The 54,905-nt window shown below is 73.3% G+C and carries 59 protein-coding genes and 1 pseudogene (1 of these 60 cut by a window edge); 32 read left to right on the top strand and 28 right to left on the bottom strand.

The genetic code is table 11. The features are described from left to right. From BGP03_RS15775 to BGP03_RS15765, 4 genes are all read right to left on the bottom strand, one after another. A protein-coding gene (locus BGP03_RS15775) for a nitrite/sulfite reductase (protein ID WP_296370808.1) crosses the window boundary here: on the bottom strand, positions 1–790 show its start. It extends 896 nt beyond the left edge of the window; only the first 790 of its 1,686 coding nucleotides appear in the window; its start codon is at positions 788–790; its stop codon lies off the left edge, out of view. Positions 791–860: 70 nt separating this feature from the next. Further along, entirely contained in the window at positions 861–932 is a 72-nt protein-coding gene (locus BGP03_RS35930; RefSeq protein WP_363093868.1) for a putative leader peptide, read from the bottom strand. A 74-nt stretch (positions 933–1,006) separates the two neighbouring features. Beyond that, positions 1,007–2,200, bottom strand: coding sequence for a molybdopterin-binding protein (locus BGP03_RS15770; RefSeq protein ID WP_298797557.1), 1,194 nt, complete (start codon positions 2,198–2,200; stop codon positions 1,007–1,009). Further along, complete coding sequence (locus BGP03_RS15765) at positions 2,200–4,332, bottom strand: molybdopterin-dependent oxidoreductase (RefSeq protein WP_298797559.1); 2,133 nt, start codon at positions 4,330–4,332, stop codon at positions 2,200–2,202. The genes BGP03_RS15770 and BGP03_RS15765 overlap by 1 nt, the downstream gene beginning before the upstream one ends. Positions 4,333–4,476: 144 nt before the next feature. Here BGP03_RS15765 and BGP03_RS15760 point away from each other — a divergent pair, with 144 nt between their 5' ends. The 4 genes from BGP03_RS15760 (at position 4,477) to BGP03_RS15745 (ending at position 8,088) form a co-directional block, all read left to right on the top strand. Continuing rightward, positions 4,477–5,403, top strand: coding sequence for a helix-turn-helix domain-containing protein (locus BGP03_RS15760; protein WP_296370805.1), 927 nt, complete (start codon positions 4,477–4,479; stop codon positions 5,401–5,403). 42 nt (positions 5,404–5,445) lie between these two features. After that, positions 5,446–6,039 carry a hypothetical protein gene (locus BGP03_RS15755; RefSeq protein ID WP_298797561.1) on the top strand — a complete coding sequence of 198 codons (594 nt, stop codon included), beginning with the start codon at positions 5,446–5,448 and terminating at the stop codon, positions 6,037–6,039. Between the two features lie 17 nt (positions 6,040–6,056). After that, on the top strand, positions 6,057–7,211 hold the full coding sequence (hemW, locus tag BGP03_RS15750) for a radical SAM family heme chaperone HemW (RefSeq protein ID WP_298797590.1): 1,155 nt from the start codon (positions 6,057–6,059) through the stop codon (positions 7,209–7,211). A gap of 76 nt (positions 7,212–7,287) precedes the next feature. After that, on the top strand, positions 7,288–8,088 hold the full coding sequence (locus BGP03_RS15745; protein WP_298797563.1) for a lipase: 801 nt from the start codon (positions 7,288–7,290) through the stop codon (positions 8,086–8,088). 23 nt (positions 8,089–8,111) lie between these two features. On the opposite strand, the gene BGP03_RS15740 is transcribed toward BGP03_RS15745, so the two are convergent. Genes BGP03_RS15740 through BGP03_RS15725 form a run of 4 tightly spaced genes read right to left on the bottom strand, consistent with a single transcriptional unit; the run spans position 8,112 to position 11,582 of the window. After that, entirely contained in the window at positions 8,112–8,942 is an 831-nt protein-coding gene (locus tag BGP03_RS15740) for an ABC transporter permease subunit (RefSeq protein ID WP_296370802.1), read from the bottom strand. After that, the gene (locus tag BGP03_RS15735) at positions 8,939–9,850 is read right to left on the bottom strand and encodes an ABC transporter ATP-binding protein (protein WP_298797565.1); all 912 of its coding nucleotides are present in this window, start codon (positions 9,848–9,850) and stop codon (positions 8,939–8,941) included. The genes BGP03_RS15740 and BGP03_RS15735 overlap by 4 nt, the downstream gene beginning before the upstream one ends. Then, a complete protein-coding gene (locus BGP03_RS15730; RefSeq protein ID WP_298797566.1) occupies positions 9,847–10,965 on the bottom strand; it encodes a hypothetical protein in 1,119 nt (372 codons plus the stop codon). Before BGP03_RS15730 ends, BGP03_RS15735 begins: the two co-directional genes overlap by 4 nt. Positions 10,966–11,003: 38 nt before the next feature. After that, positions 11,004–11,582: a hypothetical protein gene (locus BGP03_RS15725; RefSeq protein ID WP_298797567.1), complete on the bottom strand. Its 579-nt coding sequence runs from the start codon at positions 11,580–11,582 to the stop codon at positions 11,004–11,006. Positions 11,583–11,620: 38 nt separating this feature from the next. Here BGP03_RS15725 and hrcA point away from each other — a divergent pair, with 38 nt between their 5' ends. The 5 genes from hrcA (at position 11,621) to BGP03_RS15700 (ending at position 16,385) form a co-directional block, all read left to right on the top strand. Beyond that, positions 11,621–12,640: a heat-inducible transcriptional repressor HrcA gene (gene hrcA / locus BGP03_RS15720; RefSeq protein WP_296370798.1), complete on the top strand. Its 1,020-nt coding sequence runs from the start codon at positions 11,621–11,623 to the stop codon at positions 12,638–12,640. Positions 12,641–12,721: 81 nt separating this feature from the next. After that, positions 12,722–13,882, top strand: a complete 1,161-nt coding sequence (gene dnaJ, locus BGP03_RS15715) for a molecular chaperone DnaJ (RefSeq protein ID WP_296370954.1) — start codon at positions 12,722–12,724, stop codon at positions 13,880–13,882. 79 nt (positions 13,883–13,961) lie between these two features. Further along, positions 13,962–14,699 carry a 16S rRNA (uracil(1498)-N(3))-methyltransferase gene (locus BGP03_RS15710; protein ID WP_296370797.1) on the top strand — a complete coding sequence of 246 codons (738 nt, stop codon included), beginning with the start codon at positions 13,962–13,964 and terminating at the stop codon, positions 14,697–14,699. Between the two features lie 280 nt (positions 14,700–14,979). After that, positions 14,980–15,852: an alpha/beta fold hydrolase gene (locus tag BGP03_RS15705; RefSeq protein ID WP_298797568.1), complete on the top strand. Its 873-nt coding sequence runs from the start codon at positions 14,980–14,982 to the stop codon at positions 15,850–15,852. Beyond that, a complete protein-coding gene (locus BGP03_RS15700; RefSeq protein ID WP_298797569.1) occupies positions 15,852–16,385 on the top strand; it encodes an isochorismatase family protein in 534 nt (177 codons plus the stop codon). Before BGP03_RS15705 ends, BGP03_RS15700 begins: the two co-directional genes overlap by 1 nt. Positions 16,386–16,477: 92 nt before the next feature. On the opposite strand, the gene BGP03_RS15695 is transcribed toward BGP03_RS15700, so the two are convergent. Together BGP03_RS15695 and BGP03_RS15690 are read right to left on the bottom strand one after the other, a co-directional pair. Then, a complete protein-coding gene (locus BGP03_RS15695; protein WP_298797570.1) occupies positions 16,478–17,755 on the bottom strand; it encodes a M1 family metallopeptidase in 1,278 nt (425 codons plus the stop codon). After that, entirely contained in the window at positions 17,752–21,579 is a 3,828-nt protein-coding gene (locus tag BGP03_RS15690; RefSeq protein ID WP_298797571.1) for a Pls/PosA family non-ribosomal peptide synthetase, read from the bottom strand. Before BGP03_RS15690 ends, BGP03_RS15695 begins: the two co-directional genes overlap by 4 nt. 269 nt (positions 21,580–21,848) lie before the next feature. On the opposite strand from BGP03_RS15690, the gene BGP03_RS15685 reads away from it, so the two are divergent. Next, positions 21,849–22,865, top strand: coding sequence for a PhoH family protein (locus BGP03_RS15685; RefSeq protein WP_296370792.1), 1,017 nt, complete (start codon positions 21,849–21,851; stop codon positions 22,863–22,865). Positions 22,866–22,998: 133 nt separating this feature from the next. Here BGP03_RS15685 and BGP03_RS15680 read toward each other — a convergent pair whose 3' ends face one another. The 3 genes from BGP03_RS15680 to BGP03_RS15670 are packed head-to-tail and all read right to left on the bottom strand — an operon-like array spanning position 22,999 to position 25,390. Beyond that, the gene (locus tag BGP03_RS15680; protein WP_296370791.1) at positions 22,999–23,367 is read right to left on the bottom strand and encodes a nuclear transport factor 2 family protein; all 369 of its coding nucleotides are present in this window, start codon (positions 23,365–23,367) and stop codon (positions 22,999–23,001) included. 35 nt (positions 23,368–23,402) lie between these two features. After that, positions 23,403–24,170, bottom strand: a complete 768-nt coding sequence (locus BGP03_RS15675) for a helix-turn-helix transcriptional regulator (protein ID WP_298797572.1) — start codon at positions 24,168–24,170, stop codon at positions 23,403–23,405. Further along, on the bottom strand, positions 24,167–25,390 hold the full coding sequence (locus BGP03_RS15670; protein WP_296370789.1) for a D-arabinono-1,4-lactone oxidase: 1,224 nt from the start codon (positions 25,388–25,390) through the stop codon (positions 24,167–24,169). The genes BGP03_RS15675 and BGP03_RS15670 overlap by 4 nt, the downstream gene beginning before the upstream one ends. A gap of 17 nt (positions 25,391–25,407) precedes the next feature. On the opposite strand from BGP03_RS15670, the gene ybeY reads away from it, so the two are divergent. The 5 genes from ybeY (at position 25,408) to era (ending at position 29,887) form a co-directional block, all read left to right on the top strand. Further along, positions 25,408–25,944 (top strand): rRNA maturation RNase YbeY, encoded by a 537-nt coding sequence (ybeY, locus tag BGP03_RS15665; RefSeq protein WP_296370788.1) that lies wholly within the window; start codon positions 25,408–25,410, stop codon positions 25,942–25,944. A 24-nt stretch (positions 25,945–25,968) separates the two neighbouring features. Then, a complete protein-coding gene (locus BGP03_RS15660; protein ID WP_298797573.1) occupies positions 25,969–27,330 on the top strand; it encodes a hemolysin family protein in 1,362 nt (453 codons plus the stop codon). Further along, positions 27,317–27,658 (top strand): cytidine deaminase, encoded by a 342-nt coding sequence (locus BGP03_RS15655; RefSeq protein ID WP_296370786.1) that lies wholly within the window; start codon positions 27,317–27,319, stop codon positions 27,656–27,658. Before BGP03_RS15660 ends, BGP03_RS15655 begins: the two co-directional genes overlap by 14 nt. After that, entirely contained in the window at positions 27,655–28,887 is a 1,233-nt protein-coding gene (gene lhgO, locus BGP03_RS15650) for an L-2-hydroxyglutarate oxidase (protein ID WP_296370785.1), read from the top strand. The genes BGP03_RS15655 and lhgO overlap by 4 nt, the downstream gene beginning before the upstream one ends. Positions 28,888–28,960: 73 nt before the next feature. Beyond that, the gene (era, locus tag BGP03_RS15645) at positions 28,961–29,887 is read left to right on the top strand and encodes a GTPase Era (protein WP_296370784.1); all 927 of its coding nucleotides are present in this window, start codon (positions 28,961–28,963) and stop codon (positions 29,885–29,887) included. 63 nt (positions 29,888–29,950) lie between these two features. On the opposite strand, the gene BGP03_RS15640 is transcribed toward era, so the two are convergent. Then, positions 29,951–30,703, bottom strand: a complete 753-nt coding sequence (locus BGP03_RS15640; RefSeq protein WP_298797574.1) for a DUF2470 domain-containing protein — start codon at positions 30,701–30,703, stop codon at positions 29,951–29,953. Between the two features lies 1 nt (position 30,704). Beyond that, positions 30,705–31,361: a DUF4190 domain-containing protein gene (locus tag BGP03_RS15635; RefSeq protein WP_296377159.1), complete on the bottom strand. Its 657-nt coding sequence runs from the start codon at positions 31,359–31,361 to the stop codon at positions 30,705–30,707. A 61-nt stretch (positions 31,362–31,422) separates the two neighbouring features. On the opposite strand from BGP03_RS15635, the gene recO reads away from it, so the two are divergent. The 5 genes from recO to BGP03_RS15610 are packed head-to-tail and all read left to right on the top strand — an operon-like array spanning position 31,423 to position 34,758. Continuing rightward, entirely contained in the window at positions 31,423–32,193 is a 771-nt protein-coding gene (gene recO, locus BGP03_RS15630; RefSeq protein WP_296377158.1) for a DNA repair protein RecO, read from the top strand. A gap of 10 nt (positions 32,194–32,203) precedes the next feature. After that, complete coding sequence (locus BGP03_RS15625; RefSeq protein ID WP_298797575.1) at positions 32,204–33,346, top strand: beta-eliminating lyase-related protein; 1,143 nt, start codon at positions 32,204–32,206, stop codon at positions 33,344–33,346. Between the two features lie 10 nt (positions 33,347–33,356). Beyond that, positions 33,357–34,142: an isoprenyl transferase gene (locus BGP03_RS15620; RefSeq protein WP_296377156.1), complete on the top strand. Its 786-nt coding sequence runs from the start codon at positions 33,357–33,359 to the stop codon at positions 34,140–34,142. Beyond that, complete coding sequence (locus BGP03_RS15615) at positions 34,139–34,528, top strand: hypothetical protein (RefSeq protein WP_296377155.1); 390 nt, start codon at positions 34,139–34,141, stop codon at positions 34,526–34,528. Before BGP03_RS15620 ends, BGP03_RS15615 begins: the two co-directional genes overlap by 4 nt. 14 nt (positions 34,529–34,542) lie before the next feature. Continuing rightward, positions 34,543–34,758, top strand: coding sequence for a hypothetical protein (locus BGP03_RS15610; protein WP_296377154.1), 216 nt, complete (start codon positions 34,543–34,545; stop codon positions 34,756–34,758). A gap of 43 nt (positions 34,759–34,801) precedes the next feature. On the opposite strand, the gene BGP03_RS15605 is transcribed toward BGP03_RS15610, so the two are convergent. From BGP03_RS15605 to BGP03_RS15595, 3 genes are all read right to left on the bottom strand, one after another. Further along, positions 34,802–35,437, bottom strand: a complete 636-nt coding sequence (locus BGP03_RS15605) for a hypothetical protein (RefSeq protein WP_296377153.1) — start codon at positions 35,435–35,437, stop codon at positions 34,802–34,804. A gap of 63 nt (positions 35,438–35,500) precedes the next feature. Further along, a complete protein-coding gene (locus tag BGP03_RS15600; RefSeq protein ID WP_296377152.1) occupies positions 35,501–35,899 on the bottom strand; it encodes a transcriptional repressor in 399 nt (132 codons plus the stop codon). Beyond that, positions 35,896–36,252, bottom strand: coding sequence for a metalloregulator ArsR/SmtB family transcription factor (locus BGP03_RS15595; RefSeq protein ID WP_296377151.1), 357 nt, complete (start codon positions 36,250–36,252; stop codon positions 35,896–35,898). The genes BGP03_RS15600 and BGP03_RS15595 overlap by 4 nt, the downstream gene beginning before the upstream one ends. A 55-nt stretch (positions 36,253–36,307) precedes the next feature. Here BGP03_RS15595 and BGP03_RS15590 point away from each other — a divergent pair, with 55 nt between their 5' ends. The 3 genes from BGP03_RS15590 to BGP03_RS15580 are packed head-to-tail and all read left to right on the top strand — an operon-like array spanning position 36,308 to position 39,168. Beyond that, complete coding sequence (locus BGP03_RS15590) at positions 36,308–36,628, top strand: antibiotic biosynthesis monooxygenase (RefSeq protein ID WP_296377150.1); 321 nt, start codon at positions 36,308–36,310, stop codon at positions 36,626–36,628. 16 nt (positions 36,629–36,644) lie between these two features. Continuing rightward, positions 36,645–37,712 carry a DUF475 domain-containing protein gene (locus tag BGP03_RS15585; protein ID WP_296377149.1) on the top strand — a complete coding sequence of 356 codons (1,068 nt, stop codon included), beginning with the start codon at positions 36,645–36,647 and terminating at the stop codon, positions 37,710–37,712. A gap of 58 nt (positions 37,713–37,770) precedes the next feature. Continuing rightward, the gene (locus BGP03_RS15580; protein ID WP_298797576.1) at positions 37,771–39,168 is read left to right on the top strand and encodes a glycine--tRNA ligase; all 1,398 of its coding nucleotides are present in this window, start codon (positions 37,771–37,773) and stop codon (positions 39,166–39,168) included. Between the two features lies 1 nt (position 39,169). Here the strand turns inward: BGP03_RS15580 and BGP03_RS15575 are convergent, their stop codons facing one another. The 4 genes from BGP03_RS15575 to BGP03_RS15560 all read right to left on the bottom strand — a co-directional run bounded on the left by BGP03_RS15575 (position 39,170) and on the right by BGP03_RS15560 (position 42,556). Further along, entirely contained in the window at positions 39,170–39,949 is a 780-nt protein-coding gene (locus tag BGP03_RS15575; protein ID WP_296377147.1) for an SDR family oxidoreductase, read from the bottom strand. Further along, on the bottom strand, positions 39,950–40,150 hold the full coding sequence (locus BGP03_RS15570; protein ID WP_296377146.1) for a hypothetical protein: 201 nt from the start codon (positions 40,148–40,150) through the stop codon (positions 39,950–39,952). 82 nt (positions 40,151–40,232) lie between these two features. After that, complete coding sequence (locus BGP03_RS15565) at positions 40,233–41,228, bottom strand: hemolysin family protein (RefSeq protein WP_296377145.1); 996 nt, start codon at positions 41,226–41,228, stop codon at positions 40,233–40,235. Beyond that, a complete protein-coding gene (locus tag BGP03_RS15560) occupies positions 41,225–42,556 on the bottom strand; it encodes a hemolysin family protein (protein WP_296377144.1) in 1,332 nt (443 codons plus the stop codon). The genes BGP03_RS15565 and BGP03_RS15560 overlap by 4 nt, the downstream gene beginning before the upstream one ends. 346 nt (positions 42,557–42,902) lie before the next feature. Between BGP03_RS15560 and BGP03_RS15555 the strand changes: the two genes are divergently transcribed. Genes BGP03_RS15555 through BGP03_RS15545 form a run of 3 tightly spaced genes read left to right on the top strand, consistent with a single transcriptional unit; the run spans position 42,903 to position 45,837 of the window. Next, on the top strand, positions 42,903–43,925 hold the full coding sequence (locus BGP03_RS15555) for an XdhC family protein (protein ID WP_296377143.1): 1,023 nt from the start codon (positions 42,903–42,905) through the stop codon (positions 43,923–43,925). Then, positions 43,922–44,611: a YdcF family protein gene (locus BGP03_RS15550; protein ID WP_298797577.1), complete on the top strand. Its 690-nt coding sequence runs from the start codon at positions 43,922–43,924 to the stop codon at positions 44,609–44,611. Before BGP03_RS15555 ends, BGP03_RS15550 begins: the two co-directional genes overlap by 4 nt. Further along, positions 44,608–45,837, top strand: coding sequence for a deoxyguanosinetriphosphate triphosphohydrolase (locus BGP03_RS15545; protein WP_296377141.1), 1,230 nt, complete (start codon positions 44,608–44,610; stop codon positions 45,835–45,837). The genes BGP03_RS15550 and BGP03_RS15545 overlap by 4 nt, the downstream gene beginning before the upstream one ends. Here the strand turns inward: BGP03_RS15545 and BGP03_RS15540 are convergent. Continuing rightward, on the bottom strand, positions 45,791–46,216 hold the full coding sequence (locus BGP03_RS15540) for a GNAT family protein (protein ID WP_296377140.1): 426 nt from the start codon (positions 46,214–46,216) through the stop codon (positions 45,791–45,793). The two genes, BGP03_RS15545 and BGP03_RS15540, sit on opposite strands and share 47 nt — an antisense overlap. 106 nt (positions 46,217–46,322) lie before the next feature. Between BGP03_RS15540 and BGP03_RS15535 the strand changes: the two genes are divergently transcribed. Beyond that, entirely contained in the window at positions 46,323–46,883 is a 561-nt protein-coding gene (locus tag BGP03_RS15535) for a DUF4232 domain-containing protein (protein WP_299736602.1), read from the top strand. A gap of 21 nt (positions 46,884–46,904) precedes the next feature. Here the strand turns inward: BGP03_RS15535 and BGP03_RS15530 are convergent, their stop codons facing one another. Together BGP03_RS15530 and BGP03_RS15525 are read right to left on the bottom strand one after the other, a co-directional pair. Continuing rightward, positions 46,905–47,336, bottom strand: coding sequence for a MerR family transcriptional regulator (locus BGP03_RS15530; RefSeq protein WP_296377138.1), 432 nt, complete (start codon positions 47,334–47,336; stop codon positions 46,905–46,907). A gap of 40 nt (positions 47,337–47,376) precedes the next feature. Continuing rightward, positions 47,377–48,126 (bottom strand): HNH endonuclease family protein, encoded by a 750-nt coding sequence (locus BGP03_RS15525; RefSeq protein WP_298797578.1) that lies wholly within the window; start codon positions 48,124–48,126, stop codon positions 47,377–47,379. A gap of 149 nt (positions 48,127–48,275) precedes the next feature. On the opposite strand from BGP03_RS15525, the gene BGP03_RS15520 reads away from it, so the two are divergent. The 5 genes from BGP03_RS15520 to BGP03_RS15500 all read left to right on the top strand — a co-directional run bounded on the left by BGP03_RS15520 (position 48,276) and on the right by BGP03_RS15500 (position 52,734). After that, complete coding sequence (locus BGP03_RS15520) at positions 48,276–49,244, top strand: DMT family transporter (RefSeq protein ID WP_296377136.1); 969 nt, start codon at positions 48,276–48,278, stop codon at positions 49,242–49,244. Positions 49,245–49,346: 102 nt separating this feature from the next. Then, the gene (locus tag BGP03_RS15515; protein WP_296377135.1) at positions 49,347–49,532 is read left to right on the top strand and encodes a hypothetical protein; all 186 of its coding nucleotides are present in this window, start codon (positions 49,347–49,349) and stop codon (positions 49,530–49,532) included. Between the two features lie 10 nt (positions 49,533–49,542). Then, positions 49,543–51,405, top strand: a complete 1,863-nt coding sequence (gene dnaG / locus BGP03_RS15510) for a DNA primase (RefSeq protein ID WP_296377134.1) — start codon at positions 49,543–49,545, stop codon at positions 51,403–51,405. A 28-nt stretch (positions 51,406–51,433) separates the two neighbouring features. Next, positions 51,434–51,943 (top strand): hypothetical protein, encoded by a 510-nt coding sequence (locus tag BGP03_RS15505; protein WP_298797579.1) that lies wholly within the window; start codon positions 51,434–51,436, stop codon positions 51,941–51,943. A gap of 26 nt (positions 51,944–51,969) precedes the next feature. Continuing rightward, positions 51,970–52,734 carry a trans-aconitate 2-methyltransferase gene (locus BGP03_RS15500; RefSeq protein WP_296377132.1) on the top strand — a complete coding sequence of 255 codons (765 nt, stop codon included), beginning with the start codon at positions 51,970–51,972 and terminating at the stop codon, positions 52,732–52,734. Between the two features lie 85 nt (positions 52,735–52,819). Here the strand turns inward: BGP03_RS15500 and BGP03_RS15495 are convergent, their stop codons facing one another. The 3 genes and pseudogenes from BGP03_RS15495 to BGP03_RS15485 all read right to left on the bottom strand — a co-directional run. Then, a complete protein-coding gene (locus tag BGP03_RS15495) occupies positions 52,820–53,794 on the bottom strand; it encodes a glycine betaine ABC transporter substrate-binding protein (protein WP_298797580.1) in 975 nt (324 codons plus the stop codon). Positions 53,795–53,817: 23 nt separating this feature from the next. Then, positions 53,818–54,606, bottom strand: coding sequence for an ABC transporter permease (locus BGP03_RS15490; protein ID WP_296377130.1), 789 nt, complete (start codon positions 54,604–54,606; stop codon positions 53,818–53,820). Next, positions 54,603–54,905, bottom strand: a pseudogene (locus tag BGP03_RS15485) (ABC transporter); the annotation flags it as partial. The gene BGP03_RS15490 and the pseudogene BGP03_RS15485, both read right to left, overlap by 4 nt.

Genomic DNA, 54,905 nt, shown 5'->3' with positions numbered 1-54,905 from the left:
GCACGGCGATCTTCGGGTTGGTGGACAGGCCGCCACCGACCCAGACGTCGAAGCCGGGGCCGTGCTCGGGGTGCTCGGACCCGATGAACGACACGTCGTTGATCTCGTGGGCGATGTCCTGCTGCCACGAGATCGCGGTCTTGAACTTCCGCGGCAGGTTCGAGAACGCCGGGTTGCCGATGTACGTGGCGATGATCTCGTCCATCGCCGGACTCGGGTCGATCTTCTCGTCGGCCGAGACGCCGGCGACCGGCGAGCCGAGGATGACACGCGGGGTGTCGCCGCAGGCCTCGGTGGTGATCATGCCCAGGCCCTCGAGCTTCGCCCAGATCGCGGGCATGTCGGCGATGTCGATCCAGTGGTACTGGATGTTCTGCCGGTCGGTGATGTCGGCGGTGTCGCGGGCGTAGGTCTGGCTGATCTCCCCCAGCGCACGCAGCTGCTCGGTGGTGAGCGCGCCGCCGTCGAGCCGGACGCGGAGCATGAAGTAGGAGTCGTCGAGCTCCTCGGGCTCCAGTGCCGCGGTGCGGCCGCCGTCGATGCCGGGGCGGCGCTGCGTGTAGAGGCCCCACCAGCGCATGCGGCCGCGCAGGTCGGCGGGGTCGATGGAGTCGAAGCCGCCCTCGGCGTAGACGGTCTCGATCCGCGCGCGGACGTTGAGCCCGTCGTCGTCCTTCTTGGTGCGCTCGTTGGGGTTCAGCGGCTCGCGGTGGCCGAGCTTCCACTGGCCTTCGCCGCGCTTGCGCTTGCCGGGAGTGGTGGTGGGGGGCAAGTCAGGGCCTCCGGACATGCGGCACGGGCGTGCCGCGGCGCGGCAGGGCCCGGCGCCGGGTGGTGGTGGTTCGGGGTCGGCGCGGAAGCTAGGGCTGCCGACAGAGCGCGCTGCTGACGCGGTTCAGGTCGACGTGGCGGCGGGCCACCAGTCGCAGCATCAGCGCGGGCATGGGTTCAGCGTGCCACCTGTCCGGTCAGCAAATCCATCGCCGTCCGCATGCTGGGAGCGGATTCACACCGCGGTGACCCGGCGCAGCGTCCTGACCTCTGGTGTTCCGGCCCATCCCGGGGCGTCGGTCAGATGCGCCATCACCCGTTCGCCGGCGTCGAACCCGGCCGAGCCGGCGTCGATGCGCAGCACGGCGTCGGCGCGGGCGAGGGCGGTCTGGGCCCCGGCGCCGCGGGCGAGGGGTTCCGCCGACCCGTCCTCGTGCAGGGTGAGCAGGACGTACTCCTCGCACTCGGCCCGGCTCGGGACGGCGCTGCGCAACCGGGCCGGGACGGGCCGGGGCGGGTCCAGACGACGTCCCTGCAGGTCGGCCAGCAGCGGGACGGCGAACAGCTCCACGGCCAGCGCCGCCGACACCGGATAGCCGGGCACCCCGATCACCGGCACGCCCGTGTGGAGCACCCCGAGCAGCACCGGGTGTGCGGGCCGCACGGCCACGCCCTGCACCACGACGGTGCCCAGGCTCCGGATGACGTGCGCCGTGTGGTCGTCGCGGCCGGCGCTGGAGCCGGCCAGCACGAGCACGAGATCGGCGTCCGCGTCCCGGACGGCCGCCGCGATGAGGGCGGGCTCGTCGGGCTGGATCGCGGTGACCCGCACGACGCACCCGAGTGACCGCAATGTCGCGGCCAGCATGAGCGAGTTGGTGTCGAGCAGCTCCCCGGGCGCGAGGTCGGTGCCCAGCGGGCGCACCTCGTCACCGGTGGGGACGATCGTGACCACCGGCCGCCTGCGGACGTCGAGCGCGGGGAGCCCGCCCGCGGCCGCGGCGGCCAGGTCGGCCGGGCGCAGCACGCGCCCGGCCGGGACGAGCTCCTCGCCGGCCAGCACCGACTCGCCGACCTGCCGGACGTGCTGCCCGCTCCGGGCGGGTTCCCGCAGGTGGACCGACCCGTCCGGGCGTCGGCGCAGGTGCTCGCGCATGACCACGGCGTCGCGGCCCGGGGGCAGCGGGTCGCCGGTGTCGACGACGTCGAAGCGGCCCGCCCCGACCACCGACGAGAGGGTGTCCCCGGCCAGTACCGCGATCCCGTCCATCGCCGCGCACGGCACGGCGGGGGCGGACAGCCGGGCGCGCACCGGCCCGGCCGTCACCCGCCCGGCCGCGTCCGTGATCGGGACGCACTCGCTACCCAGCACGGACGAGCCGAACGCGGCCCGCCACATGGCCGTCGCGGTACCGACCGAGGGCGCCATCAGATGGCCTCGACCTCGACGCGCGTGTCGGAGAACGTCGGCGCGTTGCCGAGGTCGGCGAACCGGAAGGGGTTCACGGCGTTGACCGTGGACTGGTCCTTCGCGTTCTTGCGCCACGCCCCCATCGGCGACATCGCCACGCCCGGCGCGATGTCGTCGCTGATCTCGGCGAGCGCGACGTACTGCCCGCGGTCGTTGTAGACGCGCACGTAGCGCCCGGCGACGATACCGCGCTCCTCGGCGTCCTGCGGGTGCAGGATCACCGTCTGCTCGCCCTGGACGCGCTTCTGCTTGTCCTGGTCGCCCGCGCTGGAGTTGACGTAGGCGTGCGACTTCGGCGAGATGAGGTTGAGCCGGTAGCCGGAGTCGGCGGTCTCGCGCGGCGGGATGTAGTGGGGCACCGGGTCGACGGCGTCACCGGGCTGGAACTCGTCGCAGCCCTGCCGGAACAGGGGCACCACGAAGTTGTTGGCGATCGACGACTTGAACTCGGTCTTGCCCGACGGGGTCGGGAAGTTGCCCTCGGCGTGCGGGGCGTACTCGTCGGGGCCGGGGAGGTTGAGCCGCGCCCAGCCGGTCTCGCGCAGCGACTCCAGGGTGATGCCCTCCATCGCGGGGGCGTCCCAGTCGTAGGCCTCGGCCATCATCTCGTCGTCGGTGCGCGTGAAGCAGGGCTCGGTGAAACCCATGCGCGCGGCGAGCCTGCGGAACAGCTCGGTGTTGGGGATCGCCTCCCCCAGCGGCTCGACGGCCGGGGTGTTGAGCGTGATGTAGAAGTGGCCCCAGCTGAACATGATGTCCTTGTGCTCGAGCTGGGTCGTCGCCGGCAGCACGATGTCGGCGTAGCGCGCGGTGTCGGTCAGGACGTGGTCGCTGACCACGGTGAACAGGTCCTCCCGCGCCAGCCCCTCGGCCATCTTGTCCTGCTCCGGACAGACGACGAGCGGGTTGGAGTTGTAGACCATCAGCGCGTTGATGGGCGGGTCGAGCTCCATCTCGCCGTTCAGCGCGCGGCCGAGCAGGTACTGGTTGACCACGCGGGTGCCCGGCGTCTGGAGCTCGGGGTGCATGTGCGCGCCCCAGTTCACCGGGTGCGCCCACAGCGGTAGCTGCAGCAGCCCGCCGCCGACCTCCTTCCAGGCCCCGACCAGCGCGGGCAGGCAGGCGATCGAGCGGACGGTCTGGCCGCCGCCGGCGTGGCGCTCGATGGCGACGCCGATCCGGATCATCGACGGCGACGAGGTGGCGTACTCGCGGGCGAGGGTGCGGATGTCGTCGGCGGGGATGCCCGTCTGCTCCGACGCCCACTCCGGCGTGTGCTCCTGGACGCGCTCGACGAGCTCCTCGTAGCCGACGGTGTGGTCGCGGACGTAGTCCTCGTCGGTGAGACCCTCGTTGATGATCACGTGCATCATCGCCAGGGCGAGCGCGCCGTCGGTGCCCGGGCGGATCGGGATGTGCCAGTCGGCGCGCTTGGCGGTGCGGTGGCGCATCGGGTCGATGACCACGACCTTCGCGCCGCGCTTCTGCGCCTCGGCGACGAAGGGCCACAGGTGCAGGTTCGTCGAGAGCATGTTGCAGGCCCAGATGATGATGTAGCGGGAGTGCACGAGGCTCTCCGGGTCGACGCCCGCCGTCGCGCCGATCGTCATCGTGTAGGCGGTGCACGCGCCCGAGTCGCAGTAGGTGCGCTCGGAGATCGTCGCCCCGATCTTGTTCATGAACGGGTCGCCGACGTTGAGGCCGTTGAGGATGCCCTGGGTGCCCAGGTAGCTCACCGGCATGAGCGTCTCGGGGCCGTGCGCGGCGATCTCGGTGCGCCAGCGGTCGGCGATCGTGTCCAGCGCGGTGTCCCAGCTGATGCGTTCGAACTGCCCGCTGCCCTTGGGGCCGGTGCGGCGCATCGGGTACAGGACGCGGTCGGGGTTGTAGACCTTCTCCTGGTAGTTGTTGACCTTGACGCAGAGGCCGCCCTTGGTGAAGGGGTGGTCGGGGTCGCCCCGGACCTCGGTGGCCTTGCCGTCGGTCACGGTGACGAGCATGGCGCAGGTGTCCGGACAGTCGTGCGGGCACGCGGCCCGCACCGTCGTGGTCGTGACGTCGGTGACGGGGATGTCGTCGAGTGCGGTCATCGCAGCATCGTGCTGCGCGGACGGCCGCTCGGGTTGGCCCTGTGTGACCACGCTGTTGTCGCTCGGTGACACATGTGCGTGTGCGTTGACGCGCACCGCGGTGCACTCCTAGCCTCGGAACACCCCCGAGCAGCCGAGGCGCCCATGAGCTCACCTGCGACGACCGACCGTCTGGACGTCTGGCGCGACCTCATCCGGGACAACTTCGTGGCGCTGGACATCCACGCCGACCGGGACCGGACGTTCGCCGGCTCGGTGCGCACCAGCGACCTCGGGCACCTCACGGTCGCGTCGGTCGAGTCGGGCACGCAGGGCTGCAGCCGCACCCCGGGCCTGGCCCGCCGCGACAGCGACGTCTACCTGCAGGTCGGACTGATCGCCCGCGGCGCCGCCACCGTCGCGCAGGACGGCCGTGAGGCCGTGCTGCGCCCCGGTGACTTCGCCGTCTACGAGACCGACCGGCCGTTCTTCTGGGGGCTGCAGGGCGACTGGGAGCTGCTGGTCTTCACGTGGCCGCGCGCCAGCATCGCCCTCGACGCGGGTGCGTCGCAGCTGCTCACGGCCCGCGCGCTCAGCGGCGGCGACGGGCTGGGCGCCATCGTCGGCCGCATGCTGCGCGACCTCGTGACCAGCCCGCCCGAGCTGAGCGCCGCCGGCGGGGTGCGGCTCGCGGACGAGGTCGCCGAACTGGTCACCACCGTCGCGGGCGAGCGGGTCAGCCCCGCCGCGCCCGCGCGGGCCGCGGACGACCTGCTGCGCCGCATCGACGCCCACATCCTGGAGCGCCTGGCCGACCCGGACCTGTGCCCGACGAGCATCGCCGCCGCGCACTTCGTCTCCACCCGCCACCTGCACCGCCTGTTCGCCCACCGCGGCGGCACGGTCGCGCAGCAGATCCAGCGCCTGCGCCTGGAGCGCTGCCGCCGCGAGCTGCTCGACCCGCGCGGCTCGATCACCGACGTCTCCCGGCGCTGGGGGTTCACCGACCTGGCGACCTTCAGCCGGGCCTTCCGCGGGGCGTACGGGATGTCGCCGAGCGAGTGGCGGCAGCGCTGCACACCGATGTCGTGAAAGCCCCACGCGGGAGGGGTGGCGCCCGCTAGCGTCGAGGGCGTGCCACCGACGGTCGTCGACCTGCGCAGGGCCCCACGGGTGCCGTTCCTCGGTGCGCTGCTCGTGGTCGGCGTGCTGGCCGCGTCGGCCGGGTACGGGGCCTGCACCAGCCGATCCGTCCCGATCGGGGTGATCGGCGGGGTGCTGGCCGTCGTGTTCCTCCTCTGCCTCGTGGCTCTTCCGGGGGTGCTGCGCACCCGCCGGCTGGTGATCGACCACGAGGGGGTCCGGCTCGAGCGCGGCGGGCGCCGTCCGGAGTGGCGGGTGGCGTGGACCGAGCTGGCCGGGGTCGGACTGGTCCGCAACGACCGGGAACGGCAGCGGATCGCCCGGCGGTTCCGCGCCAACCCCCTCGGGAACGTCCCGCCCGGCGTCGTGGCGGTGACCGTCTCGGTGGAGCTGGTGCCCACCGGCACCGAGGCGGTCCGCCGCCATCCCGAGATGGCGCGGTACCTGCGGCTCGGCCACGGCGAGGCGTGGCGGGTGCCGCTCATCGTGAGCGTGGGCGAGCCGCTCCCGATCGCCGACGCCCTGCGGCGGCGGCGCCCCGATCTGTGGCGCGGGGAGCGGTCGGGCCCGGCGCTGCTCGGCTGAGCGGCGGGGCGCCTACCCTGGGCGCAGTGCACCCGCCCTTCGGCATCTACGTCCACGTGCCGTTCTGCGCGTCGCGCTGCGGCTACTGCGACTTCAACACCTACACGGCCAGCGAGCTCGACGGCTCGGGCGCGTCGCCGGACGGCTGGCTCGCCGCGGTCCGCCAGGAGCTGGCCCTGGCCGCGGGCGTCGTGGGGGAGCGGCCCGTCGACACGGTGTTCGTCGGCGGCGGCACGCCCTCGCTGATCGGCGCCGCCCGGCTGGGCGAGGTGCTCGGCGCCGTCCGGGACACGTTCGGGCTGGTCCCGGGGGCGGAGGTCACCACCGAGTCCAACCCCGAGTCCACCTCGCCGGAGTTCTTCGACGAACTCGTCGACGCCGGGTTCACCCGGGTGTCGCTGGGCATGCAGTCCGCCGCGCAGCACGTCCTGGCGGTGCTCGACCGCCGCCACACCCCCGGCCGCGCCGTCGCCGCCGCGAAGGAGGCCCGCGCCGCCGGGCTGGAGCACGTCAACCTCGACCTGATCTACGCCACCCCCGGCGAGACCGACGACGACCTGCGCTCCTCCCTCGACGCCGTGCTCGACGCCGGGGTGGACCACGTCTCGGCCTACTCGCTGATCGTCGAGGACGGCACCGCGCTGGCCCGCCGCGTGGCCCGCGGCGAGCTGCCCGCCCCCGACGACGACGTGGCCGCCACGCGCTACGAGATGATCGACGACCGGCTGTCGGAGGCCGGTCTGGGCTGGTACGAGGTGTCGAACTGGGCCCGTTCCGACGATGCGGCCTGCCGGCACAACCTCGGCTACTGGCTGGACGGCGACTGGTGGGGCCTGGGCCCCGGCGCCCACTCCCACCTCGCCGGATCGCGCTGGTGGAACGTCAAGCACCCGGCCCGCTACGCCGCCCGGCTGGCGGAGGGGGAGCCGCCGGAGGCCGACCGCGAGGAGCTCACCGACGCCGAGCGCCACACCGAGCGGGTGATGCTGCGCCTGCGCCTGGCGGAGGGGCTCCCCGTCGATCTGCTGGACGCGGACGGCCGGACGGCGGCCGGCCAGGCGGTGGCCGACGGCCTGCTCGTGCCGGAGGGCGACCGCGTGGTCCTCACCCGCCGCGGCCGCCTGCTGGCCGACGGCGTGGTCCAGTCGCTGCTGGCCGGGGTCGGGGTATGACGCCCGCGACCCCCGTCCCGCGCGCCCGCAGCTCGACCGAGGGCTGCGATGTGTCGCCGGGTCCGGTGGGGGCGGGATGAGCCCGCGGCGGCGCCTGCTGGTCGCGCTCCTCGGGGTCCTCGTGCTGGTGGGAGCGGTGCTCGTGGTCGTCCAGGTGATCGGCAACCGCCCCGCCTCCGTCGATCCCTCCGCCCGGCCCGCGCAGGACGACCCGGGACCGGTGCTGCTCGTGCCGGGCTACGGGGGGTCGCAGGCGAGCCTGGAGCCGCTGGCCGCACGGATCCGCGCCACCGGACGGTCGGCGCAGGTCGTGGCGCTGGAAGGCGAGGGCACCGGTGACCTATCCGCGCAGGTGGACGTGCTCGACGCGGCCGTCGACACCGCGCTGAAGGCGGGCGCGCCGTCGGTGGACGTCGTCGGCTACTCCGCGGGTGGCGTGGTGGCCGGGCTGTGGGTGGCCCGCGACGACGGCGCCGCGAAGGCCCGCCGGGTGGTCACCCTCGGCGCGCCGCTGGCGGGCACGTCGCTCGCTGCCGCGGGGGCGGCGGACCTGCCCAGCGCGTGCCCGGTCGCGTGCCGGCAGCTGGCTCCCGGCAGCTCCCTGCTCGCCGAGCTGGCCCGCGCCCGCGTCGGCACCGCGCTGCCGTGGCTGTCGATCTGGACCACCGACGACCAGACCGTCACCCCGCCCGACTCGGCCCGCCTCGACGGCGCGGTGAACGTGCCGCTGCAGAGCCTGTGCCCCGGCGCGCAGGTGGGCCACGGCAGCCTGCCCCGCGACCCCGCCGTCGCCGGCCTGGTGCTGGAGGGCCTGTCGACGGCCGCGCTCACCTCGACGGGCGACTGCACGACCCTCCGCGCGGCCGGGACCGGCTGAGGCGGCGGGTGGGGGAGCGCCTCCTAGCTCGTGACGTCCTTCGTCGCGAAGTTCGCCCACGCCGCCCCGAACGCGACCACGATGTAGCCCAGCTGCACGAACACCCCTTCGCGGACGGCCCGCCACAGGATGGGGTCGCGGAACAGGTCGATCCAGGCCAGCCAGTGCGTGGTGGGCAGGTAGAACCGGATACCGGCCGCCGCGTCGAGCGGCAGCAGGATCGCACTCACCACGACGAAGGCGAGCACCCCCAGCGCGGCGGCCAGCGGCGAGTCGGTCAGCGTCGAGAAGAACAGCCCGATCGCGCCGATCGCGAGCATGCACAGCGCCAGGTAGCCGACGGTGGCCGCCGTGCGCCCGGCCAGCTGCAGGGGCGTGAGCACCACTCCGGACAGCGACGTGATGCCGCCCGCCCCGCCGACGGCCGCGTCCGCGCCGAACCCGAAAAGCAACACCCCGACGATGTAGCTCGTGATCGTCACGAACACCACGGCGAGCAGCACGAACGCCCCCACCGACACGAGCTTCGCGGTGAGCAGCCGCAACCGCCCGACCGGCCGCACCAGCAGGTAGCGCAGCATGCCGGTGCTGGCCTCGCCCGCGACCGCGTCGCCGGACACCAGGGCGACGGTGATCGGCAGGAACACCGGCAGCACCAGGGCCAGCGCGGCGGCGGGGAACAGCTGCCCGTCGCTCGTCACGGCCGAGAGGAACGCCCCGCCCTGCCCGGGTGCGGGGGCCAGGTTCGTGACGGCCAGCAGCACCGCGACCAGCGCGGGGATCGCGCACAGCAGCACCCAGCACAGCCACACGCGGCGGCGGCGCAGCATCAGCCGGAGCTCGACGCCGATCACGGGTCGACCCGGTCCGAACCGGCACCGGTCAGCTCCAGCACGACCTGTTCCAGGCTCCGTCGTTCCGCGCTCAGCTCGGTGACGGTGATGCCCGCCGCGACGAGCTGCGCGTTGAGGACGCCCGCGTCGGGCGCACGTACGAGCAGGGCGTCGCCGTCGCGGTGCACGACCTGGCCGTTGAGCAGTCCGACCACCGAGCCGGGGTCGGGCGTGCGGACCCGCACGTGGCCGGTGGGGGAGCGCAGGACGTCGAGGTCCTCGGTGAGCACCAGCCGCCCCGCGTCCATCACCCCGACGCGGGTGCAGAGCGCCTCCACCTCGGACAGGAGGTGGCTCGAGAGCACCACCGTCACCCCCGACGCGGACAGCCCCAGCAGCAGCTCGCGCATCTCGCCGATGCCGCGGGGGTCGAGCCCGTTGGTCGGCTCGTCGAGCAGCAGCAGCTCGGGCCCCCGCAGGAGTGCGGCGGCGATGCCGAGACGCTGGCGCATGCCCAGCGAGTAGGCCTTCACGGGGCGGCGGTCCACGCCGGCGAGCCCGACGCGGGCCAGCACGTCCTCGACCCGGGCCTTCCGGTCGCGGCCCCGGCCGCCTCTCCCGGCGGCGTCGAGCAGGCGCAGGTTCGCCCGGCCGGACAGGTGCGGCCACGCGGCGGGGTTCTCCACCAGCGCGCCGACGCGGGGCAGCACGTCGGCGGCGTGGCGGGGCATCGCCCGCCCGAGCAGCTCCACGGAGCCGGACGTCGGGTGCACCAGGCCCAGCAGCATCCGCACGAGCGTCGTCTTGCCGGAGCCGTTGGGGCCGAGCAGTCCGAACCGGACGCCCGCGGGCACGGTGAGGTCGACGCCGTTCACCGCGGTGACCCGGCCGAAGCGCTTGGTGAGGGAGGCCGTCCGGATCACGGTCATGAGGGCCGTCCTCGCGCGGGGAGTTCGAGCAGGGCCTGTTGCAGGACGTCCGCGGCGACGGTGCCGATCAGCAGCGATCCACGCCGCCCGGTGGACCGGACCGCCACCGACAGCAACGGCGTGCCGATCCGCGCCGCGCGTCCGAACGGTACCGGGATCGCCGTCCCCCCGGCCGCCGTCGCGCCGTCGACGGCCCGGTCGGCGACGTCACGGCCGGTCGGGATGAGCACGAACCCGGCCAGCCCGGTGCCGTAGACGCCGACACCCGGCAGGTCGCTGCCCGGGGTACTGGGCAGAGTGAGCCGGGCCCGGCCGGCGAGCCGGGCCGGAGCGGGCGGGGCCCTCAGGTCGCGCAGGGCGCCGCTGAGATCGGCGGCGCTCGCCGTGACGGCCCCGGCTCCCGGCGGCACGACGGGCCGCAGCACCGCGGGATCAGGTGGACCGTCGGTGACCTCCAGCAGCTCGCTGACCAGCAGCGTCGGGCCGGTCCGCGCGGCGATCTCGACGCGCAGCGGCAGCGCCGTGGTGGGGTCGGCCCAGATGTCGACGCGTCCGACCGTCGTGTCCGGATCGGTGGGGACGAGCCGGATGCCCGCGGCGTCCCGGCCGGCGATGCGACGGGCCGGGATCGCCGTCACCGGGTCGCCGGGGGCGAGTCCGAGCATGCGGCGGGCGAGGTCGGGGGGCAGCAGGTCGCCGGCGCGCGGGAGCCGCAGCGGGGCCTGGCCGAGGACGCGGGTGAGCTGGTTGCCGCCGAAGTCCCACACGTACTCCGCGGCGCCCAGGTGGTAGGTGTCGCGCTCGCTGTCGCCCAGCGCCCCGGTCAGCTGGTCGGCGCGCCAGCGGTCGGCGCCGGCGACGTAGCTGCGGATCCGGGTCGTGGTGGTCAGCAGCGTGGTGACCGACTCGAGCTGCGGGATCTCCGGGAGCCCGAGCCGGCCGCTGGCCTCGGCGTACCCGACGTACGGCGGGACCTCCGCGCGGATGCACCGGCGCAGGGCCTCGGCATCCACGTCGAGGGCGGCCGCGGGCAGCTGCACGGCGCTCACGCCGACGATCGCCGCGGCACCGGCCGCGACCAGCAGCCAGCGCCGGCTGAAGCGTTGCCCGGCCATGTGACCCCACGATGCCACCGTGGTGGTGTGGATAGTGTTCAGTTCAACCTTTTCGTGCGGAGCCACGCCCGGCCGCGCGGCGAGAGCCGGTAGCCCACCTCCAGGCTCTCGGTCAGTCCCAGCTCCTTGAGCTTGCGCACGTCGCGCTTGAACGGGAGCGTCTCCAGGCCCAGGCCGGCCGCGAGGTCCGGGGCGCGGACGCCGGGGTTCCCGGCGATGAGGTCGAGCACCGCGGCCGTCCACGGTCCGCGCTTCGACGCGCGGTCGAGCCGGGCCAGGCGCTCGGCGATCTCAGCGCGGGCGGTGGCCGAGAGCCGGGCCTTCGCGCGCAGTGCCACGCGCGGGTCCGGCCCGGCCAGGCGCACCGCCACGCGGTAGAGCTGGTTCTCCCCGACCTGGGCGGCGCGCAGCGCGTCGAGGTCGGCGAACCCGGCCGCCTCGGCGTCGTCGGGGGTGAGGTCGCCCGCGTCCACCGGGTCGACGGCCGTGAACTCCAGCACTCCGACGGGCGTGCGCTGCGTACCCCCGACGAGCACGCGCGGCCGCTCCCAGCGGCGGAACAGCAGCGTGACGGTGCCGGCGGCGATCGCGTGGAGGGTCGTGAGACGGATCTGCACGCGGGGCATTCTCCACACCGAACACATAGAATGGGGCGATGAACGCCGACGAGCGCCGCTTCGCGGTCCTGCGCGCGATCGTCGCCGACTACGTCTCCACCCAGGAGCCCGTCGGCTCCAAGATGATCGTCGACCGCCACAACCTCGGGGTCTCCAGCGCCACCGTCCGCAACGACATGGCCGTGCTGGAGGAGGACGGGCTCATCGCCCAGCCCCACACCAGTGCCGGCCGGGTGCCCACCGACAAGGGCTACCGGCTGTTCGTCGACCGGTTGGCGCAGGTCAAGCCGCTCTCGTCCGCGGAGAAGCGGGCCGTGCAGGCCTTCCTCGACGGTGCGGTGGACCTCGACGACGTGCTGCGCCGCAGCGTCCGGCTGCTCGCCCAGCTCACCCGCCAGGTCGCCGTCGTGCAGTACCCCACGCTCACCCGCTCCACCGTGCGGCACTGCGAGGTGGTCGCGCTGACGCCGGCCCGGCTGATGCTGGTGCTCATCACCGACAGCGGCCGCGTCGACCAGCGCGTCGTCGATCTCGGGCAGGTGCTGTCCGACTCCGACGTCGGCGAGATCCGCACCCTCATCAACGGCGCGCTGTCGGGCCGCCCGCTCGCCGCGGCGTCCGTCGCCGTGGCCGACCTGCCCGAGACCGCGCCCGCGGCGTTGCGCGACGTCGTCACCACCCTGGCCACGGTGCTGATCGAGACGCTCGTCGAGCATCCCGAGGAGCGGCTGGTGCTGGGCGGCACCGGCAACCTCACCCGCAACGCCGCCGACTTCCCCGGCTCCCTGCGCCAGGTCCTCGAGACGCTGGAGGAGCAGGTCGTCGTGCTCAAGCTGCTCGCGTCCGCACAGGACCCGGGCACGGTCACGGTCCGGATCGGCGGCGAGAACGAGGCCGAGGAGATGCGTGACACCTCCGTGCTGTCGATCGGCTACGGCGCGGGCACGGTGTTGGGGGGAATGGGCGTGGTCGGGCCCACCCGGATGGACTATCCGGGTTCCATCGCGGCGGTGCATGCCGTCGCCCGTTACGTGGGTGAGATCCTGGCCGGGCGCTGAGCGGAGCTTGCGGAGCGACAATCGGCACAGCTTGTACTGCAGACGACTTTCTGAGCGAGAAGGATCATGGGGAACGCGCGAGTGGCACGGGACTACTACGGCACCTTGGGCGTCGCACAGGACGCAGGGGCCGACGAGATCAAGCGGGCCTACCGGAGGCTCGCGCGCGAGCTGCATCCCGACGTCAACCCGGATCCGGCCGCGCAGGAGCGGTTCGCCGAGATCAGCGCGGCCTACGAGGTGCTCTCGGACCCCGAGAAGCGGCGCATCGTGGACCTCGGCGGTGATCCGCTGGGCAACGGTGGCGGTGGTGGCGGCGGGGGCGACCCGTTCAGCCAGTTCGGCTTCGGCGACATCATGGACGCCTTCTTCGGCGGCCAGGGCGGGGGCGGCGGTCGTGGGCGGGGCCCGCGCAGCCGCGTGCAGCCCGGCGCCGACGCGCTGATCCGGATGACGCTCACGCTCGAGGACTGCGCCACCGGTGTCACCCGCGACCTCGCGGTCGACACCGCCGTCCTGTGCACCGAGTGCACCGGTTCGGGCTGCGCCCCCGGCAGCGCCCCGTCCATGTGCGACATCTGCAACGGCCGCGGCGAGGTGCAGAGCGTCCAGCGCTCGTTCCTGGGCCAGGTCGTCACGTCGCGGGTGTGCCCGCAGTGCCGCGGCTTCGGCGAGGTCATCCCCGACCCGTGCCGCCAGTGCGGCGGCGACGGGCGCGTGCGCTCGCGGCGCACCGTCGGCGTGCGCATCCCGGCCGGCGTGGCCGACGGCATGCGCGTGCGGCTGGCCGGGCAGGGCGAGGTCGGTTCCGGCGGCGGGCCCGCCGGCGACCTGTACGTGGAGGTCGAGGAGGAGCCGCACGAGCTGTTCACCCGCGACGGCGCCGACCTGCACTGCACCGTCGCCCTCCCGATGACGGCCGCCGCGCTGGGCACCACGCTGCCGCTGCCCACCCTCGACGGCACCGACGAGCTGCACGTCGACGCGGGCACCCAGGCCGGCACCGTCAAGACGCTGCGCGGCAAGGGCATGCCCCGGCTGCGCTCCACCGGCCGCGTCGACGGCTACGGCGACCTGATGGTGCACATCGACGTCGCGGTGCCCACGGCCCTGACCAAGGAGCAGACGGACCTGCTGCGCCAGCTGGCGGCGCTCCGGGGTGAGGAGCAGCCGGATCTGGTCGGCGGCAACCGCAACGGCCACGGCATCTTCTCCAAGCTGCGCGACAGCTTCGGTCGCTGAGCCACCTCCGACGAGCGGCACTCCCGTCGGATAGGTTCCGACGAATGTGCCGTTCGTCTGACCGGGTTCCGGGGGTGCGGTGAGTACCGCACCGCTGTTCCTCGTCCCGGTCCTCCCCTCCTCCGGATCGCTTCTGCTCGACGGGGCGGAGGGGCGGCATGCCGCCACCGTCAAGCGGTTGCGGGCGGGGGAGGCCGTGCTGCTCGCCGACGGCCGGGGCGGGCTCGCGCACGGCGTCGTCGCGTCCACGGGTCGGGACACGGTCACCGTCACCATCGAGGCGCGGGAGGACCTCGCACCCCCCGCGCCGCGCGTGCTCCTGGCGCAGGCGCTGGTCAAGGGGGACCGGGGCGAGCTGGCCGTCGAGCTCGCCACCGAGGCCGGGGTGGACGGGATCCTGCCCTGGCGGGCCGCCCGCTGCGTCGCGCGCTGGGAGGACGGGCCCCGCGGTGACAAGGCGCTCGCGAAATGGCGCTCCACGGTGCGCGAGGCCGCCAAGCAGGCCCGGCGGCCGTGGCTGCCGGAGGTGGAGGAGCCCGTCTCGACGCCGGCGCTGGCCCGGCGGGTCGCCGAGGTGGCGTGCGCGCTCGTGCTGCACGAGGCCGCCACCGACCACCTCGCCGACGTCGCCCTGCCCGCGGAGGGCGACGTGCTGCTCGTCGTCGGGCCCGAGGGCGGGGTGTCCGACGAGGAGATCGCCGCGCTCGTGGGGGCGGGCGCGCGGCCCGTCCGGCTGGGGCCCGAGGTGCTCCGCGCGTCGACCGCGGCCGCCGTGGCCCTCGGCGCGATCGGGGTGCTGACCGGCCGCTGGTCCTGATGCCCGCCTCCGTCGTCCGTTCGGGCGTGTCGATGTGCCGACCAGGCGGAATCCTCGGCGAGTCGGATATCGACCGGGTGATGGCGATGAATGTTCCGCGGCGGATGGGGATATCGTCTGCGCTGTTCCGGCCGCGTGAGTGTCCGGAGTGGATCGTGGGCGTTCGCGCCCGCGGGGCCGCCGGAGAGTCCCCCTCGTCCGGCGGAGCCACGTCGCGGTGCTTGTCCCCCCACAGCCACCGCGACGTGGCAACCCCCGGGGTTCTTGACAGGATCGCTCCATGACTCGCCGTGGCCTCCTGGGCCGGCTCGCCTCCCTCCTGGCCCTCCCGGCCGCCCTGGCCGCCTGCTCCGTCGCCACCCCGGCGCCGGCGCCCGGCGTCAGCGGCCCCCGCAGGATCACCTACGGGAGCCACCCCAGCCAGTTCGGTGAGCTGACGCTGCCCGCGGGGGCCGTGCGCGGGGTCGCGGTCGTCGTGCACGGCGGGTTCTGGCGGCAGAGCTACGGGCTGGAGCTGGGTCGCCCGCTGGCCGCCGACCTCGCCAACCGGGGCCTGGCGGCGTGGAACATCGAGTACCGGCGCGTCGCCGCGGGGAGCGCAGGCGGACCGCGCATCGACACGGAGGACGGCGGTTGGACGGCCACCTTCGACGACGTGGCGGCGGCGATCGACCTGCTGGCCGCGCAGTCCCTCCCGCTGGACCGCGTCGTCGCGATCGGGCACTCCGCGGGCGGCCAGCTCGTCGGCTGGGCCGCGGCGCGCCCCGGGCTGCCCGCGGGCACCCCGGGCGCGTCGCCGAAGGTGCGGCTGCGGGGTGCGGTGGCGCAGGCCGGCGTGATGGACCTCGTCGACGCCTCCCGGCAGGGCGTCGGGAGCGGCGCGGTGGAGGACCTGATGGGCGGCTCGCCCACCGCCGTTCCCGACCGCTACGCGTTGGCGTCGCCGATCGCGCGCCTGCCGATCGGGGTGCCGGTCACGTGCGTCCACGGCACGGAGGACGGCAACGTGCCGCTGCGGCAGTCGCAGCGCTTCACCGCGGCCTCGGGGGACCGGCTGGTCACCATCGACGGCGCCGACCACTTCGCCCTCATCGACCCCACCACCGACGCCTGGCGTGTCTGCCGCGACGCGGCGGACGCCATACTCGCCTGATGTTGGTCACCGCCGCCGGCTCCGCCCTGCTCCTCGTCGACTTCCAGCAACGCCTCATGCCCGCCATCCACGATGGTGACGCCGTGGTCGCCAACGCGGTGCGGCTCGCGGAGGGAGCGGGCCTGCTGCAGGTGCCGGTGTGCGCCACCGAGCAGAACCCGACCGGTCTCGGCCCGACGGTCGAGGCGCTGGCCGCCTACCCGCAGATGGTGCTGCCGAAGATGTCGTTCGGTGCGGCGGGGGAGCCGGGGTTCGCGACGCTGCTCCCGCCCAACACCGAGGAGATCGTGGTGGCGGGCTGCGAGGCCCACGTCTGCGTGCTGCAGACCGTGCTCGGGCTGCTCGCCGCCCGGCACCGCGTGCTGGTCGTCGCCGACGCGATCGGCTCCCGCGTGCCGTCGAACAAGGACGCGGCCGTCGACCGGATGGTGCGCCACGGCGCCGAGATCGTCACCACCGAGATGGTGCTGTTCGAGTGGCTCCGCGACGCCCACCACCCGCAGTTCAGAGCGGTTCACAAGCTGATCAGGTGATCCCCGTGCGCGGATGACGGTGTTCCCACCCTGATATCCGCTCACGACCTCCGTCTCGTCCGGCACCGACGTCGTCCACGACGCCTACGCGCTCACCTGAGCGACGGCAGCGGCTTGCGGAAAAGCCAGGCGTCGAGCAGGTCCGCGACGTCGGACCCGGCGAGCGCCGCGAACTGCTCGGTCGCCACCGTGCCGTGCCGGTGCCGATCGGCCCAGGCCCGCACCAGCGCGAAGAACCGCTCGTCCCCGGTCCGGGTGCGCAGGGCGTGCAGCGTCAGCGCGCCGCGCTTGTAGACGCGCTGGTCGAACAGGCGGGCCACGCCGGGGTCGGCGATCACGATGTCAGCGGGCTGGGCCGCCACCACCGCGTACCACTCGCGGGCGTGCGAGGTGGCCGTGCGTTCGCCGACCGACTCCGACCACAGCCACTCCGCGTACGTCGCGAAGCCCTCGTTGAGCCAGATGTGGCTCCAGTCGGCGATCGTCAGGCTGTTGCCGAACCACTGGTGCGCCAGCTCGTGCACGACGAGCCGCTCGTGGGTGCGCTTCCCGTCGATGTGGTTGGCGCCGAAGATCGCCATGCCCTGGGCCTCGATGGGGTCGTCGAGGTCGTCGTCGGTGACCACCAGCTGGTAGTTGCCGAACGGGTACGGGCCGAAGAAGCCCTCCAGCACCTTCATGATCTTGCCGTGCCGGCCGAGGTCGTGGGCGGCGGTGCGGCGCAGGCGACCCGGGACGGCGGCGGTCTGCGGCAGCTTGCCCGGGGCGAGGGTGATCTCCTCGTACTGCCCGATCTGGACGCTCACGAGGTAGCTCGCGGTGGGCTCGGGACGCTGGTAGACCCAGGTCCGGGTGCTGCCCGAGCGTCGCCGTGACGTGAGCACCCCGGTGGCGAGCACGGCGTACGGAGCGTCGGCGGTGATCGTGATGCTGTAGGTCGCCTTGTCCGACGGGTGGTCGTTGCACGGGAACCACGACGGTGCGCCGATCGGCTGGCTCGCCACCAGCGAACCGTTGGTCAGCTCGTCCCAGCCGACGTCGCCCCACCGGCTCGACACCGGCCGCGGGTTGCCGACGTAACGCACCTCGACGGTGAACGTCGCGCCGTCGGCGATCGGGCGGGCGGGCGTGACGCGCAGCTTGCCGCCGCGGTGGCTGAACGTCGCGGCGCGGCCGTCGACCGTCACCCGCGGCACCTTGAACGGGCCCAGGTCCAGCGAGAACCGGGTCAACGGCCGATCGGCCACGGCCGTGAGCACGGTGCGGCCGGTCAGCCGGTTGGGGCCGACCTTGTAGCCCAGCTCCAGGTCGTAGTGCTCGGCGTGGTAGCCGTCGTTGCCGTGGTGGGGCAGGTAGGGGTCCGGTGTCACCCGCGGGCCGGCCAGGACGTGATCGGGTTGCCCAGCCAGCGGGTGTCGGCGGGCACCGCGTCGCCGCGGGTCACGAGCGAGCCGGGGCCCACCGTGGTGCGCGCACCGATGCCGGCGCCGGGCAGCACGATGCCGTTCGGGCCGAGGGTGGCGCCCTCGTCGAGGCGAACGGTGTCCATGCTCATGATCCGATCATGGAACAGGTGGGTCTGCACGACGCAGCCCCGGTTGACCGTCGCACCGTCACCCAGGTGGACCAGGTCCGACTCGGGCAGCCAGTAGCTCTCCAGCCACACCCCCCGCCCGATCGACGCGCCCATCGTGCGCAGCCAGCCGGTGAGCACGGGCGTGCCCGCGGCCGGGCCGACGAGCCACGGCACGGCCAGCAGTTCGACGAACATGTCGGCCAGCTCTCCGCGCCAGACGAACGAGCTCCAGAGCGGGTGCGAGATGGCGCGCAGCCGCCCGACCAGCGCCCACTTCGCGAGCGACGTGACGAGCGCCGCGACCACCCCGGTCGCGAGCAGGAACGGCCCGGCCAGCACGGCGGCGAGCAGCCAGTCGCCCAGGGAGACGAGGGCGGCCACCACCAGCACCGCCAGCGCCGCGGAGACCATCAGCGGCAGCACGCGGCACAGCTCCACCAGCCCGCGCGCGACCTTGAGCCGGCGCGGCGGGTGGTAGGTGCGGCTCGTGTCGGAGCGTTCCACCGCGCGGCGCAGCGGCATCGGGGGCAGGCCCAGGTAGGACGAGCCCTTCTTGGCCTTGCGCGGGGTGGACGACAGCACGCCGATGAGGCCGTGCTTGGGCACCGACCGGCCCGGCGCGGTCATGCCGGAGTTGCCCAGGAACGCCTGCTTGCCGACCCGTGACGGGGCCACGTGCAGCCAGCCGCCGCGCAGCTCGTAGGTGCCGACCATCGTGTCGTCGGCCAGGAACGCACCGTCGTCGACGGTGGTCATCCTCGGCAACGCGATCACCGTGGACGCCTCGACGTCGCGGCCGATCCTCGCACCCAGCAGCCGCAGCCAGGTGGGCGTGGCGAGGCTCGCGTAGAGCGGGTAGAGCCCGACGCGCGCGAGACCCATCAGGCGCTCGGTGGTCCAGACCTGCCAGCCGACGCGGCCGTGCACGGGGTGGTAGCCCTCGACCATGCCGACGCCGAGCAGCCGCACGCCGCCGAGCACCAGCAGGGCGTAGGTGAGCAGGTAGGCCAGCGTCGCGAGCGGCACCAGGGCCAGCGCGGCGCCGACGTCCGGCAGCGCGGTGGCGAGCAGTGCCACGCCGGGCACGGCGGCGATCGCCGGCAGCAGCCCCAGCAGCGTCGACGTCGCGCCGTACGCCGCCACCCAGAACCGCGAGTGCGCCGGGCGGTCGGCGGGCCAGGTCAGGGCGCTCTTGCCGGTGCGCGCGGCGGGGGAGCCCGCCCAGCGCTGCCCGGCAGGCACCGCGCCGCGCACGGTCGATCCGGCCACGACCTCGGCTCCCCGGCCGATCCGGGCGCCGGGCATCAGCGTGCTGCGGGACCCGACGCGGGCGCCGGCGCCGATGCGGATCTTGCCGATGTGGACGGTGTCGCCGTCGACCCAGTGGCCCGCGAGGTCCACCTCGGGCTCGACGGCGGCGCCGCGTCCGAGCTTGAGCAGGCCGGTGACCGGAGGGGCGGAGTGCAGGTCGACGTCGCCGCTGATCCGCGCGCCGAGCAGCCGGGCGTAGCGGGTGGTCCAGGACGCGGCGGAGACCCCGGTGGCGCCGGACAGCTCCGCGAGCCGTTCGGCCGTCCACAGCCGCAGGTGCACCGGGCCGCCGCGGGGGTAGCGGCCGGGCCGGACGCCGCGCAGCAGCAGCCGGGCGCCCGCGGCCGCGACGCCGATGCGGCCGGCCGGGCTGAAGAACACGACCCACCCCAGCGCGAGCGCCCACCAGGGCAGCGTCGGAGCGGCCGGGAGCACACCGGTGACGGCGCCCAGGGTGGACAGCGCGGCCGCGAGGGTGGTCCAGCGCAGCCCGACCAGCGCCAGGACCGGCGCCATCAGCAGGGCCTGCAGGAACCCGGTGCGGCGCGGGGTGGGGGCGACGTCGCGACGGGTGGTGGTGACGCCGCTCAGGGCGTCGAGCTGCGCGGCGAGGGCACCCAGCGTGGGGTGCAGGTAGAGGTCGTTGACCGACATCTGCGGGTGCCGGGTGCGGATCACCGCGACGAGCTGGGCGGCGGTGAGGCTGCCGCCGCCGTGGGTGAAGAAGTCGGCGTCCGGGCTGCTCACCGACACCCCGAGGATCTCGGCCCAGCCCTCGGCGAGCCACGCCTCGGTCGGCGTGAGCGCGTCGGTGTGTGCAGAGCCTGTGGTGAGTGGCCACGGCAGGGCGTCGCGGTCGACCTTCCCGGACGTGCGGGTCGGCAGCTCGTCCACGACGGCGACGAGCGGGACCATCGAGGACGGCAGCTGGTCGCGCAGCGCGCGGGCGGCGCCGTCGGCGTCGAACTCGGGGGTGGCGGGGGCGACGTAGCCGATCAGGACCTGGTTGCCGGCCTTCGTGCGGCGGATCGCGGCGGCGGCGCCCCGGACGCCGGGCAGCGCCTGCAGCGCCGCGTCGACCTCGCCGAGCTCGATCCGGCGCCCGCCCAGCTTGACCTGCTCGTCGGCGCGGCCCAGGAACAGCAGCCCGGCCTCCTCGGCGCGCACGACGTCGCCGCTGCGGTAGGCGCGGTCCCAGCCCATCGACGGCAGTGGCGCGAACCTGGCGGCGTCCTTCTCGGGATCGAGGTAGCGGGCCAGCCCGACCCCGCCGATCACGAGCTCGCCCTGCTCGCCCATGGCCACGGGCTCGCCCGCGGCGTCGACGACGACGAGGTCCCATCCGTCGAGCGGCAGGCCGATGCGGACGGGGCCCTGACCGGTCAGCGGCGCGGCGCAGGCGACGACGGTGGCCTCGGTGGGGCCGTAGGTGTTCCAGACCTCCCGGCCCTCGACGGCCACGCGCTCGGCCAGCTCGGGCGGGCACGCCTCGCCGCCGAAGATCATCAGGCGGACGTCCTCCAGCGCCTCGGTGGGCCACAGCGCCGCGAGCGTGGGCACGGTGGAGACGACGCTGATCTGCTGGGCCTCCAGCCACGGCCCGAGGTCGACGCCGGTGCGCACCAGCGACCGCGGCGCCGGCACCAGGCACGCGCCGCTGCGCCAGGCCAGCCACATCTCCTCGCAGGAGGCGTCGAACGCCACCGACAGGCCCGCGAGCACGCGGTCGCCGGGGCCGAGGGGCTCGTCCGGCAGGAACAGGTTCGCCTCCGCATCGACGAACGCCGCCGCGGACCGGTGGCTCACGGCCACGCCCTTGGGCGTGCCGGTGGAGCCCGAGGTGAAGATGATCCACGCGTCGTCGCCGGGGCCGGGGCGCGCGGGCTGGCCGATGGGCGCGGTGAGCATGCGCAGGCCGCCGTCGTCGACGATCCCGCAGACCCCGGCCTCGCCGAACACGAGCGCGGCGCGCTCCTCGGGGTCGTCGGCGTCGACCGGGACGTAGGCCGCGCCCGCGGCGAGCACGGCCAGGATCGCGACGTAGAGGTCGGCGGTGCCCGAGGAGATCCGGATGCCGACCCGGTCGCCGACGCCGATCCCGGCGGCCACCAGCGTGGCGCGCAGCGTCTCGACCTCGACGGCGAGCTCGGCGTAGGTGAGCAGCACGTCGCCGGCGTCGATCGCGGGGTCGTGGGGGTGGCGGGCCGCCGTCTCCGTGACGATGTCGAGCAGGGTCCGGGCGGGGGCGGCGGGGCCCGCCGTGAAGCGGGCAGGCGCAAGCGGGCTCGGGGTGATCGCGAGGGTCAAGGAACTCCGCACCTTCTGATGCACGCTCGCGTCGTTGGGGGCCCGGGACGCGGTCTACCGGCGTTGATGGACGGTAAACGCTACATGACCGGCGCGTCTCGGGTTGGTGTCGGGATTCACCCGGTGTCGGAGCGCAGAAGTAAAGGTCGGCGCACTGTCGGTGTGCCGCGGTAACATGTGGACGTCCCACTACCAGAGGTAGAAAGCAGGCGGCTGAACCCTTGACCGGTACCGAGCCCGGCCCCGCATCGAGCAGGGTGCAGTCCCGTATGGCCGTTCCCGATGCCGCGTTGCTGGCGCTGCTGGGCTCGCGCGACGAGAGTCTCCGCGCGGCCGAGGACATGCTCACCGCCGACGTCCACGTCCGCGGCAACGAGCTCACCCTCTCCGGCACCCCCGCCGACGTCGCCTTCGCCGAGCGCGTGTTCGCCGAGCTGATCGCCCTGGCCGAGCGCGGCCAGCAGGTCACCGCCGACGCCGTGCGGCGCACCGTCGAGATGCTGGGCGCCGGTGCCGAGCGCCTGGGCGAGTCCCCCGCCGAGGTGCTGTCGCTGGACATCCTGTCGCGGCGCGGCAAGACCATCCGGCCCAAGACGCTCAACCAGAAGCGCTACGTCGACGCGATCGACCACCACACCATCGTCTTCGGCATCGGCCCGGCGGGCACCGGCAAGACCTACCTCGCCATGGCCAAGGCCGTGCAAGCGCTGCAGAACAAGCTGGTCAACCGCATCATCCTCACCCGCCCGGCCGTCGAGGCGGGGGAGCGGCTGGGGTATCTGCCCGGCACCCTGTTCGAGAAGATCGACCCGTACCTGCGCCCGCTCTACGACGCGTTGCACGACATGATCGACCCCGAGTCCATCCCGAAGCTGATGGCCGCGGGCACCATCGAGGTGGCGCCACTGGCCTACATGCGCGGCCGCACGTTGAACGACGCGTTCATCATCCTCGACGAGGCGCAGAACACCACGCCCGAGCAGATGAAGATGTTCCTGACGCGCCTGGGCTTCGGCTCGAAGATCGTGGTCACCGGTGACGTCACGCAGGTCGACCTGCCCGGCGGCGGCACCCGGTCGGGGTTGCACGTGGTGCGCGAGATCCTCGACGGGGTCGACGACGTGCACTTCTCGGCGCTGTCGAGCCAGGACGTCGTGCGCCACCGGCTGGTGGCCGACATCGTCGACGCCTACTCCCGCTGGGACGCCGACAACGAGCGGCCCAACCTGCGCTCGGCCGCCCCCCGCAACGGCCCCCCGCAGGACCGCCGCGCGCGCCGCCGCTAGACCGGATCGTGTGCGGTTCGGTCGGTGCTGATCGCGGACCCGTGTGTGCGGTGATCGCCGCCCGCCGCACCGCAACGCCCTCCGGGGGGCGCTGGTGCGCGGCGGCCGGTGATCATTACCCGGACGGTGGCCGTCAGCTCGTGGGGACCCGGTCCAGGAAGCCGTACACGGACCGGATCCGGCCCTCCTCGTCCGTCACGGCCACGTCGAAGCCGGCGATCGGGGCCGCGCCCGCGCCCTCCGGGCCCAGTTCCCAGGTGAAGCGGGCCTGGTCGTGGTGGCCGTCCACCGGGCCGGCCAGCCGGAACCGGAAGCCCGGGAACCGGTCCTGCACCGCCGCGATGGTGGCGTCGAGGGCGTCGTGCCCGCCGGCGTCGGCGAGCGGATCGACGTAACGGGCGTCGGGGGTGAACAGGTCGGCCACCGCCGCCTTGCGGGCGGCGGGGTCGGTCTCGTTCCAGGTGGCGATGTAGCGGGTGGCCAGGTCCTCGTATGTGGTCATGGGAGGAGCCTGGCCGCCCGAGGTAATCCCCGCGATTACCTCACGGGTAAGGCTCGCAGGGCAGCGGCCGTCGTCTCGTCCTCGGGGTAGAAGGCCTCGATCGCCAGCTCGGACACGGTGACGTCGAGCGGGGTGCCGAAGACCGTGGTGGTGCTGAAGAAGGCCAGTTCCGTGTCGCCGCGCCGGTAGATCAACGGCACCACCAGGGTCGGCGGCGGTTCCGGAGCGGCCCCGCCGAGGTAGGACCCCAGTTCGGTCAGCAGCTCGGCCAGCACGGCGTCGCCGGTCGAGTCGACGTCACGGCGCAGGCGCGCCAGCAGGTGCGCACGCCAGGCCCCGAGGTTCGCGATCCGGGGCGCCATCCCGTCGGGGTGCAGGCTCAGCCGCAGCACGTTGACGGGCGGCTCCAGCAGGTGGGTGGCGCAGCCCTCGATGAGCACGCCGATGGCCGGGTTCGCCGCCACCATCTCCCAGTGCCGGTCGACCACCACCGCCGGATAGGGCTGGTGCGCGGCCAGCACCCGCTCGATCGCCTCGTTCACCGCGGCCATCGGCGGCGCGTCGAGACCGTGCTCGGGGTAGGCCGGGGCGAACCCGCCGGCGAGCAGCAACGCGTTCCGTTCGCGCAGCGGGATGTCGAGGTGCTCCGAGAGGTGGATCAGCATCTGGCTGCTGGGCTTCGACCGGCCCGTCTCGATGAAGCTCAGGTGCCGCGACGAGACGTCGGCGGCGACGGCCAGATCGAGCTGGCTCAGCCGCCGGCGCTGCCGCCAGGACCGCACCAGCTCCCCGACGGCCGTCACAGGTAGCGGTCCAGCAGCTCGTTGCGGAACGTGCCGGTCGGGTCGTTCTGCCGCAGGTACGCCGCCGCCTCGGGCAGGTGCGGCCACAGCTCGCGGACCCGTCCGGGATCGGTGGAGAACACCTTCCCCCAGTGCGGACGGGCCGCGAACGGCTCCAGCACCCGCTCCACCTCGGCGACGACGGGTGCGACGCGCGCCGCGTCGGCGATCCACGTGAAGTGCAGCGCGGCGCTGTCGCGGCCCTGCGCGGCCGACAGCCACAGGTCGTCGGCGGCGATGGAGCGGACCTCCGACACCAGCAGCACCGACGAGATCCGGTCGCGGATGTCGTCCAGGGCGTGCAGCGCCTCGACGACGGTCCCCCGCGGCACGAGGTACTCCGACTGCAGCTCGTCGCCGTTGCTCGGCGTGAACGCCAGCCGGAAGTGCGGCAGCCCCCCGAACCACGGCACCGCGACGCCACCCTGCCGCGTGGCGTGTGCGGGATCGACGCCGCGGACCATGTGGCGCGGGCCGTCGGCGGGGGTGGTGCCGAGCCACTTCTCGGGTACAGGATCCGAGTCGGCGCGCTGCTTCACCCACACCTGCTCGAACCCCGCGCCCTCCCAGTAGGTGAACAGACTGACGCTGTAGGCCGCGGCGAGGGCGTCGCCGGCCGCGTCCAGGGGCAGTCCCTCGTACACGGTCTGCCGGATGTCGAACGTCGGCTGGACGTCGAGGGTCAGCGCCGTGACCACGCCCAGCGCGCCCAGCGCCACGACCGATCCGGGGAACCCGGGCTCGCCGCGCCGCACGGTGCGGAGCGTCCCGTCCGCCCCGACCAGCTCGATCGCCGAGACGGCCGTCGCGAGGATCCCGAGCCCGTCCCCGGATCCGTGGGTGCCCGTCGAGCACGCGCCCGCCACCGAGATGTGGGGCAGCGACCCCGTGTTGTGCAGCGCCAGCCCGGCCGCGTGCAGGGGGTCCATCAGCTCGCCGTAGCGGGTGCCGGCCGACACCCGGACACTGTCTGCGCCGATCTCGAGCACCGGCGGGAGCCCGGCGACCGACACCAGGTCGCCCGTGGTGTCGGCGATGCGGTTGAACGAGTGACCCGTGCCGAGCACACGCAGGTGGTCACTCGCGGCCACCAGCTCCTGCAGCTGCTCGACCGTGGCGGGACGGTGGAAGCGCTGCGCAGCGAAGGTGACGTTGCCGGCCCAGTTGGTCACATCTGCCATGGCACTAGTCTTAAGGCATGTCGATCGAGGTGTACAACGAGTCGGGCGTGAGCATCGACGCCGGGCTGATCTCCTCGGTCGCCCGCTTCGCCCTCGACGCGCTGCGCGTCAGCCCCGCCGCCGAGCTGTCGATCCTCGCCGTCACCACCGACGCGATGAGCGAGCTGCACGAGCGCTGGATGGACGAGCCGGGCCCCACCGACGTCATGTCGTTCCCGATGGACGAGCTGGCCGACGAGTCGCGCCGCCCCGACGCCCCCGACATGGGCCCGGCGCTGCTCGGCGACATCGTGCTCTGCCCGGAGTTCGCGGCCGGGCAGGCGAAGACCGCGGGCCACGGCCTCGACGACGAGCTGCACCTGCTCACCGTCCACGGCGTGCTGCACCTGCTGGGCTACGACCACGCCGAGCCCGAGGAGGAGCGTGAGATGTTCGGGCTGCAGACCACGCTGCTCACCGACTGGCGGACCGGGCGCGAGCAGGCCGCCGCCGCGGAGGCGCAGCGGCGCAGCGACTCCGCCGTGCTGGGCGCGGTCGGCCTCGAGGACAGTTGAGGCTCCGGTCATGAACGGCACCCCATGATCTCCGTCGGGCCGCTGATCGTCATCGCCGTCCTGCTCGTCCCCCTCGCCGGGCTGTTCGCGGCGGCCGACGCCGCACTCAACTCCGTGTCGCGCGCCCGGGTGGAGGCCCTGGTGCGCACGGGCCGGGCGGGCTCGCGGGCCCTCGCCGCCGTGGTGGCCGACCGGCCGCGGCACGTCAACCTGCTCCTGCTGCTGCGCCTCGCCTCGGAGACCGCGGCCACCGTGCTGCTCACCGTGGCGCTCGTGACGACGATGCGCACCGTCTGGGCGGGCGCGCTCACCGCCGGGGCGATCATGCTCGTCGTGTCCTACGTGCTCATCGGCGTCGGGCCGCGCACCCTGGGCCGCCAGCACCCCTACCGCGTCGGAATGCTCGTCGCGGCGCCGATCCGCGCGCTGGCCACGCTGCTCGGGCCGTTGACGAAGCTGCTGATCCTGGTCGGCAACGCGATCACCCCCGGCCAGGGCTTCCGGCAGGGCCCGTTCTCGTCCGAGGTGGAGCTGCGCGAGCTGGTGGACATGGCCAGCACCAGCGGCGTCGTCGACGAGGACGAGCGGCAGATGATCCACTCGGTGTTCGAGCTGGGCGACACGCTCGTGCGCGAGGTGATGGTGCCCCGGCCCGACGTCGTCTGGATCGAGCGCGACACCCCCATCGACAAGGTGCTGCGCCTCGCCCTGAAGAGCGGCTACTCCCGCATCCCGGTGCTGGGCGAGAGCATCGACGACATCATCGGCGTCGCCTACCTCAAGGACATCGTGCGGGCCCAGGCCGAGGTCGTCGACGGGCCGCCCGCCGCCCTGCACACCGTGATGCGGCCCGCCGCGTTCGTGCCCGACAGCAAGCGCGTCGACGAGCTGCTCAAGGAGATGCAGGCCGCCCGCAACCACATGGCCATCGTCGTGGACGAGTACGGCGGCACCGCGGGCGTCGTCACGATCGAGGACATCCTGGAGGAGATCGTCGGTGAGATCACCGACGAGTACGACTCCGACGAGGTACCCGACGTGCAGGAGCTCGACGGCCGTAGGATCAGGGTGTCGGCGCGGTTGCCGGTGGAGGACCTCGCGGAGCTGTTCCCCGGCGTCGACGGCGAGGCCAGCCCGCTCACCGAGGTGATCGCGACGGCCGACGTCGACACGGTGGGCGGGCTGCTGGCCCAGCAGCTCGGCAAGGTCCCGCTGCCGGGGGCCACCACCGAGGTCGCCGGCCTGCGGCTGCTGGCCGAGGGCGGCAAGGACGCACGGGGACGGATCCGCATCACGTCGGTGCTGGTCGATCCGATCCCGGATGAGAACGTGACAGTCGAGGAGACCGACGTCGAACGCATGGAGGAGAGCGATGTCCGCGGCTGACCCCGAAGACCAGAAGATCGTGACGCTGGCGCGCTCGTCGCGTGCGCGCACCGGAGCCGCCGAGGGCGCCGCGGTCCGCGACACCGACGGCCGCACCTACGCCGCCGCCACCGTCGCCCTGCCGTCGTTGCAGCTCACGGCCCTGCAGGCCGCCGTCGCCGCGGCCGTGTCCAGCGGCGCGCCCGGGCTGGAGGCGGCGGCGGTCGTCACCGCGTCGGAGAGCGTGGACGAGCCGTCGTTGGCCGCCGTCCGCGACCTGGCGCCCGGTGCCCACGTCCTGCGCGCCGATCCCGCAGGCACTGTCCTCGAGACGTTGGAGAAGCCATGATCCCCACCCCCACCTTCGACGTGGTCGTGGTGGGCGGCGGCATCGTCGGCCTCGCCACCGCCCACGCCGTCGCCCGCACCGGCCGTTCCGTGGCCGTCGTCGAGCGGGAGCCGACGCTCGGCCACCACCAGACCGGCAACAACTCCAACGTGATCCACTCCGGGCTGTACTACGCGCCCGGTGGTCTCAAGGCACGCCTGGCCGTGGCGGGCTGCGCGGAGACCGTCGCGTTCTGCCGCGAGCACGACCTGCCCCACGACGTCTGCGGCAAGCTCGTGGTCGCGACGGAGCCGGAGGAGCTGCCGCGCATGGCGGAGCTGGTGCGCCGCGGGGCCGCCAACGGCGTCGAGGTCACCGAGCTCGATCAGCAGGGCATGCGCGTCTACGAGCCGCACGTGCGGGGGATCGCGGCGCTGCACGTGCCGTCCACCGGGATCTGCGACTACCGGCTCGTCGCCGAGAAGCTCGGCGAGCTGATCGCGAAGGAGGGCGGCGAGGTCCACCTGGGCCGCACCGTCACCGGGATCGCCCCCCGCCGCGGCGACGTCGTCGTCCGCACCGACGGCGGTGACCTGCTGGGCACCCAGGTGGTGGTGTGCGGCGGGCTGCGCTGCGACGAGTTGGCCAAGGCCGCGGGCGTCGATCCCGGTATCCGCATCATCCCGTTCCGCGGGGAGTACTCGGGCTTCGCCGACCGGGCCGCGGCGCTGGTCAAGGGCCTGATCTACCCGGTGCCCGACCCCGCGTTCCCGTTCCTCGGGGTGCACGCCACCCGCGGCATCGACGGTCACGTGCACGCCGGCCCCAACGCGGTGCTGGCGCTGGCCCGGGAGGGCTACTCGTGGGGCACGGTGAACCCCAGGGAGTTCCTCGCGACCATCGCCTACCCGGGCATGCTGCGCATCGCGAAGGAGCACTGGCGCTACGGCTTCGGCGAGATGCACCGGTCGCTGTCGAAGAAGGCCATGGTCAAGCAGATCCAGCGGATGCTGCCCGACGTCCGGGCCGAGGATCTCTCGCCCGCCGGCGCCGGGGTGCGCGCCCAGGCGGTGAAGGCCGACGGCACGCTCGTGGACGACTTCCTGTTCGTCGAGCAGGGGCAGGGCAAGGGGTCGGTGCTGCACGTCCTCAACGCTCCGTCGCCCGCCGCCACCGCCGCCCTGCCGATCGGCCGCGAGATCCTTGAACGGCTCACCGGCGACCGGATCGCCCCCTTGAGCGCCGCGTGAGCGCGCCTGCGGCGCCCGTGCGCGGAAATCCGTGCCCTGACCCTGATTTCCGTGCACGAGGGGTGGCGGCCTGATGGGCTTCGCCGATGTCCCCGACGACTACCGTTCCGGGTTCGCGTGCTTCGTCGGACGTCCCAACGCCGGCAAGTCGACGCTCACCAACGCCCTGATCGGCGCGAAGATCGCCATCACGTCCAGCCGCCCGCAGACCACCCGCCACGCCATCCGGGGCATCGTGCACCGCCCGGACGCGCAGTTGATCGTGATCGACACCCCGGGCCTGCACAAGCCGCGCACGCTGCTGGGCAGCCGGCTCAACGACGTGGTCCGGGAGACGTGGGCGGAGGTCGACGTGATCGGGTTCTGCGTGCCCGCCGACGTGCCCGTGGGCCGGGGCGACGAGTTCATCGTCAACGAGCTGAAGTCGGTGGCGGGGCGCACGCCCGTGATCGGCATCGTCACGAAGACCGACCTCGCCCAGCCCGAGCAGATCCTGGCCCGGCTCACCGAGCTGTCGGCGCTCATGGAGTTCGCGGACGTCGTGCCCGTCTCGGCCAAGGACGGCTACCAGGTCGACCTCATCGCCGACCTGCTCGTCGCCAAGCTGCCCGAGGGCATGCCGCTCTACCCCGAGGGCGATCTCACCGACGAGCCCGAGCAGATCCTCGTGGCCGAGCTGATCCGCGAGGCCGCGCTGGAGGGCGTGCGTGACGAGCTGCCGCACTCCATCGCCGTGGTGGTCGAGGAGATGGGGCCGCGGGAGGGGCGCCACGAGAAGGCCGAGCCGATGTTGCAGATCATGGCCGACATCTACGTGGAGCGCTCCAGCCAGAAGGGCATCGTCATCGGACGCGGCGGGGAGCGGCTGCGGCAGGTGGGCACCGACTCGCGGCGCCAGATCGAGGCGCTGCTGGGCACGAAGGTGTTCCTGGACCTGCGTGTCAAGATCGCCAAGGACTGGCAGCGCGACCCCCGTCAGCTGCGCAAGCTGGGCTTCTGAGCCGGGTTTGCGGGCGATTTCGCGCGTTCGCGCGGCAAGGACGCAAAATCGCCTGCAGAACGGCTAGGTGCGCGCCTCGCGGACCAGCTCGACCATGGCCGCGCGGGCCGCGTCGGGCGTGGTCACGTCCGACCGGAACGGCAGGCGCAGGTCCTTCTCCTCGCCGCCGGCGTCGCGGGTGAGCATCGCGAAGCCGTAGCGGTCGCAGCCGACCATCCGGGCCTCCACGGTGTCGGTGCGCCCGGCGAACACGCGGGCGAACAGCACCAGCGAGTCGGCGTGGTCGTCGTTCATGTGCCGGGCGATGCGGGCGGCGTGCGGCCGCAGGGGGTCGGGCTCCGCGGACGTGTAGCCGGCCGCGTCCACCCAGCTCATCCGGCCGAAGCCGCCGACGTAGCGCACCGAGGAGACCTCGAGGCGGTAGATCCGGAACCCGTGGTCCTCGATGGTGGTCGGGTCGGCGTAGAACGCTCCCGGGTGGGTGTCGCGGTAGACGGCGAGCGTGGCGGTGCGCTCGTCGCCGCTCAGCACGGACACCTCGCCGACGACGGTGACGCGGCCCAGCGCCAGCGGGTCACCGTCGCCGTCCTGCACCGCCATCAGCGACGCCCTGGGGTCGGCGACGAGGTTGCGGGTGTGCTCGGCCAGCTCGCTGAGCAGCAGCAACGGCCGCCCCGCCGCGTCGACGGCGTGGGTGACGAGCGAGCCGAACGGGAATCCGCCCTCGCCGATCGTGGACAGCGCCGCGGTGGGCGCGGCCGCGATCAGCGTGCGGGCCAGTTCGGCGTCGCTCGGCTCCGGCGCAGGAGAAGCCATCTCAGCCCGTCGGGAACGAGCCGGAGCTCGGGAAGTCCGGGATCTGGCTCGCGACGGCCGAGATGAACACGATGATGAACACGAAGTAGGCGATGATCAGCAGCGTGAAGATGCCGCCGATGATGATGCCGGCCAGCGCGAGGCCGTCACCGCTCTCACCGGTGCGCTTGATCTGGCCTCGCGCGATGAACCCGAACACGACGCCCAGCGGCGCCAGGATGATGCCGAAGATCAGCGCGAGGATCGCCATGGTGTTGGTGGCCGGCGCGGGGGCGTAGGCGCCGCCCTGCGGGTAGCCGCCGTAGGCGGGCTGCTGGCCGTAAGCGGGCTGGGGGTACGGCTGGCCGTAGGCGGCCTGCTGGTCGTAGCCCGGCTGCTGCCCGTAGCCCGGCTGCTGGCCGTACGGGGGCTGCTGCCCGTAGCCGGGCTGCTGGCCGTACGGCGCCTGACCGTAGGCCTGCTGCTGGTCGTAACCCGGCTGCTGGCCGTACTGCGAGTTCTGCGGCTGGGAGTTCTGCTCGTAGGACCGCGTGTCGTACGCGGGCGGCGCGTCGCCCGACTTGCCCAGGGAGACCGGCGGGTCCGAGCTCTTGTCCGGGGCCGCGCCGCCCGGCCGGTAGGCGGTGGTCGGTTCGTCGTCGGACGGGTTCTGCGACATTCGTTCCCCCTTGGGATGTGTGGGGCCCGATCGTAGGGGTGCGGGCGCCTAGCATGGACCCATGGCCCTGTATCGCGACACCGGCGTGGTGCTGCGCGTGCAGAAGCTCGGCGAGGCCGACCGGATCGCCACCATCCTCACCCGCCGCCACGGCAAGATCCGCGCTGTGGCCAAGGGCGTGCGGCGCACCACGTCGCGGTGGGGCGCCCGGCTGGAGCCGTTCAACCACGTCGACGTGCAGTGCTACACGAGGGGCGGGGCGGTCACCGGCCGCTCGCTCGACATCGTCACGCAGGCCGAGACCGTCGACGCGTTCGGTGCGGGCCTGGTCAACGACTACTCCCGCTACACGGCGGGCTGCGCGATCCTGGAGACGGCCGACCGGCTCGTCTCCGAGGAGGGGGAGCCCGCGCTGCGGGTGTACCTGCTGGTGGTGGGGGCCATCCGGGCACTGGCCGGCCGCGAGCGCGACGCCTCACTGGTGCTCGACGCGTTCTTCCTGCGGGCCATGACCCACGCCGGCTGGGCCCCCGCCATCAACGACTGCGCCCGCTGCGCCGAGCCCGGCCCGCACCCGGCGTTCAACATCGCGGCCGGGGGAGCGGTGTGCCCCCGCTGCCGCCCGCCGGGGTCGATCATGCCGTCGCGGGAGACCTACCAGCTCCTCGACGCCCTGCTGCACGGCGACTGGGAGGTGGCCGACGCGATGGGCGCCGCCACCCGCCGCGACACCAGCGGCCTCGTCGCCGCCCACCTGCAGTGGCACATGGAGCGCCAGCTGCGGTCGTTGCCGCTGGTGGAGCGGCGCGGAACGCGGTTGCCCAGCGTGTGACGATCACGCGATGAGCGACGACCGCGCCCGCCGGACGGCCGCCTACCGCGCCGCGACGAAGGTGCTCTCGGCCGCGGATCCGACGCTCGCCGGCGGGCTGGCCGCCCTGGCCGCCGCCGCGGAAACCGTGCGGGGCCCGGACGGTATCGACCTGACCGCCTCGGTCGACACCTACGGCGACGGCGTCGTCGGCGAGCTCGAGCGCCGGGTGGCCGCGCTGCTCGGCCTCCCGGCCGCGGTGTTCTTCCCGACCGGGACGATGGCGCAGCAGGTGGCGCTGCGGTGCTGGGCGGGCCGCACGGGCAACCCGCTGGTCGCACTCCATCCTCTTGCCCACTCCGAGCTGCACGAACGGGAGTCGCTCACCACCGTCGCCGGGTTGCGCACCGTCCACACCACCGGCGCGGCGCGGCTGCCGACGCCGGAGGAGGTGCGCGCCGTCGAGGAGCCGTTCGGCACGCTCATGCTGGAGCTGCCCCTGAGGGAGGCCGGATTCGTCCTGCCGACCTGGGACGAGCTGGTCGCCACCGTCGAGGCCGCCCGCGAGCGGCAGGCGAAGGTCCACATCGACGGGGCCCGGCTGTGGGAGTGCACCACCCACCTCGGGCACGACCTGCCGCAGATCGCCGCGCTCGCCGACAGCGTCTACGTCTCGCTCTACAAGTCGCTCGGCGGCCTCTCCGGGGCGGTGCTCGCCGGACCCCGGGAGTTCGTGGACGAGGCCCGCGCCTGGCGGCACCGCTACGGCGGTCGGCTCTACCAGCAGTTCCCTCAGGTGCTCTCCGCGCTCGTGGGCCTGGAGCGCGAGCTGCCCCGGCTGCCGTCCTACGTGGAGCAGGCGCGCATGGTCGTCGAGGTGGTGCGGGCCGAGCTGGCGTCGGCCGTCCCGTGGTTCCGGGTGGTGCCGGAGGTGGCGCACACCCACCAGTTCGCGGTCTGGCTGCCCTACGACGCGGACGTGCTGCGCGACGCCGGCGTCGTCCAGGCCGAGAAGACCGGGGTGTCGCTGTTCCGCGGCTGGTGGAGCCCCGGCCCGGCCGGGCCGCCCGGTGTGGCCAAGACGGAGGTGACGGTCGGCGCCGAGGGGCTGGAGTGGACCCGTGAGGACGTGGCGGAGGCGGTCCGCGGCTTCGTCCGGCTCCTGCCGCCGTAGGGTTCGGGGCGTGCCGCAGTTCCAGCCCCCCGCCCCCCACCCGTCGGGCGCCCGACCCCCGGCGATCCCGCGCGAGCTCGTGCCCAACCACGTCGCTCTCGTCATGGACGGCAACGGCCGCTGGGCCAACGCCCGCGGTCTGCCGCGCATCGAAGGCCATCGGCGCGGCGAGGCGTCGCTCATGGACGTGGCGCGCGGCTGCATCGACGTCGGTGTGCGCTGGCTCTCGGCCTACGCGTTCTCCACCGAGAACTGGAAGCGCAGCCCCGACGAGGTGCGCTTCCTCATGGGCTTCAACCGCGACGTCATCCGCCGCCGGGTCGACGAGATGCACGAGATGGGCGTCCGCGTGCGCTGGGCCGGCCGGCGGCCGCGGCTGTGGCGCAGCGTGATCAGGGAGCTGGAGGTCGCCGAGCAGAAGACGCTGCACAACGACGTCCTCACGCTCACCATGTGCGTCAACTACGGGGGGCGTGCGGAGATCGCGGACGCGGTCAAGCAGATCGGGCGGCTCGTCGCCGAGGGCAAGGTGAAGCCCGACAAGATCGACGAGCGGATGATCGCCAAGTACCTCGACGAGCCGGACATGCCCGATGTCGACCTGTTCGTGCGCAGCTCCGGCGAGCAGCGCACGTCGAACTTCCTGCTGTGGCAGTCGGCATACGCGGAGATGGTCTTCCTCGACACGCTGTTCCCCGACTTCGACCGCAGGCACATCTGGGAGGCGATCGAGATCTACGCACGACGGGACCGGCGCTTCGGTGGCGCCCTCGACACTCCGGAGACGGCGTCATGATCAGCCCCATCGAGGTGGCGCAGGCGGCCCTGGAGAACTTCCACGACGTCACCGCCGACGACGACGGCTCGCTCACGTTCGCCCACGGCGGCGTGCTGTGCGTCGTGCAGGGCATCGAGCTGGAGGAGGGCCTGCCCGTCCTCAACCTGACGTGCGTGGTGGCCTGGGACCTGCCGCTGGAGACCGACGTGCCCACCCGCGTCGCGATGGGTGCGGGGGAGGGGCTGTTCGGCACGCCCCGGGTGATCCGCGGGGAGAAGGGCTGGGACGTGACGCTGCGCTACGCGTTCCCCGCCGCCGGCCTCGACGAGAAGGCCATGGGCACGCTGCTGATGCTGGTGGTGGGCAACGCGTCCACCCTCCGTGCCGAGCTGACGGGCGCCTGACGTCCGAGCGCGTCGTGGGTTGCATCGACGTGGTCGGCGTGGTGATCGTCGTGTGCTACATCGCGTTCTCGATCTTCCGCACACGGCTCGTCGGCCTCTGGGTCGACGCCCCGGTGGCCGGGGTGGCGAGCCTCGCGGTGCTGGCCGGGGTGCTGTTCGGGCAGTCCTTCGGCACCCGGCGGGGTGTGATCCGGGTCTTCCGGATCCTCCGGGGCCAGCAGCGCGGCTAGGAGCGCCTGGGAGCGCGCTGAAGAACTCGGCGCGCTCCCAGAGCTAGATCGACTCTTCGGCGAGGTGCATCAGCGGCAGCTGCGACAGCTCCATCGGCGACAGCTTGCCCGCCGCGCCCAGCACGTCGTTCTGGCTCTTCTGCATGCGCGCGTCGATGAGCCCGGACAGCGCGTAGGCCACGCGGCCGAGCAGCCGTACCGTCGTGTCGTCGACGATGGGGCGCGGAGTGGAGACCACCGCGATGCCGGTCGGCCTGCCCTCGTTGGACTGCGCCGCACCGATCGTGAACGCCTCGCGCGGGTTCACGTGGCGGGAGGCGTAGTGGTCGCGGAGCTTCTTGACCAGGCCGTGGAACTCCTTGACGTCGCCGTCGAGCTTGAGCTCGTCGAGGTCCTTCTCGGTCAGCACCGAGGTACGTGCGGAGAAGCAGCGCACGTAACCGATGAGCGCGCCGGTCCACAGGGCCTCGACCAGCGCGTTGTCGGTGTCGACGCGCACCGGGCCGTTCTCGGGGGAGTTCAGCGCCGTGACGAGGTGCTCGCAGCAGCGCAGCACGTACTGGAGGTCCTCGAACACCGCGGCGAGGGAGGCCAGCTCGCCCGCCTCGGGCCCGTCGAGCCTGCGTACCCGGCTCGGGGCGGTCGCCGTCGATCCGTTGCTGCCTGCGTCATCGGTCACCGGCGGGACGTTAGCCGGGGAGCCGCGACCCGGATGTGTCGATGTGAGACGCGGGCCACACCGCTACCGGTCGGCGCCGCAGGTGCGGCAGAGCCCGAAGATCTCCACGGTGTGGCTGAGCTCGGTGAACCCGTGGGTGTCGGCCACCTTCTGGGCCCACGTCTCGACGGCGGGCCCCTCGATCTCGACGGCCGTGCCGCAGCGGCGGCACACCAGGTGGTGGTGGTGCTCGGCGCTCTCGCAGCGCCGGTAGACCGCCTCGCCGGACGCCGTGCGCAGGACGTCGACCTCGCCGCCGTCGGCCAGGGTCTGCAGCGTGCGGTAGACGGTGGTGAGCCCGATGCCCTCGCCGGTGCGGCGCAGCTCCTCGTGGATCTCCTGGGCGGAGCGGAAGTCGTCGAGCCGGTCGAGCAGCGCCGACACGGCGGCGCGCTGCCTGGTGGAGCGCAAGGGGGTGCTCACGTCGACCGTCCCTCCTCGGCGTGCGCCACGGCGTCGACGACGATGTGGGCCAGGTGGTCGTCGACCAGCGAGTACACGACCTCGCGACCCTGCCGCTCGCCGTGCACGACCCCGGCGGACTTGAGCACCCGCAGGTGCTGGCTGATCAGCGGCTGGGTGACACCGAGCGCGTCCACCAGGTCGTGGACGCAGCGGCTGGACTCCAGGAGCTGCAGCACGATGGCGATGCGCACGGGGGCGGCCAGCGCGCGGAGCAGATCACCGGCCGCGGCGAGCGTACGCGGGGTGCGGACGGGGGCCGGTGCGGCGCACTCGTGCGCCTGCGCGGCGTCGGCTCCTGCGACGATCGACATCTGCGTTTCCTCCCGGTGGCTCACCCCCATCCTAGGTGGATGGCAGGCTGCGCCCGTGCTGCTCGTCTGCCGCTTCACAACGCCCGTGCCCGTCGACCTGTTTTCCCGCGCCCGCCGCGCCCTGGAGCTGCTCACCGCGGCGCCCGGTTGTCTCGGCGGTGAGCTGGGCCGGGCCGTCGACGACCCCGGCTGCTGGGTGCTGACGGTCCGGTTCGTCTCCGTGGACGCCTACCGGCGCAGCCTGAGCCCGTTCGCGGTGCGCGAGCACGTCGTGCCGCTGCTGGCCGAGGCCACCCCGGAGATCGCCACCTTCGAGACCCTGGTGGAGGCTGTGGGTGGGGAGGCGACGGACCATCGGAGTCTCCGGGCCGAGTGAGCGGGGAACTCGCACGATGAACCTTCGGATTTTCGGGCTGGCCTACGGGGTCTCGATCGTCGCCCTCGTGGTCGCCTTTCTCTACGGCGGCGTCGAGGGCCTGCTGCTCTGCGCGATCCTCGGCATCCTGGAGATCTCGCTGTCGTTCGACAACGCGGTGGTCAACGCCACCGTGCTGGACCGGATGGACCCGTACTGGCAGCGCATCTTCCTGACCGTCGGCGTGATCATCGCCGTGTTCGGCATGCGCCTGGTGTTCCCGCTGATCATCGTGTCGGTCACGGCGGGGCTCAATCCCGTCGAGGCGTTCACGCTCGCGCTGGACACCAAGAACCTGCCGCCCGAGGACCCGGGCACCTACGCCTACCTGCTCAACCAGGCCTACCCGCAGATCGCCGCGTTCGGCGGCATGTTCCTGTTCATGCTGTTCCTGGACTGGACGTTCGAGGACCGCGACATCCGGTGGCTCACGTGGCTCGAGGTCCCGCTCGCGAAGATCGGGCAGCTCTCGCGGCTGTCGATCGTGCTCGCGCTGGCGGTGCTGGTCGTGCTCTCGGAGACCCTGGCGGCCGACCCGGGCGTGGTGCTGGTCGCCGGCGCGCTGGGTCTGGTCACGTACCTGGTGGTCAACGGCCTCGGGGAGTTCTTCGACCAGCCGGGGGAGGACGAGCAGCCGGGCTCCCGGCCGTCGCAGCTCGTGAAGGCCACCGGCCGGGCCGGGCTCTTCCTGTTCCTCTACCTCGAGGTGCTCGACGCCGCGTTCTCCTTCGACGGGGTGATCGGGGCGTTCGCCGTCACCACCGACCCGATCCTCATCGCGCTGGGCCTCGGTCTCATCGGCGCGATGTTCGTCCGGTCGATCACCGTCTACCTGGTGCGCAAGGGCACGCTGGCCGACTACGTCTACCTGGAGCACGGCGCGCACTGGGCCATCGGCGCGCTGGCGGTGATCCTGCTCATCGGCATCGGGTTCAAGGCCAACGAGGTGGTCACGGGGCTGATCGGGGTGGCGTTCATCGCCGCCGCGTTCGTCTCGAGCATGGTCCGAAACCGCAGGCTGGCGGCCCGGGAGAGTGCGGGGTAAACCACGGGCGGCATATCGCTACCCTTGGCTCTTCCACTCACTAGTCCTGGAGTACCCCGTGGCCAGCAAGTCCTCGTCCGCCAAGATCGAAACCATCGTCGCGCTCGCGAAGCGCCGCGGCTTCGTCTTCGCCTCGGGGGAGATCTACGGCGGTACGCGCTCGGCCTGGGACTACGGGCCGCTGGGCGTGGAGCTCAAGGAGAACATCAAGCGGCAGTGGTGGCGCACGATGGTCACCGGCCGCGAGGACGTCGTGGGCCTCGACAGCTCGGTGATCCTGCCGCGCCAGGTGTGGGTCGCGAGCGGTCACGTCGGTGTGTTCAACGACCCGCTGGTCGAGTGCCTGAGCTGCCACAAGCGCTTCCGGGCCGACACCCTGGCCGAGGAGTTCGTCGAGCGCACCGGCAAACCGGCCGCGGAGGACGACCTCTCCGAGGTCCCCTGCCCCAACTGCGGCACCCGCGGCCAGTACACCGCGCCGCAGGACTTCAACATGATGCTCGAGACCCACCTCGGCCCGGTGAAGACCGACGAGGGGCTGGCCTACCTGCGCCCCGAGACCGCGCAGGGCATCTTCGTCAACTTCCTCAACGTGCAGACCACGTCGCGCAAGAAGCCGCCGTTCGGCATCGGCCAGATGGGCAAGAGCTTCCGCAACGAGATCACGCCCGGCAACTTCATCTTCCGCACCCGCGAGTTCGAGCAGATGGAGATGGAGTACTTCGTCGAGCCCGGCACCGACGAGGAGCTGCACCAGTACTGGATCGACGAGCGCACGCGCTGGTACACCGACCTGGGGATCGCGGCGGAGCACCTCCGGCACTACGAGCACCCCAAGGAGAAGCTCTCCCACTACTCCAAGCGCACCGTGGACATCGAGTACAGGTTCGAGTTCCAGGGCCAGGAGTGGGGCGAGCTCGAGGGCATCGCCAACCGCACCGACTTCGACCTCACGACCCACAGCAACCACTCGGGCGTCGACCTCTCGTTCTACGACCAGGCGAGCGGCACCCGCTACCGCCCGTACGTGATCGAGCCCGCGGCCGGCGTCGGCCGCTCGATGATGGCGTTCCTCATCGAGGCCTACACCGAGGACGAGGCGCCCAACGCCAAGGGCGGCGTCGACACCCGCGTGTCGCTCAAGCTGGACCGCCGCCTCGCGCCGGTGAAGGCCGCGGTGCTGCCGCTCTCGCGCAACGCCGACCTCTCACCCAAGGCCCGCGACCTCGCCGCGCAGCTGCGGAAGAACTGGAACATCGAGTTCGACGACGCCGGCGCCATCGGCCGCCGCTACCGCCGCCAGGACGAGATCGGCACGCCGTTCTGCATCACGGTGGACTTCGACACCCTCACCGACCAGGCCGTCACCATCCGCGAGCGCGACTCCATGGCGCAGGAGCGGGTGGCGCTGGACCAGGTCGAGGGCTACCTGGCGGCGCGGCTCATCGGCTGCTGAGCTACAGGACGGCCAGCATCCCGCCGTCGACGTAGACCACCTGGCCGGTCACGAAGTCCGAGGCCGGGCCCACCAGGTAGAGCAGCGTCCCGACCAGGTCCTCGACACGGCCCCAGCGGCCGGCGGGGGTGCGTCCGCGCACCCAGCCGTCGAAGGCCGGGTCGGCGACGAGGGCGGCGGTCAGCTCGGTCTCGATGTAGCCGGGGCCGAGTCCGTTGACCTGTATCCCGAACGGGGCGAGGTCGGCGCACATGCCCTTCGTGAGCATCTTGAGCGCGCCCTTCGTCGCGGCGTAGGGGGCGATCCCGGGCCTGCTCACCTCGCTCTGCAGCGAGCAGACTGTGACGATCTTGCCCCGGCCGCGCGGCGCCATGCGCCGGCCGGCCTCGCGGGCCACGAGGAACGTGCTGGTCAGGTTGGTGTCCAGCAGCCGGAACCAGTCGTCGTCGGCGAAGTCGAGGAACGGGGCGCGGTGCTGGGCGCCCGTGTTGCAGACGGCGATGTCGAGCGGGCCTGCCATCTCCTCGGCCCGGGTGACGCCGGCGGCGACGGCCGCGGGATCGGCGTTGTCGAACGCGACCGCGTACACGGCGCCGCCGTGCCTCGCGGCCACCGGCGCCAGCGCGTCGACCGCCGAGCCCAGCTGCGTGTCACCGCGGGCGTTGAGCACCACCGTGCAGCCCGCCTCGACCAGCCCGCGGGCGAGTGCCAGGCCGATCCCGCGGCTGGATCCGGTGACGAGCGCGGTGCGCCCGGAGACGTCGAAGAGGGGATGCGCCACTCAGGGACGGTAGGCCAGCAGCTGCACGCCCAGCTCGGCCTCGGCCCGCTGCAGCTCCGCCACCTGCTCGTCGGTGAGCGGGGCGTAGGGCGTCTCGGGGGCGTAGGCCACCAGGGGCACCCCCAGCCGGCCCTCCAGCGTGCGGATCTTCTCCAGCGCGGTGTCGTCGAGGTCGGCGGGGCGCAGGGTGGGGGCGCTCATGGACATCTCCCGGGGTGTGACGGAGGTGCAGCGGAGCGTAGCGCTGATCAACTGCTGCCGCGCGCCGGCTGCACCCCTGGTGCTACACCGGCGCCGGGAGCAGGCGGTCGAGGATGTCCTGCATCGTCACGAGCCCGAGCAGCTCGTCACCGTCGGCCACCAGGGCCAGATGGTTGCGGCGCTCCCGCATCGCACCGAGCGCGTCGTGCAGGGGGACCCCGGCCTGCAGGGTCGGCACGGGCCGCATCAGCTCGGCGGCGGTGCCGGCCTGCGCGGTGAGGGCGTCGCGGACGTGCACGACGCCCACCGGATGTCCGTCCGTGCCGGTGACGATCAGTCGCAGGTGGCTGGACTCCCGCGACACGGCGCGGATGTCGGCCGGGCTCGCACCCGACGGCACGGAGGCCACCTCGGCGCGGGGCCGGACGACCTCGCGCAGCGGCGCGGAGTCGAGGTCCAGCGCCGTGACGAGCCGCGCATGGTGCTCGGCGTCGAGCGCGCCGGTGGTGGCCGAGTGCTCCACGAGCTCGCGCAGGTCGGCGGGGTTGCGCCCCTCGCCGACCTCGTCGACGGGCTCGACACCCACACGGCGCAGGCACCGGTTGGCCATGCCGTTGAGCCCGAGCAGCAGCGGCCGGGTGAGCACCATGAACCCGCGCATCGGCAGCGCCAGCAGCGTGGCCGACCGCTCGGGGTGCGCGATGGCCCACGACTTCGGGGCCATCTCGCCGACCACGAGGTGCAGGAACGTCACGATGACCAGCGACAGCACGAACGACAGGACGCCGGCCGCGGTGTCGCCCAGGCCGCCCAGCAGCGGCGCGAGCAGCTCCTCGACGGCCGGCTTGCCCAGCGCACCGAGCCCGAGCGTGCACAGCGTGATGCCCAGCTGCGAGCCCGCGAGCAGCAGGGACAGGTCCTTGGCGCTCTTCAGCGCGGCCCGGGCGGACGAGCTGCGCGCCGCGGCCTCCTCCAGCCGGTAGCGGCGGGCCGCGACGAGCGCGAACTCGACGGCGACGAAGAACGCGCTGAACGCGATCAGGGCGACGGAGATGCCGATGGCGAGACCGGTGCTCATGCCGGAACCTCCGCCGAGGCGAAGGCGAGTCGGACCGTCGCGGGCACGCGGCGTTCCACGGTGCACACGGTGATCTCCAGTGGGCGTTCGGGCAGGGGGAGGGTGACGGCGTCGCCCACCTCGGGCAGGCGCTGCAGCGCGTCGATGACGAGGCCGCCGACGGTCTGGTAGTCGCCCTCGGGCAGGTCGGTGTCCAGCATCCGCTCGACGTCGTCGATGCCCATGGCCCCGTCGACGGTCCACTCGCCGTCACCGATCCGCGGCCGGTCGACCCCGGCGGCGTCGTGCTCGTCGGTGATCTCCCCGACGAGCTCCTCGGCGATGTCCTCCATCGTGATGACGCCGGCGAGACCGCCGTACTCGTCGACGACGCAGGCGAACTCCTCGTCGGCCTCGCGCAGCGCGGCCAGTACCGCGGGCAGCGGCAGCGAGGCCGGTACCAGCACGGGCGTGCGCGCGGCGTCGGCCACGCGGAAGGCGGACAGGTCCCGGCCCTCCAGCGCGAGCACGTCGCGCAGGCAGATGACGCCGACGACGTCGTCGACGCCGGAACCGAGCACCGGCAGCCGCGAGTGCCCGGACGCCATCAGCTCGACCAGGTCGGCCATCGTCGCGTCGGCGGCCACCGAGGCGACGCGGGGCCGGGGGATCATCGCGGCGCGGGCGGAGCGGTCGGTGAAGTCCAGGACGCGGTCGAGCAGGGTGGAGAGCTCCTCGTCGAGGTCGCCGCTGTCGCGGGACTCGTCGATGATCGCCTCCAGGTCACGGGGCGTGGCGGAGTGCTCCACGTCGTGCACGGGCTCGACGCGCAGCGCCTTGAGCAGCAGGTTCGACGCCGTGTCGAAGACATGGATCAGCCAGCCGAACAGCTTCAGGTAGACGGTGGTGGACAGCGCCAGCGCGCGGGCCACCGGCTCGGGCCGGGCGATCGCGAGGTTCTTGGGGAACAGCTCGCCGAACACCATCTGCACGACCGTGGCCAGCAGCAGCGCGAGCACCGTGCCGATCGCGATGCCGACGCCGGTGGGCACGCCCACGCCGCCCAGCAGGGCGCCGAGGCCCTCGCCGATCAGCGGCTCGGCGACGTAACCGACGAGCAGGCCGGTGACGGTGATGCCCAGCTGGGCGCCGGAGAGCATGAACGACGTGCGGTTCGTGACGGCCAGGGCGCGGCGGGCGCCGGCGTCACCGTCCGCGGCACGGGCCCGCAGCCGGGCGCGGTCGACGGCCATGTAGCCGAACTCCTGGGCGACGAAGTAGCCCGTGAGCGCGGTGATCGCGACGACGACGAGCACGCCGAGGAGCACATTGAGCAAGTCGATGATCATCTATCGGCACCGTCCTGCGAGGACGGTGCCCGTACTGTCTGACGGGTCCATGGATCCTGTCTCGTGAGGGGCCCGCTACGGGGCCGGTCGATGAGATCAACGGAGATCAGACCACAGGTGTTCCCCTGACATCCGTCACGGGCGGGTGCCACCCACCGCAAATACCCGGGGCGGCATGTCCGAGGTCAGCGACCCGGCGCGGCTGAGCCCGCGCAAGTGGTACCTGCTGTCGGTGGGTCCTGCCCGCCGACGACCAGGCCATGGTGAGGGGCGCTCGCCGCGATGCTGGGGCCGAGGCCGTGCAGCTGGCCGACGACCGCGGCTGCCTGTAGCTACGCTTGGGTGCGTGACCCAGACGACTGACTCCAACACCCGGCTCCGCGAGCTCGGAACCGCCCTGCGCCGCATGGCCGGTGACGGGCTCGGTGTGGTCCGGGTGCTCGACCGGCACGGCTTCGGCACGGTCGAGAGCGGGCAGCTGCTGGCCGGCACCGCGTCGGGCGCGCTCGCCGGGGTGCTGTACCGCGGAGCCCTCGACGACGCCGCGGTCCCGCTGGCCGCCGCCTCGGCGGCCACGGCGCAGACGAGGAAGGCCCACGTCGCCGAGCCCGCCGCGCTCGCCGCGGGCCTGGCCTGCTCCGGCGGCGCCACGCTGCTCGGGCACCCGCTGCCGGCCGCCCTCGCCGACGCGCTGGGCAGGTCCCTGGAACGGGGCGCCCCGTCGGCGCTCGTGTCCACCGCCGACGGCGCGGGCGCGCTCGTGCTCACCGGCCCGGAGCTCGCCGACGTCGTCGGCACCCTGGGTTCCGCCGGCCTCGACGAGGTGGCCACCGGCGCCGCCCGGCAGCTGCTGCGCCGCGGCGCCACGGTCACCGAGCGGGTCCCGAACGAGGCCGGTCCCGAGCTGCTGCTGGACCTGTGGGTGCCGGTGCCGTCGGTGCTCATCGTCGGCTCGGGTGCGATCGGGGCGGCGCTCGAGGCGCAGGCCGCGCTGCTGGGCTGGTCGTCGCGGTACGAGAGCGAGCTGGATGCCACGGTGGCCGCCGTCGCCGCCTTCTCCGACGCCGACGTGCTGGTGCTGCTCGACCACGCCCCCTCCTTCGACGCGGCGCTGATCGAGGGGCTGCGCGGGCGCGGGTTCATCGGCGCGCTCGGATCCCGCCACACCCAGTCCGCGCGCCGTGAGCGGCTGCTGGCCGCCGGGCTCACCGCCGACGAGATGGCCCGGCTCTACGGCCCGGTCGGGCTCGACCTGGGCGCCCGTACCCCGGCCGAGACGGCCGTGTCGATCGTCGCGCAGGTGATCGCCGCCCGCGCCGGTCGCGCCGGCACCGCGCTCGCCGCCGCCGAGGGCCGGATCGGCGGATGACCCGCGCCGTCCGCTCGGAGGCACCCACGGTGCCGCTGCACTCCGCGGCACCGCCGCGCGCGAGGCGGCGCAGCTGGGTCACCCGCGTGGTGCTCGGCTCGGTGCTGGTCGGGCTGCTCGTCGTCGGAGGCACGGCGTTCCGGGTGTGGCAGGTCGCGCGCATCGACGACCGGCGGCCCGTCGACGCCGTGGTGGTGCTCGGCGCCGCCCAGTACGACGGCCAGCCCAGCTCGATCTTCGCGGCCCGGTTGCGGCACGCTCAGCAGCTCTACGACGCCGGCATGGCGCCGCGGATCGTCACCACCGGCGGCGGCCGCCCGGGCGACGCCTACACCGAGGCCGAGGCGGGGCGCCGCTACCTGATCCGGCAGGGCGTGCCCGCGGGCGCCGTCGTCGCGGTGCCGGTGGGGTCCGACACGCTGCTGAGTCTGCAGGCCGTCGCCGACCGCGCCCGCCAGGACCGCTGGGGCCGCGCGTTGCTGGTCAGCGACCCGTGGCACTCGCTGCGCGCCCGGCAGATGGCGCGCGACAGCGGGCTCGACGCGTGGACGTCGCCCACCCGGTCCGGGCCCGTCGTGCAGACGCGCGAGACGCAGATCCGCTACATCGTCCGCGAGACGGGCGCGATGCTCTACTACCGGCTCACGCACGCGTCGGTGGACACCGAGACCACAGGACTCGGGTGAGCTACTCCGACCACGACCGCGAGCGGCTCGTCCCGGAAGGTCCCAAGGCCGCCGGACGGCCGGAGCGCCGCACACCGTTCTCCCGTGACCGCGCCCGCGTGCTGCACTCCGCGGCGCTACGCCGGCTCGCGGGCAAGACGCAGGTCGTGGGCCCGGGGGAGGGCGCCGAGGTCAGCGGGGCGCCGCGCACCCGGCTGACCCACTCGCTGGAGGTCGCCCAGATCGGCCGCGGCATCGCCGAGGACCTGGGCGCCGATCCCGACGTCGTCGACACCGCGGGGCTCGCCCACGACATCGGCCACCCGCCTTTCGGGCACAACGGGGAACGGGCGCTCGACGAGTTCTGCCCGGGCGGGTTCGAGGGCAACGCGCAGACGCTCCGGATCCTCACGCGGCTCGAACCCAAGATCGCCGGATGCGGGCTCAACCTCACCCGCGCCACCCTCGACGCCTCCTGCAAGTACCCGTGGGTGCAGCGCGCCGGCGACCGCAAGTACGGCGCCTACCCGGCCGACGCCGAGGTGTTCACGTGGGTCCGGGCGGGAGCGCCGCCGCGGCGTCGCTGCATCGAGGCGCAGATCATGGACTGGGCCGACGACGTCGCCTACTCCGTGCACGACGTGGAGGACGGCATCCTCGCGGGCCGCATCGACCTCGCCGCCCTCGGTTCGCCGGGGGAGCAGGCGGTGCTGGTGGAGCTGGCGGCGCGCCACTTCGGTGGCGAGCCCGGCGCGCTCGCCGAGGCCGGCGACGGGCTGCTGGCCCTGCCCGTCGTCGACGCGGTGCGCGGGTTCACCGCCGCCACGGCGCCCGAGTCGGGCCACGTGGCGCTCAAGCGGCTGACCAGCGAGCTCGTCGGACGCTTCGCGGTGGCGGCCACCGACGCCACCCGCGACGCCCACGGCGAGGGCCCGCTCACCCGCTACGCCGCGGATCTGGTGGTCCCGCCCCGGGCGGGTGCCGAGGTGGCCCTGCTGAAGGCCGTGGCGCTGCGCTACGTGATGAGCGATCCCGACCGGCTCGCCATGCAGGCCCGCCAGCGCGAGCTGCTGGCCGAGCTGGCCTCCGCCCTGCTGGCCAAGGCCCCCGACGTGCTCGACCCGGTGTTCGTCGAGGTCTGGAACGCCGCGGCGGACGACGCCGAGCGGCTGCGCGTGGTGGTGGACCAGGTCTCGATGCTCACCGACCAGCAGGCGGTGGCGCGGCACCGGGCGCTCGTTCGGTGACCACGGCCCAGACCTCCAGGTCCTGACGCCCGTCGTCGCCCGGCACGGCCGCGCGCAGCACGCCCTCCCGCACCATCCCGAGCCGCCTCGCGGTGGCGAGGCTCCGCACGTTGGACGTGACCGCCCGCCACTCGACGCGGCTGAGCCCACGCACCTCGAACGCCCAGTCGATCATGACCCGGCAGGCGCGGGTGACGAGCTTGTCGGCGTAGGTCTGCAGCCACGCCCGGGCCCCGTCGGCGTCGACGATCCGGGCGGCCCAGGGCAGCCACGGCGCGAGGTGCTCGCGGTCGCGCTCGATGCACGCCGCGAACTCGGCGGCCCGCCACGGTTCGAGCGGGCGCAGCTGCGCCCCGTCGCCCAGCGGGTGGTTCAGCATCCGAAGATCCCCATTCGGGTGTTCTACCGGGCGGCGGGGCCGGGTGCGAGCGGGATTCGCGGGCGGTGCTCGGTGGCGTGCGGCCATGGTTCGATCATGGGCAGGGTTGCTCGCGGCCGCCGTCGCACTCACGACGATCACCGCCTGCAGCGGGACCGAACCGCTCGCGCCGGTGGCGGAGCCGGCCACCACCGCCCCGGCGGCGACCAGCACGGAGGCGGCACCCACCCCCACGGCCGAACCCGTCGTCCGGTGCACCGCCGCCGACCTGGGCCTGCGCGTCGGCGGCCGGGGCCCCGACGTCAACCCCGGCCAGAAGACGGTGGCGCTGGTGTACACCAACATCTCCAGCCGGCCCTGCTACGTCACCGGGGTGCCCGGCGTCGACCTGCTCGGCCCGGCCGACCCGAACGGCCCCACCTACCCGGTGCCGCGCCCCGGTGCCGACGCCGTGCAGCCCCGCACCACGCTGGGGCCGGGCAGGAAGGCCTCCGCCACGCTGACCTACCTCAGCGGGGGTGCCGGCTGGGTGCCCACGGAGATCATCACGACGCCGCCCGGCGACACCCACCAGCTCGTCACCCGCTGGTCGCTCGGCGACCCGGTGCTGCGCCAGGACGGCGCCACCCACCCGGGCACGTTCGTCGGCCCGCTGGTGGCGTCCTGACCCCGTCGACGGCTGCGGCCCTCAGGGAACGCAGCTCCCGCCGTAGGAGGCGATCTTGAAGTCGATCGTGTCCAGGGCGAACTGCAGCTCGGCGAGCTGCCGGCGCACGGACTCGCGGTGGGCCAGCAGCATCTCCAGACGCTCGTCCACCGTAGCCTCGCCGGCGCCGGCCAGCTCCACGTAGCGCAGCAGCTCCCGGATCGGCATGCCCGTCATGCGCAGGCGGGTGAGGAACACGACGCGGCCGTAGTCGCCCGCCGAGTAGGCCCGGTACCCCGAGGCGTCGCGGGCGACGCGGTCCAGCAGCCCGATGCGTTCGTAGTACCGCAGGGTGTGGGCTGTGACGCCGGTGCGCTCGGCCATCTCCGCGATGCTCAGCGTGCTGCCGGGCTCGGGCGGCGCCGTGTCCTGGCGGCGCAGGCGGTCGAGCGCGTCCTCCACGCTGGTCGTCACCACCTCACGGTAGGCCTTCGAGTGCGCTCGAAGGCAAGCGCTACCGGGCAGCCACCGTCGAGTCCGGCGGGAGCTTCTGCCCCGGGCACCCGGCCAGTACGCCGGCGATGGCATCGTGCTCGGCCTGGGTCACCCACAGGCCGTACTTCGCCTTGACCTCCACCTGTCGGGCCACGTACGAGCACCGGTAGCTCTTCACGCCGGGCAACCAGGTGGCGGCGTCGCCGTCGCCCTTGGACTGGTTGGTCGGCCCGTCCACGGCGAGCAGGTTCAGGGGGTCGTTGCCCAGCCGCACGCGACTGTCGGCCGGCAGCATCTGTGCGCCCTTCTGCCAGGCGTCCGAGAGCGCGACGACGTGGTCGATCTGCACGGCCTCGCTGGTGCCCTGGCCGCGGGTGAACGCGATGGTCCTGCCGGTGTAGGGGTCCTTCAGCGTGCCGGTCAGCACGACGCAGTTGCGGGTGCCGGGCTTGAAGGTCTCGTTCGTCATGTCGCGGGCGAGCACGTCGTTGCGCTGGTCGCAGCCGTTGTGGTCGACGTCGGCCCACGCCGCCCCGAACTGTTCGCGCGTGTAGCCGGTCCTGGGTGCGCGGCCCTTGACCGGGAGTTTCGCGAGCGCGGCGGCGGCGCCACCGGGGACGGCGGTCGGGGCCGCCGTGACCGTGGGGCTCGGCCGCCACGGGGTCGGGGTGGTGCCCGCGGCCGGGGCCGCCGCCGGTGCCGGGAACGCCGGCAGGGTCAGGGTCGGGAGGGCCGAGCATCCCGCGAGGGAGACCACGGTCGTTGCCACTGCGAGGAGCCGGGCCGTTCTGTAGTGCCGCACCGGAGGATGGTGCCGGTCCGGGCGGCCGGGACGGGGGAGGGCGCGCGGCCGTTCGGCGCATGTGGTCCCGGGCACCCCGCTTTGACACCTCCGTTAGCCATGCGAACAGTGGGGCCGTGCGCGTCATCCTGCTCAGCGTCGCCTTCGTGCCGCTCTGGGCCTCCGGATTCCTCGCCGGCAAGCTCGCCACCCAGCGCACCGACGTCCTGACGGTGCTGTTGTGGCGCTTCGCGATCGCCACCGTCGTGATGGGCGTGGTCGCGCTGGTCACGCGCCCCGCGCTGCCGCGCGGCCGGGCCTGGCTGCACCTGGTGGTGGCGGCGCTGCTGCTGCAGATGGGGCAGTTCAGCGGGGTCTACACGGGCCTGGCGGCCGGGGTGCCCGCCGGGCTGTCGAGCCTGGTGCTCGGGATGGCCCCCCTGCTGGTCGGGCTGCTGACGCCGCTGCTGCTGGGCGACCGGCTCGGCCCGGCGCCGGTGCTCGGGCTCGTGCTCGGCGCAGCCGGGGTCTACGTGGTGCTCAGCGACGAGATCGGCGGGGCGGTCGGCGGCGCCGTGGTGTTCCCGGTGCTCGGGATGGTGTCGCTCACGGCGGGCACGCTCTACCAGAAGCGCTTCGGCGCGGGCACGGCGATCAGCATGAGCGTCATCGTGCAGATGGTGGCCTGCCTGCTCGTGACGCTCGTCGTGATGCCGTTCAGCGGGGCCGCCTGGGTGCCGCCGACCCTCGGGGCCTGGGCGGCGATCGGCTGGCTCGGCGTGTTCAACTCGGCCATCGCGTTCGCGGTGATGTTCGTGCTGCTGCGCCGCACCGGCACCGTGCACGTCAGCGCCCTGCTGAACCTCGTGCCGGCCACCGTGGTGCTGCTGGCGGTGCCGATCCTGGGCGAGCCCCTGACCCTGCAGGCCCTCCTCGGCCTGGGCATCGCGCTGGTCGGCATGTACCTCGGGCTGGGCCTCTTCGGGCGCGCCGGCCGCGGAAGTCCGCCGGCGGCGTCGCGAACGCCTCCGGGTCCACCTGCGACGTCGTATCACCCGGTTCCCGACCGGCCGTCACGTCCGGCGGCAGGCGACGCAGGACGTTGATCACGAACACGACGACGGCCTGTCACCGGGCCGGCCCGGACGCACAGCCAATTCCCAGCTTCGGCTGAGATCCCGCACGGGTTCGACGGTCATCGTGGAGCCATGACCTTCTCCACGGTGATCTCCACCCTCGGCTCCGCCGGCGGCATCACGGTGCTGCTGCTGATGGCGGCGTCGCCGTTCCTCGCCGAGCTGCTGCTGCCGGGCCCACGTCGCGCCGAGGAGCCGGTGATCCCGGAGCAGCGCACCTCCACCGACCCCGTGCGACGCCCGGTGCACGCGGCCTAGACTCAGGCCCGTGCCAGGACGGATCCGTGACAGCGACATCGTCGAGGTCCGCGACCGAGCCCGCATCGACGAGGTCATCGGTGACTACGTGGCCCTGCGCCCCGCCGGCTCCGGCTCGCTGAAGGGGTTGTGCCCGTTCCACGACGAGAAGTCGCCGTCGTTCAACGTCCGGCCCAGCCACGGCACGTTCCACTGCTTCGGGTGCGCCGAGGGCGGCGACGCCATCGCGTTCATCCAGAAGATCGAGGTCGTCGGGTTCGTCGAGGCCGTCGAGCGGCTGGCCGACAAGGTCGGGTTCCAGCTCACCTACGAGGGCGGCGGCAGCTCCGTCCAGCGCGACCGCGGCACCAAGACCCGCCTGCTCGAGGCCAACAAGCGCGCGGCCGAGTTCTACGCCGCACAGCTGCGCACCCCCGAGGCCGCCCCGGCCGTCCAGTTCCTCACCTCGCGCGGCTTCGACACCGCCGCCGCGGCCCGGTTCGGCTGCGGCTACGCCCCCGCCGGCTGGGACGCGCTCACCAAGCACCTGCTGTCGGCCGGATTCTCCCTCGACGAGCTGACCAAGGCCGGACTGTCCAAGGAGGGTTCGCGGGGCAGCCCCATCGACCGGTTCCACCGCCGCCTGCTCTGGCCCATCCGCGACCGCGGTGGCGAGGTCGTCGGGTTCGGCGCGCGGCGCCTCTACGACGACGACAAGATCGAGGCCAAGTACCTCAACACGTCGGACTCGCCGGTCTACCGCAAGTCCAGCGTGCTGTTCGGGCTCGACCTCGCCAAGCAGGAGATCGTCAAGCGCCGCCAGGTGGTGGTGGTCGAGGGCTACACCGACGTCATGGCCATGCACCTCGCCGGTGTGCCCACCGCCGTCGCCTCCTGCGGCACCGCGTTCGGCGCCGACCACATCTCCGTGATCCGCCGGCTCATCGGCGACGACTCGTTCGACATGGGCGAGGTCATCTACACCTTCGACGGCGACGCGGCCGGCCAGGCGGCGGCGCTCAAGGCGTTCGAGGGCGAGCAGACCTTCGCCACCCAGACGTTCGTCACCATCGCGCCCGACGGCCAGGACCCCTGCGAGCTGCGCCAGAGCCACGGCGACACCGCGGTGCGCGACCTGGTGGCGCGCCGCGAGCCGATCTACGAGTTCGCGATCCGGTCGGTGCTGCGCGAGTACGACCTCGACGCCGCCGAGGGCCGCGTCGCCGCGCTGCAGCGGGCCGTGCCGATGGTCGCGAAGATCAAGCGCGAGGACCTGCGCGACGAGTACGCCCGCCGTCTGGCCGGCTGGACCAGCTGGGACGACATCGGCATGGTCGTGCGCCGGGTGCGGGAGTCGGCCGGAGCCCCCGTCGAGGGGGGACGCCGCCGCGCCGCTCCGCCACCGAAGGACGACCCCCGCCTGCACGTCCAGCGCGAGGCGCTCAAGGCCGCTCTGCAGGTGCCCGCGCTCGCCGGCCCGAGCTACGACGAGCTGCCCGAGGCCGCCTTCACCCACCCGGCGCTGGCCGGGGTGCACCGCGCCATGCAGATCGCGGGCGGGGTGAGCACAGGGCTCTCGGGGCAGCCGTGGCTGGAGGCGGTCATGGCCGAGTGCACGCCCGAGGTGCGGCCGCTGGTGTCCGAGCTGGCCGTCGAACCGATGGAGCTGCCGCGCCGCACCGGCTCGCGCTTCGACGGCGAGGCGGCGCGCTACGTCAGCAGCGTCATCGCCGGGGTGCGGCTCGCGCTGGTCGAGGCGCAGGTCACGGAGCTCAAGTCGCGGCTGCAGCGCACCAACCCGGTCGAGGATCCCGACGGCTACCACCAGCTCTTCGGTGATCTCGTGCCGCTGGAGCAGTACCGGATCGCGCTGCGGGCGATGGCCGCCCGATGAGCGAGCTTGCGAGCGAATGGTCGGGGCAGTGAACCTCATCAAGAAGCTGCTCGGCCGCAACGAGATGCCGCCGGGGTTCGCCGCCCACCTCGCCGCCGACGAGCACGTGATCGCCACCGCGGCGCTGACGGGCGGAGGGCACGTGGTGGCCACCTCCCTCGGGCTGTGGGTGGAGGGCCCCCGCCGCGTGGGCTGGGGTCTGGTCAGCAAGGCCACCTGGGGCAACGGTGCGATCACGCTGGTCGAGGCCCGGCTCGTCGAGGACCTCGGGGGTGCCGTGCTGATCGAGGACCTCCCGCCGGTGCGCCTGCGTCTGGCCGAACCCGGCCGCGTGCCGCAGACCGTGCACGAGCGCGTCGAGGCGTCGATCAAGAGCAGGCACCACCGCGACCTGCCCGGGGGAGGCGCGTGGTTCGTGCAGCGCAAGGTCCCCGGCCGCGACGGGGTGCTGCTGCAGGTCCGGCCCGACCCGGGTACCGACGAGGCCGCGGCCCGTCAGGTGGCGGCGGACGCGGCGCGGAAGCTCGGGTTCCGCTGAACAGTACGAGCGTACTGTCCGGCGTCGTGAGCACCTCCTGGGACCCGGCCCTGTACCTCGGCTTCGACGACCACCGCTCCCGGCCCTTCCACGACCTCCTGGCCCGTATCGGCGCCGAGGCTCCGCGGCGGGTGGTGGACCTCGGTTGCGGCCCCGGCCACCTCACGGCCCTGCTCGCCGCCCGCTGGCCGGACGCGCAGGTCGCGGCGTCGGACTCGTCGGCGGAGATGGTGGCCGCGGCTCGTTCGCGTGGGATCGAGGCCGAGCAGGCCGACGTCGTCGACTGGACGCCCGGCGCGCACGACGACGTGGTGGTCACCAGCGCCGTGCTGCAGTGGGTGCCCACCCACCTCGACCTGCTCCCGGGCTGGATCGCCGCGATGCCGTCGGGCGGCTGGTTCGCGCTGCAGGTGCCGGGCAACTTCGGCGCGCCCTCGCACGTGCTCATCCGGGAGCTGCTCGACGAGCCGGCGTGGCGCGGGCGGGTCACCGTGCGCGGCGGGGACGCGGTGCCCGAGCCGGCGGGGTACGCGGAGCTGATGGCGGCGGCGGGCGCGGACGTCGACGTCTGGGAGACGACGTACCTGCAGCGCCTGACGGGGGAGGACCCGGTGCTGCGGTGGATCAGCGCCACGGCCCTGCGCCCGGTCCGCGACGCGCTGGAGCCCGACGCCTACGCGGCGTTCCGCGCGGAGCTGGCCCCGAGGCTGCGCGAGGCCTACCCCGCCCGCGCCGACGGCACGACCTGGTTCCCGTTCCGCCGCCTCTTCGCGGTGGCCCGCACCCCCTGATCGGTTCCTCGCAGACCCGGTGTCCTCCTCACCGAGGTTCCGGACTCTGCGAGGAGGACGGCCGATCTGCGAGGACGTCAGGTGATCACGGGTTCGCGATGAAGCCCTTCGAGGCCAGCCAGTCACGGGCGACCTTGCGCTCCGGGACGTTGTCCGACGACTTCTCGCCGTTGAGCTTCAGCATCTCCTCGTTGGTGAGGGCGGCCGAGATCGGGGCGAAGAGGTCGGCGAGGCCCGGGTTCGCGTCGAACACCGACTTCCGCACGGTCAGCGCCGCGTTGTAGAGCGGCTGGTAGGTCTTGTCGTCGGTGAGCACCCGCAGCTTGAGCGCCGGGATGCGGCCGTCGGTGGTGAACACCTCGCCGAACAGGCACTTGTTCGGGTCGGCGGTGGCCTGGTAGATCGCACCGGTGTCGAGCACCGTGGGCTGGCCGGCCGGGAGCTTGAAGCCGTAGGTCTTCAGGAAGCCGGGCAGTCCGTCGTCGCGGTTGAGCCACTCGCTCTCGACGCACATCGTGCCCTTGCCGCCCTTGTTGTAGTAGGCGGCGATGTCGGAGTCGGTGGTGATGCCGAGCTCCTGGGCCTTCGAGTCCAGCACCGCCATCGCGTAGGTGTTGTTGAACGTGGTGGGCGCGAGCCACACGATGTTGTTCTTGGCGAGGTCGGCCTTCTTCACGGCCTGGTACTGCTGGTCCGCGTCCTGGATCGGCTTGCCGCCGAGGAAGGTGACCTGGGCGGTGCCCGTGTAGTCCCAGTACATGTCGATCTGGCCGCCGAGCAGCGCGTTGCGCACCGCCTGCGTGCCGCCGAGGTTGCACTTCGGGTTGACGGTGGCGCCGGCGGACTGGAGCACCGCGACCGTCATCTCGCACAGCACGAGCTGCTCGTCGAAGTCCTTGCCGCTGACGGTGAACGTCTTGCCCGTCAGGTCGACCTTCGCGGCGTTGCTGCCCGCCTCCGCGGACGGTCCGGCGCTCTGCTGGAGCCCGCACCCGGCCATCAGGGCGACGGCCGCGGTGCCCGCGACGGCCGCGACGAGGCGGCGTTTCAGGGAGGTCACGATGGTTCTCCTTCGGTGGTGGATCACGCGGACGAGCCGCGCACGAGGCGTTCGACGACCGCGGCGAGCCAGTCGACGAACAGCGCCAGCGCGGTGACCAGCGCCGCGACGGCGAAGGCCGCGTCGGCGCGGCCGAGCTTCAACATGCTGAGGATCGGGGTGCCGAGACCGCCTGCGCCGATGTAGGTGGCGAGGGTGGCGGTGCCGACGTTGAGGACGAGGGCCACGCGGATGCCGGCGACCATCACGGGCACCGCCAGAGGCAGCTCGACCAGGCGCAGCGTCATCCCGGCCGACATGCCCATGCCGCGGGCGGCCTCGATGTAGGACGGCTCGACGGCCCGCAGGCCGACGACGGTGTTGGTGAGCACCGGGAGGAACGACGCGATGACGAGCGCGACGATCGCGCTGCCCGCACCGAACCCGAGCGGGCTGAACGCCATCAGGATGATCACGCCGAACGGCGGGAGCGCCTGCAGGAAGCCGCCGATGGACAGGACCGCGTCGCCGAGGCGGCCCGCCGACTTCCGGCTGAGCAGGATGCCGAGCGGGATCGAGATGATCACGACCACGACGGTGGACACGCCGACGAGATAGGCGTGCTGGCCGAACTGCGAGAGCAGGTCGCCGAAGTCGAGCGCCCGGCCCTCCGGGGCCCGCCCGGGTGCCGTGAAGTCCTGGGCGTTGATCCACAGCACGACGCCGATGACGATCACCGCGACGACGGCGGGGGTCACGAACAGCGCGAGGCTGCGCCGCTTCCGCAGCGGCGTGACGATCGGACGGGTGATCGTCGGCGGGGGCGCGGTCATGCGTTGCCCCTGGCCCGCAGGTCGCCGACCATGGCGTCCCACCGCAGCGCACCGCGCGGGGCCCCGTCGTCACCGAGCACGAGGACGAGCGGGGCCCGCGAGTCCAGCATCACGTCGACGGCGTCGTAGACGGTGCCGGTGAACGGCACCGTGACGAGCGGGGGGGCCTCGGTGGTGCCGGGCACGTGCAGCCAGCGGTCGGGCTTCCCGGCGTCGTCCAGGGCCAGCACGGGGTGGTTGCCGGCGGGCGAGTCGGTGGCCGAGACGACCACCTCGTCGAGCTTCAGCCTCGCGATGTC

The sequence above is a fragment of the Pseudonocardia sp. 73-21 genome, assembly GCF_001899645.1.
Lineage (GTDB): Bacteria > Actinomycetota > Actinomycetes > Mycobacteriales > Pseudonocardiaceae > Pseudonocardia.
The sequence above is the reverse complement of the archived record's forward strand: the minus strand, read 5'-3'. Positions and strand labels throughout refer to the sequence as shown.

What these genes read in the sequence shown, in the direction of transcription:
- BGP03_RS15770 (WP_298797557.1), bottom strand. Translation starts at nt 2,200, where the DNA reads ATGGCGCCCTCGGTCGGTACCGCGACGGCCATGTGGCGGGCCGCGTTC.
- BGP03_RS15765 (WP_298797559.1), bottom strand. Translation starts at nt 4,332, where the DNA reads ATGACCGCACTCGACGACATCCCCGTCACCGACGTCACGACCACGACG.
- BGP03_RS15760 (WP_296370805.1), top strand. Translation starts at nt 4,477, where the DNA reads ATGAGCTCACCTGCGACGACCGACCGTCTGGACGTCTGGCGCGACCTC.
- BGP03_RS15745 (WP_298797563.1), top strand. Translation starts at nt 7,288, where the DNA reads ATGAGCCCGCGGCGGCGCCTGCTGGTCGCGCTCCTCGGGGTCCTCGTG.
- BGP03_RS15735 (WP_298797565.1), bottom strand. Translation starts at nt 9,850, where the DNA reads ATGACCGTGATCCGGACGGCCTCCCTCACCAAGCGCTTCGGCCGGGTC.
- BGP03_RS15730 (WP_298797566.1), bottom strand. Translation starts at nt 10,965, where the DNA reads ATGGCCGGGCAACGCTTCAGCCGGCGCTGGCTGCTGGTCGCGGCCGGT.
- hrcA (WP_296370798.1), top strand. Translation starts at nt 11,621, where the DNA reads ATGAACGCCGACGAGCGCCGCTTCGCGGTCCTGCGCGCGATCGTCGCC.
- BGP03_RS15705 (WP_298797568.1), top strand. Translation starts at nt 14,980, where the DNA reads ATGACTCGCCGTGGCCTCCTGGGCCGGCTCGCCTCCCTCCTGGCCCTC.
- BGP03_RS15700 (WP_298797569.1), top strand. Translation starts at nt 15,852, where the DNA reads ATGTTGGTCACCGCCGCCGGCTCCGCCCTGCTCCTCGTCGACTTCCAG.
- BGP03_RS15685 (WP_296370792.1), top strand. Translation starts at nt 21,849, where the DNA reads ATGGCCGTTCCCGATGCCGCGTTGCTGGCGCTGCTGGGCTCGCGCGAC.
- BGP03_RS15680 (WP_296370791.1), bottom strand. Translation starts at nt 23,367, where the DNA reads ATGACCACATACGAGGACCTGGCCACCCGCTACATCGCCACCTGGAAC.
- BGP03_RS15670 (WP_296370789.1), bottom strand. Translation starts at nt 25,390, where the DNA reads ATGGCAGATGTGACCAACTGGGCCGGCAACGTCACCTTCGCTGCGCAG.
- ybeY (WP_296370788.1), top strand. Translation starts at nt 25,408, where the DNA reads ATGTCGATCGAGGTGTACAACGAGTCGGGCGTGAGCATCGACGCCGGG.
- BGP03_RS15660 (WP_298797573.1), top strand. Translation starts at nt 25,969, where the DNA reads ATGATCTCCGTCGGGCCGCTGATCGTCATCGCCGTCCTGCTCGTCCCC.
- BGP03_RS15655 (WP_296370786.1), top strand. Translation starts at nt 27,317, where the DNA reads ATGTCCGCGGCTGACCCCGAAGACCAGAAGATCGTGACGCTGGCGCGC.
- lhgO (WP_296370785.1), top strand. Translation starts at nt 27,655, where the DNA reads ATGATCCCCACCCCCACCTTCGACGTGGTCGTGGTGGGCGGCGGCATC.
- era (WP_296370784.1), top strand. Translation starts at nt 28,961, where the DNA reads ATGGGCTTCGCCGATGTCCCCGACGACTACCGTTCCGGGTTCGCGTGC.
- BGP03_RS15640 (WP_298797574.1), bottom strand. Translation starts at nt 30,703, where the DNA reads ATGGCTTCTCCTGCGCCGGAGCCGAGCGACGCCGAACTGGCCCGCACG.
- BGP03_RS15635 (WP_296377159.1), bottom strand. Translation starts at nt 31,361, where the DNA reads ATGTCGCAGAACCCGTCCGACGACGAACCGACCACCGCCTACCGGCCG.
- recO (WP_296377158.1), top strand. Translation starts at nt 31,423, where the DNA reads ATGGCCCTGTATCGCGACACCGGCGTGGTGCTGCGCGTGCAGAAGCTC.
- BGP03_RS15625 (WP_298797575.1), top strand. Translation starts at nt 32,204, where the DNA reads ATGAGCGACGACCGCGCCCGCCGGACGGCCGCCTACCGCGCCGCGACG.
- BGP03_RS15615 (WP_296377155.1), top strand. Translation starts at nt 34,139, where the DNA reads ATGATCAGCCCCATCGAGGTGGCGCAGGCGGCCCTGGAGAACTTCCAC.
- BGP03_RS15595 (WP_296377151.1), bottom strand. Translation starts at nt 36,252, where the DNA reads ATGTCGATCGTCGCAGGAGCCGACGCCGCGCAGGCGCACGAGTGCGCC.
- BGP03_RS15585 (WP_296377149.1), top strand. Translation starts at nt 36,645, where the DNA reads ATGAACCTTCGGATTTTCGGGCTGGCCTACGGGGTCTCGATCGTCGCC.
- BGP03_RS15570 (WP_296377146.1), bottom strand. Translation starts at nt 40,150, where the DNA reads ATGAGCGCCCCCACCCTGCGCCCCGCCGACCTCGACGACACCGCGCTG.
- BGP03_RS15565 (WP_296377145.1), bottom strand. Translation starts at nt 41,228, where the DNA reads ATGAGCACCGGTCTCGCCATCGGCATCTCCGTCGCCCTGATCGCGTTC.
- BGP03_RS15560 (WP_296377144.1), bottom strand. Translation starts at nt 42,556, where the DNA reads ATGATCATCGACTTGCTCAATGTGCTCCTCGGCGTGCTCGTCGTCGTC.
- BGP03_RS15550 (WP_298797577.1), top strand. Translation starts at nt 43,922, where the DNA reads ATGACCCGCGCCGTCCGCTCGGAGGCACCCACGGTGCCGCTGCACTCC.
- BGP03_RS15540 (WP_296377140.1), bottom strand. Translation starts at nt 46,216, where the DNA reads ATGCTGAACCACCCGCTGGGCGACGGGGCGCAGCTGCGCCCGCTCGAA.
- BGP03_RS15515 (WP_296377135.1), top strand. Translation starts at nt 49,347, where the DNA reads ATGACCTTCTCCACGGTGATCTCCACCCTCGGCTCCGCCGGCGGCATC.
- BGP03_RS15490 (WP_296377130.1), bottom strand. Translation starts at nt 54,606, where the DNA reads ATGACCGCGCCCCCGCCGACGATCACCCGTCCGATCGTCACGCCGCTG.